The organism is Isoptericola sp. NPDC056134 (genome assembly GCF_042264825.1).
Classification (GTDB): domain Bacteria; phylum Actinomycetota; class Actinomycetes; order Actinomycetales; family Cellulomonadaceae; genus Isoptericola; species Isoptericola nanjingensis.
Map to the genome: position 1 here is coordinate 111,197 of NZ_JBHJVM010000006.1, position 55,848 is coordinate 167,044.

Genomic DNA, 55,848 nt, shown 5'->3' on the forward strand with positions numbered 1-55,848 from the left:
ACTCCGACTTCGGCGGCGACGAGGACGCCCAGACCGCGCTCGGTTGGTTGGTGCGCGACTACCACCGGCAGTTCGACACGAACTACGCCCACTGGCTCGACGTGCAGGAGAGCTGGCCGAAGGAGTGGACCGACGTCGCCGGCATGACCGACACCTGGGTGGACGTCACGCCCGAGCAGGCGGCCGCGATGGCGGACGAGCTCGAGGCCGTCGTCAACAAGTACCTGCGCGTCGGCACCGGCGACCCGCGCGCGCGGCGCCTGCACCTGTGGCGGTTCCTCTTCCCGCTCGACGCCGACGACGTGCCCGACGCCGGGACCGCCGCCGTCGACGACGGGCCCGAGAGCGAGGACGACGAGTCATGAGCCCGCAGCGCGTCTTCCTCCTGCTCACGGCCACCCGGTGGTTCCCGGTCGGCCTGGTCGTCACGGTCACCACGCTGCTGCCGATCGAGCGCGGCCTCACCGTGGCCCAGACCCTCAGCCTCGCCTCGGTGATGGGCCTCGTCGTGTTCGCGCTCGAGCTCCCGACCGGCGGCACCGCCGACGCCGTCGGGCGGCGTCCCATGCTCGTCGCCTCCGCCGTGGTGCAGGTGCTGGCGGCCACCACGTTCCTGCTGGCGCAGTCCTTCTGGGCCTTCCTCGTCGCGTCGGCGCTCATGGGCGTGTTCCGGGCGCTGGACTCCGGCCCGCTCGAGGCGTGGTTCGTCGACGCCGTGCACGCGAAGCACCCGGGCGCCGACGTCGACCGCACGCTCGCGCACCAGGGCACCGTGCTCGGGGTGTCGATCGCCCTCGGCGCGCTCGTGTCGGGCGGGCTGATCTGGTGGCACCCGTTCGCCGCGTGGTCGGCGCTCGCGCTCCCGTACGCCACGTACTGCGTCCTCGCCGTGGTGCACCTGGTGATGGTCACCGTGCTCGTCCGGGAGGCTCCGCGTCGCCCGGCCGACGCCGCCACGGTCGTGCCCGTCGGACGACGGCGGTGGCGCGCGGCGGTCCGGTCCACCGTCGCATCCGCGCGACAGATGCCCGCGGTCGTCGCCTCCGGTCTGCGGCTCGCCCGGGACAGCCGCGTGCTGCGCGGCCTGCTGCTGGTGGAGCTCTTCACGGCGACCGCCATGGTGGTGTTCGAGTCCCTGCAACCCGTCCGGATGGCGGAGCTGCTCGGGGGCGAGGCGCAGGCGGCGGCCGTCATGGGCCCCGTCGCCTCGGTCGGCTGGGGGACCTTCGCCCTCGGCGCCGCGCTGTGCGGACTCACCAGCCGCCGGTTCGGGGTGGCCCGCACGGCGATGGCGTCGCGGGTCCTCAACGGGCTCGGCGCGGTGTGGATGGGGCTGGCCGGCGGGCCCGGGATGCTCGTGGTCGCCTACCTCGTCACGTACGGGCTGCACGGCAGCTCGGGGCCGAGCTACAACGCGCTGCTGCACCGCGAGGCACGGCGGGACAACCGGTCCACCGTGCTGTCCCTGGCATCGATGGTGGGCTTCGCGTCCTACGCCGTCGCGTCGCCCGCACTCGGCTGGGTGGCGCAGACGGCGTCGACGTCGCTCGCGATGGTGCTCGGCGGGGCGTTCAGCGTCCTCGGCGTCCTGTGCTTCCTGCCGGCGCTGCGCGCGGAGCGGGAGCGGGGGCGGCGACCTGTCGACGAGGTGGACGACGTTCCGCAGGACGCCGCCGCGGCCTGACGCCGCACGGAGGCCGCCCCCAGGCGAGCGTCGTCCACAGATCCTCGCCCACCGCCCCGACGGGTGAGCGCTGCGGACCAGCCTGGGCGCATGGACGACGCACCCATCCGCACGCTGCCCCGGCCGACGGACACCAGGCCGACGACCGCCTGGCCCCCAGCCGGGCCTGCGGCCTGGCCACCGGGGCCAGCACGCCGCACGGTCGCCGTCGTCGGCGCGTGCGGCGGCGCCGGGGTGAGCGCCCTGGCGGCGGCCCTGGCCCAAGGGCTCCGGCGGGCGGGGGAGGGCGCGGTCCTCGTGGACCTCGACCTGCCGGGCCCCGGCGTCGACGTGCTGCTCGGCATCGAGGACGAGCCCGGGGCCCGCTGGCCCGAGCTCGCGGCCGCCCGAGGGGAGGTCGACGGCGTCGGCCTGGTCGCGGCGCTACCCCGCTGGCGCTCGGTGCCCGTGCTCTCCGGTGCCCGCCTGAGCCCCGCCCGCCCCGACGACGCGGTGGTCGTGGACGTCTGCACCGGCCTGCTGCGTAGCGGCGAGACCGTGGTGCTCGACCTGCCACGACCCGCGGCCTGGACCGCGGCCGCGCGGATGCTGGTGGCCTCCGCGGACGTGGTGGCGCTCGTGGCCCCCTGCACCGCTCCCGGTGTGGCCGGGGCGCTGGCGACCTGGGGCGAGCTCGTCGAGCTCGGCGTGCGGGACCCGTGGCTCGTCGCGCGGCGGCCTGCGCCCGGCCGCGTCGATGCGGCCGCCCTGGGTGACGCCGTCGGGCTCCCGGTGGCCGCGACCGTGCGCGCGGACGCCCGCCTCCCCGCCGCCGTCGACCGTGGCGACGGGCCGCCCGTCGGCCGGCGTACACCGCTCGGTCGTGCCGCGGCCTCGCTGGTGGCGGCGCTGGCGGGTGCGTCGTGACCGCCCGTGCGCTCGTCGACCGCGACCTGCTCGACGACGTGCGGGCCCGGGTCGGCACGTCCGGGACGGCGCTCGACGACGCCGCGGTCCGCGACGCCCTGCGGGCCACCGGGCGGGTGTTCGGGTCGGCGGCGCTGAGCGACCTCGCGCGCGCGGCGCGGGCCGAGCTCACCGGCGCCGGGCCGCTGCAGGAGCTGCTGGACGCGCCCGACGTCACCGACGTGCTCGTCAACGGCCCGCGCGACGTCTGGGTGGATCGCGGCGACGGGCTCCGGCGGGTGGACCTCGACCTCGGCACCCCCGACGCCGTGCGGGCGCTCGCCGTGCGGATGGCGGCCGTCGCCGGGCAGCGGCTCGACGACGCGGCCCCGACGGTGGACGCGCGCATGCCCGACGGGACCCGGCTTCATGCCGTCGTGGAACCCGTCGCACCGGCCGGCGCGGTGATCGCCCTGCGGGTGCTGCGGCAGGCGGCGCACTCCCTGGAGTCCCTGGTCGCCGGGGGCGGGCTGCCGCCGCAGTGGGAGGCCGTGCTGCGCGCGCTCGTCGCGGGCCGGGCCAACCTGCTCGTCACGGGCGGCACCGGCACCGGGAAGACCACGCTGCTCGCCGCGCTGCTGTCCCTGGTGCCGCCCGCCGAGCGGGTGCTCGTGGTCGAGGAGGCCCGCGAGCTCGCCCCCAGGCACCGGCACGTGGTGTCCCTCGCGGCCCGGCGCCCCAACGTCGAGGGCGTCGGGGAGGTCACGCTCACCGAGCTGGTGCGCGGCGCCCTGCGGATGCGGCCGGACCGGATCGTCGTCGGCGAGTGCCGGGGCGCCGAGGTCCGCGAGCTCCTCCTCGCCATGAACACCGGGCACGACGGCGGCATGGCCACCGTGCACGCCAACGCCGTCGAGCATGTGCCCGCTCGCCTGGAGGCGCTCGCGGCGCTCGCCGGGATGCCGCGAGACGCCGTCGCCGCGCAGGCGTCGGCCGCGCTCGACGTGGTGCTCCACCTGCGGCGGGGCGGCGGTCGTCGGCACCTGGCCGAGATCGGCCTCGTCGGGCGGGACGACGACGGCCGGCTGTCGGTCCGTCGTGCCGCCGTGTGGGCGCCGGGCACGGACCCGCGACCCGACGGCGCGTGGGAGGAGCTCGTGCGGCGGTGGGCGTCGTGACGGGGCTCGGGGCGGGGGCCGGCGCGGGGATCGCGGCGGGGCCGGCGGCCGTCGGGCTCTGGGTGGCGCTCGCCGCGTGGCTGGTGCTGGCCCGTGGCGGGCGCCGCGCGGAAATCCTCGCTCGCCCCACGGTCGCGCGCCGCACCTGGTCGAGGGCGCTGCGGCGCCGGGGACGGGACGCGTCGACGGGGGCGGACGCGGTGCGGGTCGCCGTCGCGCAGGTGGTGGCGCTGCTGCGGGCCGGGGCGCCGCCGGCAGCGGCCTGGTCGCGTGCGCTCGCGGTGCCCGTCGACGCCACCGGGGTGCCCGACCCGGCGGCTCTGGCACCGATGGTCGGCGGGGCCGGCCACGCTCGGTCGGTCGTGGCCGCCGCGGTGCTGTCCCGGGACACCGGGGCTCCGCTCGCGTCCGTGCTCGACGCCGTGTCCGGGGCGCTCGTGGCCGAGGCGGAGGCCCGCGGGGAGCGGGAAGCGTCGTTGGCCGGGCCGCGAGCCACCGCGCGCGTCCTGATGTGGCTGCCCCTCCTGGGCGCCGCGCTCGGCTGGGTGCTCGGCGCCGACCCGCTGGCGACGGCGCTCGACGGCGGCGTCGGCTCCGTCGCGGTGTGCCTGGGGCTCCTGCTGCTCGCCGCCGGGTGGGCGTGGACCCGCCGGCTGGTCGCGGCCGCGCGGGCGGCGGGGGAGGAGGCGGCATGAGCTCGCTCGCCGCCGGTGCCGGCGCGGTCACCGTCGCGGGGGCCGCGTGGACGGTCGTGGTGACCGTGCTGCTCGGCGCAGGGCCGTGGTGGCTGGCGCGCGGTGCCGCCGACCGGCGGGTGGCGCGCCTGGCCCTGGACGGTCGTGCACCCACCCGCGCCGCCGGGCCCGCGGCGGATCCCGTGGACGTGCCCGTCGTGCTGGAGCTCCTCGGAGCGGCGCTCCGCGCGGGAGCCGGCGTCCCGCGGGCCCTCGAGGCGACGGGCGCGGCGCTCGCCGGCGCGACGTCGCCGGGGGCCTCCGGGGTGTCCGGCTCGAGCTCGGCCGACGGCGTGGCCCTGCGAGCGGCGGCGGACGCGCTGCGGCTCGGCGCGGACTGGGACGGCGCGTGGCGCGACGCCCCCGGCCGGCTCGGCCCGGCACACCGGGCGCTGCGCGGGGCCTGGACCGACGGAGCGTCCCCGACAGGCGCGCTACGGGCAGCGGGGGAGGAGCTGCTGCGTGCCCGTCGGTCCGCCGCGCGCACGGCCGCGGCCAGCCTCGCCGTGCGGCTCGTGCTGCCGCTCGGCGCCTGCTACCTGCCCGCGTTCGTGCTGATCGGCCTCGTGCCCGTGCTGCTCGCGCTGGGCGTCGACCTGCTGTCCGGGTGACCGTGCCCGGCCCACGACGACCCGGGCGCCGCCCGGGTCCGCCGCGCCCGCCCGGCCGGGCGGACGCGGCACGACCGGCCCGGACCGTCCGGCGCAGGTCGCGAGAAGGACACCGCAAGGAACGACCGAAGGAACACGGAGGAGCCATGACGAACGAGGACGACGGCCGCGTGGCGGCCGAGCGCGAGCGGGAGCCAGGGACGGCACCGGACGGTGGCGTGATCGCTGGTCCGGACACGGGAGCGGGGTCGGAGCCCGCGCCCCTGGACCCGGAGGCCGGGCTGGCCACCGCGGAGTACGCCGTCGCCACCGTGGCGGCGGTCGGGTTCGCCGGCCTGCTCATCGCGGTGCTCAAGAGCGACACCGTCCGAGGCCTGCTGGAGAACATCATCAGCTCGGCGCTGTCCGTCTGATGCGCCCGCACCGCAGCAGGGGCACCCGCACGACGCGGGCCCCCGGGGAACGGTCACGGGGGGCCGACGGAGAGCGTGGCGCGGTGACGGCCGAGCTCGCCGTCGGGCTGCCGGTGGTGGTCCTCCTGCTGGTCGCGGTGCTCAGCCTCGCGGCCGCGTCCACGGCGCAGATGCGCGCCCTGGACGCGGCCCGGGCCGGGGCGCGCGCCTACGCCATCGGGGAGGACGACGCGGCGGCGCGCCGGGCTGTCGCGCAGGTCGGCGGCGACGACGCGGAGCTGACCGTCACCCGGGACGGCACGTGGGTGCGGGTCTCGGTGACCCGGCCGGTGGTGGGCGGGTGGTTCGCGGACGCGCCCGTGCGGGCGTCCGGGGACGCGACGGCGTGGGTGGAGCCGTGAGCGCCGCGTGCGGCGGGGTGCACGAGTCCCGGCCGGACCTGCGCGAGAGCTCCGTGAGCCGGGAGCGGGGCGCGGGGACCGTCGTCGTGCTCGCGCTCGCGGCGGTGGTCGTGCTGCTCGCGCTGGCCGTCGGCGCGCTGGGCGCCGCGCAGCGGGCACGAGGGGCGGCCCAGGCCGCGGCGGACCTGGGCGCGCTCGCCGCCGCGACCGCATGGCGGCAGGGCGCCGACCCGTGCGCGACGGCGACCGAGGCCGTGCGCCGCAACGGCGGGCGGGTGGTGGCGTGCGTCCCGGAGGACGGCGGCACCGTCGGCGTCCGGGCGACGCGCGCCGCGCTCGGCCCGGAGGTGGGGCCGTGGGTGGGCTCGCTCGGCGACGCCGCCGCGCACGCCCGCGCGGGGCCACGGCCCGGTCCTGCTCCTGGGCCCGCGCGGCAGCCCGAGGCCGAGCCGCCATCCCGACCCGGACCGTCGCCGTGAGGCGCGCCCGGGCCGGACGGCGGCGGGGATCAGGAGGGGTTGACGTTGAACAGCGCGGCGCGCTCGCTGATCTTGCGGGCGCGTGCCAGGCGGGGCTTGTCCGAGCCGTCGCGGATCACGGAGCCCGACGCCTCGAAGTCGGCCAAGAAGTCGATCGCCCACGCGACGTCCGCGCTGGACGGACTGAACGACTCGTTGATGACGGCCGGCGTCTCCAGGTCCAGGCAGAGCTTGCCGGTGAGGCCGAGGGCCACGCCGTCCGCCGACTGCTCGCGCAGCAGCGAGTGGCTGGTGCCGACGGTGGGGCCGTCGATCGGCCCGGGCAGCCCGCCGATCCGGCTGGCGGTGACGAGGCGCGAGCGCGGGTACGCCATCGCGAGCGACTCGTTGGCGGTGCCGGTGTCGCGACGGTAGTCGCCGGAGCCGAACGCCAGGCGGAAGGCCCCGGGCGCGCGAGCGATGCTCACGGCGTCCTCGATGCCGAGCGCGGACTCGACCAGCGGGATCACCGGCACGCTGCCGCCGAGCCGCTGGGCCGTGTCGATCACCTGGTCGGGCGACTCGGTCTTGGCGAGCATGACGCCGCGCAGGCCCTTCGAGTCCCACAGCGCGCGGACGTCGTCGGCCCAGGCCTGCGAGCCGCGCTCGTTGATGCGCACCCAGGCGCGACCGCCCGCAGAGAACCAGTCGAGCACCTTCTGGCGTGCCTCGTCCTTGCGGCTGTCGTCGACCGCGTCCTCGCAGTCGAGGATCACCTGGTCGGCGCGGGAGAGCTGGGCGGCGTCGAACATGTCGTCGCGCAGGGCCGACAGCAGCAGCCACGAGCGGGAGTTGGCTGGGTCGACGCGCGTGTCCTCGCGGGAACGGCGGCGTTCGGCGAGGTCGATCTCGGTAGTCACCTCACGATGGTAGGTTCCGCCGGCGCGTGGCTCAGCACGGCATCCAACAAGCGCAGGGCCGCGGACTTGTCGAGGGGCGCGTTGTCGCTGCCGCACTTGGGCGACTGGACGCACCCCGGGCAGCCCTCCGCGCAGGCGCACGCGGCGATGGCGTCCCGCGTGGCGCGCAGCCAGCGGGCGCCCAGCTCGTACCCGCGCTCGGCGAAGCCGGCGCCGCCCGGGTACGCGTCGTACACGAAGACGGTGGCCTCCCCGGTGTCGGGGTGCACCTCGGTGGAGACGCCACCCAGGTCCCACCGGTCGCACGTCGCCAGCAGCGGCAGCAGGCCGATCGACGCGTGCTCGGCCGCGTGCAGGGCGCCCGGCGTCTCGTCGGGGGAGACGCCCGCCGCCCGCAGCACGAAGTCCGGCACCGACCACCAGACGGCGGTCGTCGCGAGCGTGCGCGACGGCAGGTCGAGCGCCTCCGTGCCGAGCACCTGCATGTCCGGCAGGCGGCGGCGCTGGAAGCTCACCACCTGGCTCGTCACCTCCACCGGGCCGAGGCCCCACCGCACCGGGCCCCAGTCGCGGCCCTCCACCGGCCGGTGCCCCTCCTCGTCGATCGCGATCTCCATGACCTCGTGCGACCAGGTGCCGTGCTCCACGTCCTTGCGCACCACGAGGGCCACGTGCTCGGCGAGGTCCAGGTGGTCCACGACGAACGTCGCGCCCTGGTGCACGTACACCGCGCCGTCGTGCACCTGCCCGTCCGCCGAGCCGGCGTCCACCGTGCCGAGCATCCGGCCCGTCGTCGCCTCGACGACCCGTACGGGCCGTCCTCCGGAACCGCGCAGGTCGGCCATCGACGACGCAGGCTGCGCGTGCGTCCAGTACCAGCCCGACGGCCGGCGCCGCAGCGCGCCGCGCGCGACGAGCACGTCGAGCACCTCGCGCACCGCCCGCGGGTCGCCGAACGCGGCGAGGTCCTCGGCGCGCAGCGGCACCTCCTGCGCGGCGGCGCAGAGCTGGGGCGCGAGCACGTGCGGGTTGGCCGGGTCGAAGACGGTGGCCTCGAGCGCGGCGTCGAACACCGCCTCGGGGTGGGTCACGAGGTACGTGTCGAGCGGGTCCTCGCGCGCGACGAACGCGACCAGGCCCTCGGCGCCCGCGCGGCCGGCCCGCCCGGCTTGCTGCCAGAGGGACACGCGCGTCCCCGGCCACCCGGCGACGAGCACGGCGTCCAGACCGGAGATGTCGACGCCCAGCTCGAGCGCGTTGGTCGTGGCCAGCCCGCGCAGCTCGCCGGTGCGCAGGGCCTGTTCAAGCTCGCGCCGCTCCTCCGGCAGGTACCCGCCCCGGTAGCTCGCCACCCGGGACTCCAGCCCCGCGGCCACCGGCCGCAGGTGGTCGCGCGCCTGCTGCGCCACCGACTCCGCACCCCGCCGCGACCGGGTGAACGCGAGCGTGCGCGCGCCGTGCGCCGTGAGGTCGGCGAGCAGGTCGGCCGCCTCGGCGGTGGCCGACCGGCGCGGGTGCTCCGCGGCGCCGCGGGTCGTGAGCACGGCCTCGGCCTCGTGCTCGGTGTGCGTCGCGTCGAGCGGGTCGGGCAGCGCCCAGGGGTCGTCGTCGTGCGTCGGCGTCTCCCCGGTGGCCCGCGACCGGTCGAACCCCGCCACCTCCGGCGGCTGCCACAGCGCAAAGGTGCGTCGTCCGGCGGGCGACGCGTCCGCCGTGACCGCGACGACCTCCTCGGGCGCCACCCCCGCCAGCCGCGCCGTGCTCGCGGCGGGCTCCGCCGTCGTCGCGCTGGCCACCACGAACACCGGCGACGTGCCAGACCGTGAGCGCACCCCGGTGAGCTGGGCGTCTGACAGGTCCGGAGCGGCGGGCGGCGTGTCAGACGGACGGAGCACCCCGGCGAGCCGAGCGTCTGACAGGGGACGGTAGTGGGCGGCCAGCCGGGTGAGCCGCCGCAGCACCAGCGACACGTGCGCCCCGAAGACGCCGCGGTAGGCGTGCCCCTCGTCGACGACGACGTACCGCAGCCCGCGCAGCAGCCGCGCCCAGCGCCGGTGGCCGGGCAGCAGCGAGAAGTGCAGGAAGTCGGGGTTCGTGAGCACCACGTCGGCGTGCTCGGTCACCCAGCGGCGCTCCTCGGTGGGGGTGTCGCCGTCGCAGGTCGCGACGCGGGGGCGGGCCCCGGGCATCCCCGCGACCAGCCGCTCCAGGCCGGCGAGCTGGTCGGCCGCCAGCGCCTTGGTGGGGGAGAGGTAGAGCACGGTGGCGGGCTCGGCACCGCGCACCACAGTGAGCGCGGGCAGCCAGAACGCGAGGGACTTGCCCGAACCCGTCGACGTCGCGAGCGCGACGTGCCGCCCGGACCGGGCGGCGTCGGCGGCCTCGACCTGGTGCGCCCAGGGTCGGTCGACGCCGAGCGCGCGGTAGCCGTCGACCACGCCCGGGTCCGCCCAGGCCGGCCAGTCCGTGGTCACGCCGGCGCGCGCCGGGAAGGTGCGCACGTGCGTGAGCCGGTCCGCCCGCGCGCCGTGCGCGGTGAGCACGTCGAGCAGCGGGTGCTGCTCGGGCTCGAGGGCAGGGACGGCGGGCACGGCCGACAGTCTTGCACCGCGCGGAGGCCGTGCGTCTCGTGCGTACGAAGGCTCCGCCGTGGGGAATCTGTGTCCTGACATCAGGGTGAAATCACCCGAAAGCAGTATTTCTCCGCACCATCGATCGAGGATCTCCCGCGCTGCCGGCACCTCCGTCCCCCGGAGCCGGGCCGCGCTCCCGACGCCGACGAAGGACGCCTCGATGCGCCATGCCACCGTGGCGGCGACCGCCGCTGCTCTCCTCCTGATCTCGGCCGACCCGGCCGTCGCGGGCGGACGACGAGCCGCCCTACCAGGTCACCCAGGTCACCCCGGTGCACCCGGTGGCGACGCCGGCCACGCCCGACGCCGAGGAGCCCGCCCCCGAGACCTCGTCCCCGGCGACGCCCTCGGGGGAGGAGACGACCGACACCCCTGCCCGTGTCCCGGGCGACGAGACAGGGACGCCGGCCGCCGGCGCGGCTACCGCCGTCGAGCAGCTGCCGCGCACGGGCGCGGCGGTGGCGGGGGTCTGGTCGTCCCCGCGGCGGCGCTCCTCGGCGCGGGGGCGGCGCTGCTCGTGCGCCGTCGACGCCGCGCCTGAGGCTCAGATCGGGCATGTCGGGCCTGGCCTGAAGCGCGCGGAACCGGCGGGATATCGCGGTTCGGCACGGAATGGCGTCGGCATCCGGTGAAGAGGGTGTGACCATCCCCGCACCGGTTTTGTTATCCGATCGTGACATCGTTCCCTGGTACGCATGCCTCTTTCCATCGCCCGTCGTTCCGTCGTGGCCGCGGTCGCCGGCGCGCTCGTCACCTCCGCCCTGGTGGTGCCGGCCGCGGCCTCCGCGAGCCCTGCCTCCGCGGCCCCCGCGTCCGCCGTCACGCAGTCCGTGCGCACCGCCGCCGGCAGCAGCGGCGTCCGCTGGGTGAAGTGGAACAAGGCACCCCTGACGAAGACCTCGTCCAGCCGGTCCCGGACCGTCGCCCGGCCCGACGACGGCACGCGGCTGCGCGTCCTCGACCGCGGCACGCACCGCCTCAAGGTGCGCACGCCCGCGGGCAAGGTCGGCTGGGTGTCGAAGAAGGCGGTCACGGCGACCAAGCTCAAGGACGTGTCCGGCACCCGCTACACCAAGGGGAAGGTCACGCTGACCAAGGACATCGGCTCGGGCTCGAAGAAGGTCACGAAGGCGCGCCTCGGCACCAAGGTCACCGTCCTGGCCCGCACCACCGGCCGGGACAGCAACCGCGTCAAGGTGCGCGTGCCTGGCGGCAGGACGGGCTGGATCTCCACCAGCCGCATCTCGAAGCGGAACGTGTGGGGCCAGCTCGCGCGCTGCGAGTCCGGTGGCAACCCGCGCACCAACACGGGCAACGGGTTCTACGGCATGTACCAGTTCACCGGCCGCACCTGGCACGCCGTCGGCGGCAAGGGCCTGCCGCACCGCCACGGCAAGTCCGAGCAGACCAAGCGCGCGCAGATCCTGCAGGACCGTGCGGGCTGGGGCCAGTGGCCGCACTGCACCCGCAAGCTCGGCCTCCGCTGACCACGACAGGTGGTGGTCAGCCGGCCAGGACCGCCTGCATCGCCCGGGACAGGTACCAGGGGTCGACGACGGCGGTGAGCTCGCGCGCGGAGTGCATCGACAGGATGGCGGCGCCGACGTCGACGACGCGGATGCCGAGGCGCGTCGCGGTGATCGGCCCGGTCGTGGAGCCGCAGGGCACCGTGTTGTTCGAGACGAACTCCTGGCTGGGCACCCCGGCGGCGGCGCACGCGGCCTGCCAGCGGGCGGCCCCGTGCGCGTCCGTCGCGTAGCGCTGGTTGGCGTTGATCTTGAGGATCGGGCCGGCGCCCGCGTGCGGGTGGTTGGCCGGGTCGTGCCGCTCGGGGTAGTTCGGGTGCACCGCGTGCCCGACGTCGGACGACACGCACAGCGACGCGGCGAAGGCGCGGGCCCGCTCGTCCTCCGACGCGCCCAGACCGGCCGACACCCGCCGCAGCACGTCCTCCAGGAACGGGCCGGCGGCGCCCGAGCGCGACCCGGACCCGATCTCCTCGTGGTCGAACGCCGCGACGACGCCGATCCCCGCGAGGTCCTCGGGCGCGACGGCGAGCAGCGCCGCGATCGCGGCGTGCGTCGAGAGCTGGTTGTCCAGGCGCGGCGACGCCCACAGCGCCTCGCCGATGCCGAAGGCGCGCGGCGGCTGCGTCTCGGCCAGGACGACGTCGTAGCCGAGGACGTCCGCGGCGTCGACGCCGTCGCCGGCCGCCGCGGCGAGCTCCGCCAGCACGTCGGACTGCGACACGTCGCCGAGCCCGACCACGGGCTGCGTGTGCCGCTGCTTGTCGAGCGTCAGCCCCTCGTTCGCGGACCGGTCCAGGTGGATCGCGAGCTGCGGGATGCGCGCGATCGGGCCGGTGCGCACCAGGTGCTCGACCGTGCCCCCCGAGCCGTCCGACGTCACCAACCGTCCGGCGAGCTCCACCTCGCGGTCCAGCCACGAGTTGAGCAGCGGCCCGCCGTACACCTCGACCCCGGCCTGCACCCAGCCGTCGCGGCCGGTGGTCGGCCTCGGCTTGAGCTTGAACCCGGTGGAGTCGGTGTGCGTGCCGAGGATGGTGAACGGCGTCGTCGCGCCCGCCGTCGGCGGCACCGCGACCGCGATCGCGGAGCCGTCGCGGACGACGACGTAGCGTCCGCCCGGCACGACGTCCCACGAGGCCGTCTCGTCCAGGCGCACGAAGCCGGCGTCCTCCGCGCGGCGGGCCACCTCCCGGGCGGCGTGGTACGACGACGGCGAGGCGGAGACGAACGCCCCCAGGTCCTCGGTGTGGGCGCGGGCGGCTGCGGGGACGACGTCGGGCATGACCGTCATCCTCCCACGCGGCCGGTCGTCAGTCGCCGCGCGGCGGCCCCAGGTACCCGTCGACGAACTGCATCCAGCCGCCGTCGCCACGGACGACCAGCCGCCAGCCTTCGTAGTCCGGTCGCGGGCCGTCGTTCCACTCCTGCGCCTCGCGTTCGGTGAGCGCGCCGGCGTCCACGGCGTCCCGCCAGTCCTGGGCGGTGGCCTGGCACAAGCCCCCGTCCATGCGCGGCCAGGCGTACGCCCGGTCGACGTCCTCGCTGCTGTCCGCTCCCATCTCGCAGGGCGTCGTGCCGGACAGCAGCCGGCCGAGGATCGCGTAGACGTCCTCGTCGTCCTCGGCCCCGGGCAGCCCCAGGAGCTCGGCCGGCGGCTGCCCGCCCCAGTTCAGCTCGTGCCGGTCGGCGGCCTCGGCGAGTGCGGTGAGCCCCTGGTCGTCGCAGTTCACGGCCGCCTCGAAGAGCGTCAGCACCGTGTCCCGCACCGGTCCGGGGAGCTCCGCGACGTCCGGCTCCGGAAGGGTGAGACCCGCCGCCGAGCAGGTGCCGTCCCCGGACGAGGGCTCGGCCTCGGAGGCGGCCCCCGGAGCGACGAGCGTCGCGCCGTCGGCATTCACGCGGACGTCGAGCCAGGGGCCGGCGACGACCACGGACTCCCGGAAGTCGTCCGACCACACGACGTCGTAGGGCGTGACCTGGTACTCGCCTGCGGGCAACGACGTGGCGTACGCGGTCGTGCCCTCGGCCTCGCCGTCCGGCGCGCACGTCGTGAGGGTGGAGTCCTCGGCCGTCCGGTCGAGCCTCCCGGGCCGGACGTCGACCGGGTCCTCGGTCATGTCGATCCCGAGGTCGACCACCTGCCCGTCCTGCGCCCACAGCAGGGACGGGCCGACGAGGACGCCGTCCTCGGGCGGGGTCTCGTCGACCACGGTCCAGGTCGGCAGGCGGAGGGTCGCCGGCTCGTCGGTAGCGGGACCGCCCAGGTGCGGGTCGTCCCCGGCGACGAGGATCTTGTAGCCCTCCGCCCGGGTGGTCGGCACGTCGTCGGCCGCCATGCCGCACGTCAGCCCGGTGCCCTCGAGCCAGCCTGGCTGGTACCCCGGCCGGATCAGGTCGGCGGCGCGCGCGCCGTCCGCCCGTGTGTCGTCGCCGGACGGCGAGGGCGACGGCGTCGGGCTGGTCGCGGGTCCGGGCAGGGGCTGCGGCGCGTCGGGCAGCAGCGCGGCGCCGCCCAGCACCAGCCCGGTGGCGACGGTGAGCGCGGTGGCGCCGATGCCGGCCTGCTTGGCGGTGCGCCGGCGGCGTACGCGGTGCCGCACCGATCCCATCACGTCGTCGAGGGCCGACGCCGACGCCCCCAGGCCGGCGAGGGCGTCCAGCTCGCGGCGCAGCGTCTCGTCCGTGCGGGCGTCCGCCCAGCCGTCCCGCGCGTGGTGCGTGCTCATCGTCCGGCCCTCCGTCCTGCCGTGGTGGTCGTGGTGCTCGAGGTGGCGTGCCCGGTTCCGTCGTCGGCCACCCGCAGCACGTCGCGCAGCGTCGCCGTCGCGTCGGCGAGGTAGCGCTTGACCGTGCCCTGCGCGAGGCCGAGGGCGTCGGCCACCTGCGGCACGGTGAGGTCCTCGAAGTAGCGCAGGACGACGCACGCCCGCTCACGCGGGGCCAGGCGCCCCAGCGCGGCGGCGACGTCCGCCCGCGCCGTCGCGCCCGAGGCGGCGCCCCGCACCCGGTCGTCGCTGGCCACGAGCGGCCGCGCCGCCGCCCACCGCTTCGTGCGCCGGTGCTCGTCGAGGAAGAGGGTCAGGATCGCGCGCCGCACGTACGCCTCGCTCGTCCCGCCCCCGTCGAGCGGGTGCACGCCCGCCCCGCCCCGCGCCTCTCCGGAGCCCCGGCGCAGCCGCGCGAACACCTTGACCAGCGCGTCCTGCACCAGGTCCTCCGCGAGCCGTTGGTCCCCGCAGAGCACGTAGGCGTACCCGACCAGGGCACGGCCTCGCGCCCGTGCGAGCTCGGCGAGCTCGTCCTCCCAGCGACTCATCGTGCGACCACCAGTCCCTCCCGTGCCGTCCTCACCCGCTGGGACGGCCGGGGGACGGGAATCGTTGGGGTCAGGATTCCACGGTGGTTCGTGACGGCCGTCACATGTGGGTAGACTCCCCGGCATCCCGCCGTCAACGGCGACGGCGGGACCTTACCGACGGGCGGTCACCGCCGTCCCGCCGGGTCGAGGAAGCACGTCAAGGAGGACGGATGCTCACGTTCGGTTCCAGCAGCATCACGATCGTCGCGGTCATCGCCGTCATCGCGCTGGCCGCGCTCGTGTGTGCGGGCACCCTGCGGCGGCAGGTGCTCGCCGCCCCCGAGGGCACGCCAGGCATGCAGGAGATCGGGCGGGGCGTCCAGGAGGGGGCCTCCGCCTACCTCAACCGCCAGTTCCGCACGCTCGCGATCTTCGCCGTCGTGGTGTTCGCCCTGCTCTTCCTGCTGCCGGGCGACGGCGGGGTCCGGGTGGGCCGGTCGATCGCGTTCCTGTTCGGGGCCGCGTTCTCCGCGGCCATCGGGTACCTGGGCATGTGGCTCGCCGTGCGCGCCAACGTGCGGGTGGCGGCAGCCTCGACCCGTCCCGACGGGCGCGCGGAGGGTGCGCGGATCGCGTTCCGCACCGGTGGCGTCGTGGGCATGTCCGTGGTCGGGCTCGGGCTGCTGGGGGCGGCGCTCGTCGTGCTCGTGTACCGCACGGAGGCGCCGGCCGTGCTCGAGGGCTTCGGCTTCGGCGCCGCGCTGCTGGCCATGTTCATGCGGGTCGGCGGCGGCATCTTCACCAAGGCGGCCGACGTCGGCGCCGACCTGGTCGGCAAGGTCGAGCAGGGCATCCCCGAGGACGACCCGCGCAACGCCGCCACCATCGCGGACAACGTGGGCGACAACGTCGGCGACTGCGCCGGCATGGCCGCCGACCTCTTCGAGTCGTACGCCGTCACCCTGGTCGCCGCGCTCATCCTCGGCAAGGCCGTCATGGGGGAGCAGGGCCTCGTCTTCCCGCTGATCGTCACCGCCGTCGGCGCGTTCGTCGCGCTGCTGGGCGTGCTCGTCACCCGCGTGCGGGGCAGCGAGAACGGCCTCAAGGCCATCAACCGCGGCTTCTACCTGTCGGCCGTCGTCGGGGCCCTGCTGGCCGCGGTCGCCGCGTTCGTCTACCTGCCGTCGTCGTTCGCCGACCTGTCCGGCACCGCCGAGCTCGGCGAGGTCACCGCCGACCCGCGCGTGGTCGCGTCGCTGGCCGTCATCATCGGCGTCGTGCTCGCCGGGATCATCCTGTGGATCACCGGCTACTTCACCGGCACGACGTCGAAGCCGACGCTGCACGTCGCGGCGACGTCGCGCACCGGCGCGGCCACCGTGGTGCTGTCCGGCATCGGGGTGGGCTTCGAGTCCGCCGTCTACACCGCGGGCGTCATCGCCGCCGCGATCTGCGGCGTCTTCCTGCTCGCCGGCGGCTCGCTCTGGCTGTCCCTCTTCCTCGTGGCGCTCGCGGGCTGCGGCCTGCTGACGACCGTCGGCGTCATCGTCGCGATGGACACCTTCGGGCCGGTGAGCGACAACGCGCAGGGCATCGCCGAGATGTCCGGCGACGTCGACGACGAGGCCGCGCAGATCCTCACCGACCTCGACGCGGTGGGCAACACGACCAAGGCCATCACCAAGGGCATCGCGATCGCGACGGCGGTGCTCGCCGCGACCGCGCTCTTCGGCTCGTACGCCGACGCCGTGTCGACGGCGCTGGGCGAGGTCGCGGAGCGGGGTGCGGGCCTGGTCCCGGCGATGCTCAGCTTCGAGATCGTCTCGCCGGTGACGCTCGTGGGCGTGATCCTCGGAGCCGCCACCGTGTTCCTCTTCTCCGGCCTCGCCATCGACGCCGTGACCCGCGCGGCGGGCGCGATCGTCTTCGAGGTGCGCCGCCAGTTCCGCGAGCACCCCGGGATCATGACGTACGAGGAGCGGCCCGAGTACGGCCGTGTCGTGGACATCTGCACCCGCGACTCGCTGCGCGAGCTCGCCACCCCCGGCCTGCTGGCCGCGTTCGCCCCGATCGCCGTCGGCTTCGGCCTCGGTGTGGGGCCGCTCGCCGGGTTCCTCGGGGGCGCGATCGGCGCCGGGGTCCTCATGGCCGTCTTCCTCGCCAACTCGGGCGGCGCCTGGGACAACGCGAAGAAGATCGTCGAGGACGGCGCCTACGGCGGCAAGGGCTCCGAGGCGCACGCCGCCACCGTCATCGGCGACACCGTCGGCGACCCGTTCAAGGACACCGCCGGCCCCGCGATCAACCCGCTCATCAAGGTGATGAACCTGGTGTCGGTGCTCATCGCGCCCGCCGTGGTGATGCTGAGCGTGCCGGCCGACGCGAACCAGGCGGTGCGCATCGTCATCGCCGTGGTCGCGGCGGGCATCGCCTTCGGCGCGGTCATCATGTCCCGCCTCCGCGCGGCACGCGTGGACCGCGAGCAGGCGGACGAGGCGGCGAGCGTCCCCGCGCGGTAGACCGCGCCCGGACGACGAGACGGAGAAGCTCGGGCGAGGCCGCATCCACGTGCGGCCTCGCCCGAGCTTCGCCGTCTCGCGGAGGGCTACTGGCCGGTGCGGCCGTCGATGCACTCCCGCAGCAGGTCGGCATGCCCGGCGTGGCGGGCGTACTCCTCGACGAGGTGCTCGAGGATGTCGCGCACCGTCGAGGTGGTGCCGTCGAACGGGACGACCCGCCCCATGTCCGCGTCGGTCAGGGTCGCGAGCCACTCGTCGGCGGCCGCCGACTCGCGCCGCCAGGCAGCCCACGCCTCCGCGACGACATCCGGGTCCGCGACGGCGCCGTCGAAGTCCCAGTCCGGGCCGCCGTCGGCGACGTAGAGCTTCGGCAGGTCCATCGCGCCCTGCAGGACTCGGCGCGACCAGGAGTGCTCCACCTTCGCCAGGTGCCGCACCAGCCCCAGCAGGGACAGGGTCGACGGCGGCACGGAGCGGCGGGCGAGCTGCTCGGCGTCGAGCCCCTCGCACTTCATCTCGATCGTGGCGCGGTAGGACCGCAGGTAGGACCAGTGGGTCTGCAGCTCGCCGACGGGGTCGGCCCACTGCTGGCGAGGGTCGTCCTCGGGATCCACCCACAGGTCGGGGAACCGGCGTGCCTCGGGCGTGGGGGCGGGATCAGTCATGGCGACATCCGACCTCTTCGGGGGAGACGCACGCAAGCGGATAGTCCCCGTCGCCTGGCGTCCCCGGTGAACATCGTGTTTCCGGCCGTGCCGACGCCCCCGGGTCACGACATGCTGGTCCGGGACCGGCGCTCGGCGTCGGCTCCCGGGCGGGACGACGGAGTCCACGCCGACGACGACGAGAAGGAGACCCATGAAGCTCCCACGCACCGTCGCGGTGCTCGGCACCCTCACCCTCCTGGCGACGACGCTCGTCGGCACCGCCGCCGCCGACGACCGCCCCGACCGCCCGGGCCGTGGCCCCGAGCGGGACGCGACCGCGGTCGGGGCGGCGTCGTTCGCCGAGCTCGCGCGCACCGCACAGCGCTCGGGGCCCGGCCACGGCGGCGGGACGACGAGCGGCGCGATCGACATGCCCCGCGCCTACCCGTCCCAGCCCGACCTGACCGTGTACCCGCCGGAGGACGACGACGCGACCGACCTCAACGGCACGATCAGTCACGCCGAGATCGCCCCGCGGCTGACGGCCCTCATGGCCTCGAGCGACCGGGTCTCGACCCAGGTGGTGGGTCGCTCCACGGCGGGTCGCGACCTGTACCTGGTGACCGTGACGGCGCCGGAGTCCCGCCGCGAGACGGCGCAGCAGACCCGCTGGCGGGAGGAGATCCGCACGTCCCCGGAGCGGGCCGCGGCCGACCGCCGCCTCGCCGAGGGCTACAAGACGCCGCTGTGGATCAGCGCCAACATCCACGGCAACGAGTGGGAGGGCACCGACGCCGCGATGCAGGTCATCGACGACCTGGCGACGTCGGACGACGCGGCCACCGCAGCCCTGCTCGAGGACCACCGGCTGTACTTCTCGCTGACGCTCAACCCCGACGGGCGCACCCTCGGCACCAGGGCCACGAGCCTGAGCCTCGACGCCAACCGCGACATGATCACCGGGGCGACTCCGGAGTCGCGGTCCTTCGTCGCGACGGCGCAGGCGCTCCAGCCGCTCTACGCGGCCGACTTCCACGGGTACACCGGCGTGCTGCAGGTGGAGCCGTGCGGGCCGCCGCACGGCGAGAACTACGAGTACGACCTGTTCATCCCCCACGGGTACGCGATCGCGCGCCAGGTGGAGGACGACGTGGTCGCGGCCGAGATCCCCGGGAACACCTCCTACGACCCGGCCACGGACGAGGCGGTCGACGAGAACACCGGCTTCATCAAGATCCCGTACCGCGACACGCCGTCCGGGTGGGACGACTACCCGCCGATCTTCACCGCCCAGTACGCGGCCTTCCACGGCGCCACGACCAGCACCGTCGAGCTGCCGAAGGGCCGCACCGGCCCGGCCACCACGCCCGAGGACGCCGCCATCAACACGGCGGTGGCGAAGCGGACGATGACCTCGATGATCGACTACGTGGCCGGCCACGACGACGCCATGCTGGCCGACCAGATCGAGGCGTTCCGCCGCGGCGCGGCCGGGGAGCCGAAGGACACGCTGACGGTCGACGACGTGGCGGCCGTGCCCGGACCGGACGAGTGGAAGCAGCACTGGGACGTGGTCGACGACCAGGACCCGGTCGACCTGCCGCGCGCCTACGTGATCCCCGTCGGCGACGGGCAGCGCTCCGCCGCCGACGCCGAGACGCTGGTGGACCAGCTCCTGTTCCACGGCGTGGAGGTGGGCACGCTGACGCGCAGCACCCGCGTCGGCGGCACGACGTACCCCCGCGGGTCATTCGTCGTCGACCTGCACCAGCCGCTGCGCGGCCTGGCGAACGCCCTGCTCGACCTGGGCACCGACATCTCGGCGAAGGTGCCGTCGATGTACGACATCTCGGCGTGGAGCCTGTCGTCCCTGTGGGGCGCGACGGTCGACAGCGTCGGGTCGACCACGGACCGGCCGGTCGGGAAGGTGGTGCCGCTGCGCGGTGAGCCGTCGGACGCGCGGGTGCCGCACGGGGCGCGCCACGTCGCGTTCGACGTCGCGGGGGTCGAGGACTACCGCGCGCTCAACGCGCTGCTGGAGGAGGACGTCCCGGTCTGGCTCCTGGACGACGGGCGTGCCGTCGTCGGGCGCGCCGACGGCCGGACGGTCCGCGAGGTCGCGCGCGAGCACGACGTGCCCTTCGAGGCCGCGACCCGGCAGGAGCTGCGCCGGCTCGACGAGGCGGCGGAGCTCGACGACCTCACGGTCGCGTACGCCGGCACCCAGGACGACCTGCTGTCCCTGACCGAGCTCGGCTTCGACGACCTGGTCCGGGTGTCGGCCGGCGGCATCGAGGCCGGCGCGGCCACCGGGACGACGGGGCTCGAGGACGCCGACGTCCTGTGGGTCGGGTCGTCGCTGACGCTCCCGGCCGGGAGCGCGGGCCGGGCGGCCGTGCAGGGCTGGGTGGACGACGGCGGCTCGGTCGTGGGCCGCACGGCGGCCGCGTTCGCCGTCGCCGAGACGTACGGGCTCGTGGAGGGCTCGGCGGTCACGGGCAACCGGTCGGGCAACGGGATCGTCGACGTCGACACCGCGGATTCGTCGTTCCTGTCCGCGCACCCGCAGGACCAGGCGTTCGTCTACCCGGCGACCTGGTTCACCGACCTCGGCGAGGGCACCACGGCCGAGCAGTCCTACGACGCGGACCGGCCGCTCCTCGCCGGCCACTGGGCGCCGTCGGACACGGGGTCCGGCGGCCCCGACGCGGCGGCGGGCCAGGCAGCCGTGGTCTCGGGCGAGGCGCAGTGGGGCGCGCGGGCCGTCGTCTTCGGCACGTCGGTGTTCTTCCGCACCCACCCGAAGGGCGGTCTGGGCCAGGCCGCCCAGGCCCTCTTCTGGGCGACCTCCGGCGACTGACCCGCACCTGCCGCCCGGGCCGACGCCCGGGCGGCAGGTCCGGGCCGAGGATCAGGCCGCGCGGCCGCGGCGCAGCACGCCTGCTGTGACCCCCGCGCCGACCCCCACCGCCGCGGCGATCCCGAACGCCCACCACAGCTGGGTGCGCAGCGGCACCAGCAGGGCGTCGACGGTGTCGTCCAGCACCTGGCGTCCCGCCTCGCCGACGTCGAGCCCGGCGAAGCCCGCCTGCACGGCCTCCGGCAGCAGCACGAGGAGCACCAGCATCGCGACGGCGGTCAGCGCCCCCGTGGCGGCGACCGTGCGCAGGCGCCGGCCCGGCCGGGCGGCGAGTGCCGCCAGCACGGCGAGCAGCACCGTCGCCGGCAGCGCCCAGGGGGTCCACCGGTCCAGGACGGCGACGGCCGACTGGGCGGTGGCGAGGTCGTCGGACGCGTACAGGACGACGTCCGCGCCGGTCGACGCGAAGCCCTCGGGGACGGGCAGCCCCCGGTCGCGCAGCGCCTGACCGATCGACTCCAGGAACGGGTCGAGGGGCAGCGTCACCACGCCGTCCGCGGCGTCGACGACGTCGCTCTCGTCGCGCAGCACCGCCACGGTCGCGGCGTGCCCCTGCCGGGTGGCCTCCTCCCACGCGGGCGGGAAGGCGTCGGAGCGGACGAAGAGGTCCGCCACCTCGCCGATCACGGGCCGCAGCGCGCCGGCGAGCACCCCCGAGTCGATCTGGCCGACCACGGTGCCGGTCAGCGCCTCGGCGACGGCGTCCTGCGTGGTGATCTCGTCCGCGAGCGGCGCCGTCGCCGCGACGTACGCCTCCGTGTCCAGCAGCGTGCCCTCGACGTACCGGGCGGGCACCGTGACCACCGCCGCCAGCACCGCGAGCAGGACCAGGACGCCGCTGAGGAAGCTCCGCACACCCGCCATGGTCGGCACGCTACGCGGCCCCGGGCGGGGCCACAGCGCGGGCTACAGCCCGGTGCGCCCGTCGATGCACTCGCGCAGCAGGTCCACGTGGCCCATGTGCCGGGCGTACTCCTCGAGCACGTGCAGCAGCACGTCGCGCGCCTCGACGGTGCCGCCGTCGTAGGGCACCTCGCGGCCCAGGTCCTCGCCGGCGAAGCAGTCGTCGGCGACCTCGACGGCGCGGTGCCAGGCGTCCCACGCCTCCTCGACGCAGGTCGCGTCCGGGAGGGCGCCGTCGAAGTCGACGTCGGGGTAGCCGGGCAGCTCGAACGGGCCGCGCTCGTCGCGGCTCTGCAGCACCCTGCGGAACCAGTGGTGCTCGACGTTCGCGAGGTGCCGGACGAGCCCGAGCAGGGAGAGGGTCGACGGCGGCACGGCGCGGCGCGCGAGCTGGGAGGCGTCGAGGCCCTCGCACTTCATGACCAGGGTCATGCGGTAGCGGCAGAGGTACTCCCAGAGGGTCTCCTTCTCACCGACCGGGTCGACGCCCGTCGCTCGCGGGTCATTCTCGGGATGCACCCACAGGCCGGGCGTGGTAGAGGTCACGCGCGTAATCTGGCCGAACGCCCGCCACGGGTCAAGCGGCGCCCTCCCACCTGCGGCGACGTTCCGGCGCCGGGCGCTCTCCCGGTACCCTTCGGCAGCATGAGGGCCAGGACGAGACGCGCTCCCGGCGCCTCGCGCGGCCTGGTCGGTCGCCTGAGGCGACCGGTGCCGGGGCCCTGGCGCCGTCGGTCCTCCCTCGCCGCGGCGGGCGCGCTGTCCCTGCTCCTGGGGCTCGGCGTCGGGGTGGCGGCCGGCTTCGTGGCGGACGCGGGCGCCCCCGCGGAGGCCGTCCTCGCGGCCGGCCCGCCCGACGAGTGCCCGGTGGTGCAGGCCGCATGGTCGCGGTCGGCGTCCCTGCAGATCGGGATGACGGCCGACGACCCGGCCACGCTGCGGCGCGGCTTCGTGGGTGCCCGCGACGCGCTCGCCGAGGTCCGTCCGCCCACGGAGGTGCGGGACGACTGGCTCACCGTCGCGACCTACGTCGGCGCGGTCGCCGACGAGATCGAGGCGGCCGGCGAGGGCGAGGTCGCGTCCGCCGTCGCGGACGCGCTGGCGGACCTGGACACGGCGGCGATGACGGCCGCGTCGAACCGCGTCACGACCTACCTCAAGGCCGGCTGCGGCGCGGCCGACGCGCCGACCGACGCGGAGGGTGACGCGGGGGACGACACGGACGACGACCCCCAGGGTGACGCGCCCGCCGGCTGAGCGGTGATTTCCGCGCGCGCGGGCGGGTGACGCACCATAGGGGGATGCGCCGTGCCCGCCTCCTGCCCCGCCAGCTCCCGGTCGTCGTCGTGGGGATGCTCGTGACGGGGGCCGCGCTGGCGGGCTGCGGGCAGTCCGACGGCGGTGCGGAGCCGGTCGCGGAGCCCGCCCCGGCGGTCTCGATCCCGGGCGACCTCTCGATGGGCGTCGAGGGCGAGCCGAGCCGGTCGAAGGACTCCGGGTCGGCGTCGCCCGACCCGAGCGCGGACGCGACGGACGGCGGCAAGGACGAGTCCGGCCTCGACCACGAGACGTGCGCGGGGCTGCAGCAGGCCTGGTCCACGACGAACCGCGCGCTCGTGGACCTCAGCCCCGAGCATCCGCGCGCGCTGGTGCAGAGCTTCCGCACCGCGGACGAGGCGATGGCCGCGGTGGAGGCGCCCGAGGGGGTGGCGAAGCCCTGGGGCGTGATGGCCGACTACCTGGGCAGCGCGGAGACGGCGTTCGACGACGTCGACGAGGACGACGCGGACGCGGTCAGCACCGCGATGGCCGGCGCGATCACGGCCGACGACACCGCCGCCGCCACGGCCGCGGCCAAGGACATCACCGTGTTCCTGTCGACGGAGTGCGCGGGCCGATGACGACGCGCGGCACTGCCTCGACACCTGCCTCGGCGCCCGTGCCCGGCGCGGCGGGGCACGCCGCGCCCCTGGTCGACGCGCTGCGGTCGGGCCTGACGGCGGCGGGCTACACCGTCGACGGCGTGGGCGAGGTGCTGGGCGAGGTCGCGTCCGCGGCGCTGCACCGCGAGCAGACCGTGCCCGCCCGCCGCGCCCTCGCGGACGTCGCCGCCGCGCACGAGCCGCGCGCGGCGCTGGCCCGCCTCTTCCTGCTCGGCGACGACGTGCCGCGCGCGGCGCTCGACCGCGCGCTGCCCGGCCTCGGCACCGCCGGCGCCGCGCGCCTCGGCCTGGTGGCCGCCGCCGGCGAGGGTGACGACGACGCCGTGCGCGCCGTCGTCGACCTGCGTCCGTACGCCGCCGTCGACGCGGCCGGCGACGCGTCGTGGTGGCTGGCGAGCGACCTCGCCGAGCTGGCCACGGGCGGCCGACTCGCGACCGACCACGTGCTGGGCGCCGGCGGCGCCTCGACGACGCTGGCCCAGGTCACGGCCCGCACGCCCGTGGGTCGCGTGCTCGACCTCGGCACGGGTTGCGGCATCCAGGCGCTGCACGCGGCGCGGCACGCCCGCCACGTCGTGGCGACCGACCTGTCCCGGCGGGCGCTGGGCTTCGCCCGGTTCAACCTCGTGCTCAACACCCCGGCGGAGGGGGTCGATGTCGCGCTGCGGCACGGGTCGATGCTCGACCCGGTGGCGGGGGAGAGCTTCGACCTCGTGGTCTCCAACCCGCCGTTCGTCATCACCCCGCACGCCGGCGCGGCGGGCGCCGCGGTGGCGGAGGCGCTGGGCGACTACGAGTACCGCGACGGCGGCCGCTCGGGCGACGACCTGGTGCGCGACCTGGTGCGCGACGTCGGCGGCGTGCTCGCGCCGGGCGGCGTCGCGCAGCTGCTGGGCAACTGGGAGCACCGCCGCGGCGAGCCGTGGGACGAGCGGGTGGGTGCCTGGCTCGACGCGGCCGGCCTGGACGGCTGGGTGATCCAGCGCGAGGTGCTCGACCCGGCCGAGTACGCGGAGACGTGGATCCGCGACGGTGGCACGACCCCCGAGCGCGAGCCGGGCGCCTGGGCCGCCGCCTACGGCGCGTGGCTCGACGACTTCGCGTCCCGCGACGTCGAGGCCGTCGGCTTCGGCATCGTCACCCTCCGCCGGCCCACGGGCGGCGCGCGCCCCACGCTGCGCCGCCTCGAGGAGCACACCGGGTCCGTGCACCAGCCGCTCGGCGCGCACGTCGCGGCGTCGCTCGCGGCGCACGACTGGCTCGAGGCGCGCGACGACGCCGCGCTGGCCGAGGCCCACCTCGCGGCGGCGGACGACGTCACCGAGGAGCGGTTCCACACGCCCGGGCAGGCCGACCCGAACGTCGTCGTGATCCGGCAGGGCGACGGGCTGGGGCGCGGGGTGCACGCCTCCACCGGCCTCGCGGCCTTCGTCGGGGTGTGCGACGGCGAGCTCGCCGTCGGGCAGATCGTCGGGGCGCTGGGCGCGCTGCTCGACGTCCCCGCCGACGACCTGCGCTCCGAGCTGCTGCCCGCCGTCCGCGGCCTGGTGCGCGACGGCTTCCTCCGTCCTGCCGACTGACCTCCCGACGGGCCGACCTCCCCGCCTGGGAGCCTGCCGTCCGTGGGCTGTGCCACATGGGGAGCTCTCCCCGTCGTGCCGGGGCGCGTGAGCGACGCCGGTCGGTCACCATGGTCACCATGCGCAACCGACTGACCATGACCCGTGCCGCCGCCGTGGCCGCCGCCGCCCTGCTCTCCCTCGGCCTGGCCGCCTGCAGCGGCTCGGGAGACTCGGGTTCCGGCGAGGGCACGCCCGCCGCCGAGGAGCAGGCGGCTGAGGAGAGCCCGGCCGAGGAGAGCCCCGCCGAGGAGGCCCCGGCCGACGAGGCGGCCGGCGGCGACGTGTGCGGCGCCGTCCAGGCCCTCACCGAGGCGTCCTCGGCGATGGGCGACGTCGACCCCGCCGACCTGCAGCCCACCGTCGACAAGCTCGAGGAGCTCACCACCACGCTCGAGGGCGTGGGCGAGCCGCCCGCCGAGATCGCCGACGACTGGGAGACGCTGACCACGTCGTTCCGCACCGCGACGGACGGCCTGAGCGCCGCGGCCGAGGACCCCACCGACGCCGAGGCGATGACGAAGCTGCAGGACGCCATGTCCGCGATGACCGGCTCGGAGTTCCAGGAGTCCGCTCAGGCCGTCGGCACGTACGCCGGCACCCACTGCTGACGCCCTCCGAGGCCCGGGGCGGTCGTCAGCCGATGACGACGGCCGCCTCCGGGCGCCGGTAGAGGCGCTGGCGGTCGCGCATCGCGAGGCCGGTGCCGAGGGTGATGGGCCCGAGCCGGCCGAGGAACATCAGGGCCACGAGCACCAGCTGGTGCCAGGGCTGCATGTCCGCGGTGATCCCGGTGGACAGGCCGGTGGTGCTGAACGCCGAGATCACCTCGTACAGCACCTGGTCCAGCGTGAACAGGCTGGTGGAGAGCGTGATCGCGAGCGTCGGCACCACCACGGCCGCGACGCCGACCAGCGCGACGGTGAGCGCCTGCCGCTGGGTGCTGGGCGTGAGGCGCCGGTCCCAGAGCGTGGCGTCGGGGTCGCCGCGCAGCTCCGACCAGATCGCGACGGCGAGGACGGCGAACGTCGTCACCTTGATGCCGCCGGCGGTGCCGCCCGACCCCGCGCCGACGAACATGAGCATGTCGGTGAAGAACCAGGTGCCGTTGTTGGCCTGCGACAGGTCCACGGAGTTGAAGCCGGCGGTGCGGGGCATCACCGCCTGCGTGAACGCGGCCAGCACCTTCGCCGGCGGGTCGAGCGGGCCGAAGGTGCCGGGGTTGCGCCACTCGGCCGCGAGGAAGAACAGCGTGCCCACCACCAGCAGCACCGCCGTCATCAGCACGGTGAGCCGCGTGTGCACGCTCCAGCGCGACAGCCGGGCGAGGTCGGTCGGGCCCTCCTCGGTCCGGCGGGTGCGGTGCAGGCGCCACAGCTCGAGCAGCACGGGGAAGCCGAGGCCGCCGATGATGATCGCGGCGCAGATCGGCAGGCACACCCAGGGGTCGGCGACGAACGGCACGAGGTTCTGGCTGTAGATCGAGAAGCCCGCGTTGTTGAACGCGGACACGGCGTGGAAGACGCCCGACCAGACGGCGTGGCCGAGGGGCTCGTCGTAGGCGGCGGCGAACCGCGCCGTCAGCACCGCGGCCACCACCAGCTCCGTCACGACCGTGAACCGCAGCACCCCGAGCAGCACGCGTCGCACGTCGCCCATCCCGACGGACCGCGTCGACTCGGTCGCCACCAGCCGGGTGCTGAGCCCCAGGCGACGGGTCAGCAGCAGGCCGAGCAGCGACGCCAGCGTCATGACCCCGAACCCGCCCACCTGGATGAGCAGCAGGATCACGACCTGCCCGAACGGCGTCCAGAACGTCTCGGTGTCGACGACGGCCAGCCCGGTCACGCAGGTTGCGGACGTCGCGGTGAACAGGGCCTCGACGAAGCTCGCGTTCCTCCCCGTGGCGCTGACCGGCAGGCTCAGCAGGGCCGTGCCGGTGGCGATCGTCGCGAGGAAGGCGAGGGTGACCACCTGGGCCGGGCGGCGGCGCAGGCTCGCGGGCGACGTGGGGGAGTTCGCGGGCACCCGGTGCGGGCGCAGCCACGGGATCGGGTGCACAACGGATCAGTGTGCACCCGCGCGGCAGCCTGGGCGCGCCCTGGCCGGGGGCTGGTCGTCCCCGTAGCGTGTGGTGCGCCGGGCAACCGTCCGGTACCTGACGGAAGGAATTCTCCGATGAGACGCACGACCTTCAGGACGATGGCCGCCACGGCCGCCGGGCTCACGCTCGCGGCGACCGCGGCGACGGCCCAGGCCGCCGGTCCGGACCCCGACGACGTCGCGGGCGCGGACCGATATCCGGCGGGGCTCCTGCAGGCCATGACGGACGACCTCGGCGTGTCGAGGGAGCGCGCCGTCGAACGGCTCGACTTCCAGGACGACGCCGCGGCCGCGCAGGACCGGCTGCGGGAGCAGCTCGGTGACGACTTCGCCGGCACCTGGCTCGACCCGGAGCGGGACCGGTTGTACGTCGCCACGACGAGCGGTGCCGCGGACGCCGCGGTGCGGGCGGCGGGCGGCCGGGCCGTCGACGCCCGGTACTCGCTCGACCAGCTCGAGGGCTGGGCCGCGGACCTGGGCGACGACGCCGCCGCGGCCGCCGGCGTGACCGGCTGGCACGTGGACGTGCGGGACAACACGCTCGTGGTCGAGACGCTGGCGGGCTCGGACGCCCGGGCCGGCGTCGACGACGCGCTGGCCGCCGCGGGCGTGCCGAGCGGCGCCGTCACGGTGAGCACGACGACCGAACGGCCGCGCGTGCTGGACGACGTCGTCGGCGGCAACGCGTACTACATCGACGGGGCGTCGCGCTGCTCGGTGGGCTTCGCCGTCACCGACGGCTTCGTCACCGCGGGGCACTGCGGCTCCGCGGGCGACCCGACGTCGCAGCCGGAGGGGACGTTCGCCGGGTCGAGCTTCCCCGGCGACGACTACGGGTACGTCCAGGTGGGGCCCGGCAGCACGCCCGTCGGTGCCGTGAACGACTGGGCCGGCGGCCAGGTCGCCGTCGCGGGCGCCGAGCCGGCGCCGGTGGGGGCCCAGGTGTGCCGGTCGGGATCCACGTCGGGCTGGCACTGCGGCACGGTCGAGGCGCTCGACGTCTCGGTCTCCTACGCCGAGGGCACGGTCGACGGGCTCATCCGCACCGACGTGTGCGCGGAGCCGGGCGACTCCGGCGGCTCGCTGCTGGCGGGCGACCAGGCGCAGGGCGTGACGTCGGGCGGCTCCGGCGACTGCACGTCCGGCGGCACGACGTTCTTCCAGCCCGTGGGCGAGATCCTCGACGCCTACGACCTCACCCTGGTGACCGGCTGACCGCCGCGAGATTCTCTATCCCGCGGGGACGACGCGCGGGGCGGCCGGCCCGGCGAGGACGGCGGCGAGGATCGCCTCGATCGCGAACGCCGTCTCCTGCGCGAGGTCGACGGCGTCCGGGTCCAGGAGCCACTGCACCTGCAGGCCGTCCATGACGCCGATGACGGCGCTCGCAGCGCTGCGGGCCCGGGCCTCCTCGAGCGCCACGCCGCGCTCCTGCGCCACCTGCAGGAGGGCCGTGGCGATCTCGCCGCGCAGCACCGTGAAGCGCTCCGTGACCCACGCGGCCGCCGGGTGCCCGTCGGTGACGGACTCGCCGGTGAGCACCGAGTAGGCCTGCACGATGCCGCGCCGGTCGGCGTTGATCCGCGCGGTGGTCATCAGGTGCCGGAACAGGTCGAGCCCGCCGGGGATGTGCTGCCCCTCGAGGTGCTCGACGTCCACCCGGTCGCGGTACTCCAGCACCGCCCACAGGAGCTTGTCCTTGCTGCCGAAGTGGTGCAGCACGCCCGCGTGGGTGATGCCCACCTGCTCCGCGACGTCGACGAGCGACCCCGCGTGGTAGCCCTTCGAGCCGAACACGCGCGTCGCCGCCGCGAGGATCTCCTCGCGCCGCTCCGCCTTCGAGGGGCGGGTCCGTCGCGGGGTGCTGCCGTCTGCCATGGCGTCACCATACTGTGACCTTGCGATACTTACTTACCTGTCAGTAACTGTGCTTCACTGGGCGCAGTCGACGCCGACCAGGACGAGGGAGTACCGCCGCGTGTCATCGCAGACCGCTGTCACCAGTACCGACGCCAGTACCGACGCCAGCGCCGACGGGCAGATCGACGCGCTCGTCGACCTCCTCGGCGTCGACGAGAAGGCCGCCCTCGTCGTCGGCGCGTCCATGTGGGCGACCCGCGCCGTCGAGCGGATCGGGCTCGAGCCCGTCGTCATGTCCGACGGTCCCGTGGGGGTGCGCGACCCGTACGGCCGCGGCACCTCCGCGATGCTGCCCGCGCCGTCGGCGCTCGCGGCCACGTGGGACGTCCGCCTCGCGCGCCGGGCGGGGGAGCTGTTCGCGGCGGAGGCCCGCCGGCACGGGGTCGACATGGTCCTGGCGCCGCAGGTCAACCTGCAGCGCACGCCCGTCGGCGGTCGGCACTTCGAGTGCTACTCCGAGGACCCGCACCTCACGGCCGAGGTCGCCGTCGCGCTCGTCGGCGCGGCGCAGGACCGGGGCGTCGGGATGTGCGTGAAGCACTACGTGGCCAACGACTCCGAGACCGACCGCACCCGCTACCTCGCCCGCGTCGACGAGCGGACGCTGCGCGAGGTGTACCTGGCGCCGTTCGAGCGGCTCGTCGCCGCCGGTGCGTGGAGCGTCATGGGCGCGTACAGCGGGGTCGACGACGGCAGCACCGCCGCGCCCGCCCTCGAGCACCGCCCCCTGCTCACCGGCGTGCTCAAGGACGAGTGGGGTTTCGACGGTCTGGTCGTGAGCGACTGGGTGGCCACGCAGTCGGTGGCCGCGGCCGCGCGCGGCGGGCTCGACCTGCAGATGCCCGGCCCGGACGGGCCGTGGGGGGACGGCCTGCTCGACGCCGTCCGGTCCGGCGAGGTGACGGTCGCCGAGCTCGACGACAAGGTGCGCCGGCTGCTGCGTCTCGCGCACCGCGTCGGGCGGCTCCCGCTGCCGGGCGGCGGCGGCGCCGTCCCGGCGGCCGCGGCCGAGGACCCGGCGCCGCTGCTGCGCGAGCTCGTCGCCCGCTCCGTCGTCGTGCTCAAGGACGACGACGGCACGGTGCCGTTGGTCGACGCGGACGACGGCGCCGTCCCGCTGCGCGTCGCCCTGCTCGGCGCGCACGCGATGGAGCCGTTCTTCCAGGGCGGGGGCTCGTCGTTCGTGGTGCCCGACCGCCTCACCTACCCCGCGGACGCGCTGCGCGACGCGCTCCCGGCGCGAGCGGTCGTGGACGTCGTCGCAGGGTCGCGCGTGCTGCGCAACCCGCCGGCCGTCGACCTCGCCCGCTGCACCGACCCCGTGACCGGCGCGCCCGGCGTGCGGCTGGAGTGGCTCGGGGCCGACGGCACCGTGCGCCGCGCCGAGACCCGGACCGCCTGGGACGGCTGGTGCGCCGACGTCGGCCCCGACGACGCCACCCTGCGGCTCACCGCCCACGTGCGCACCGACGAGCCGGGCACCCACGAGCTGGGGGTCGGCACGGTGGGCGTGCACCGGGTCACGGTGGACGGCCGGACGGCGTCCGCGGGCGACGTCGTCGTCGACGAGGACGTCATCCTCGCCTCGGGCCACAACCACCCCCTCGCCGCGACGCTGGCCGTCGAGGGCGGCGCCGGCGGCGCCCTGCTGGAGGCGGAGCTTCAGGTGGTGCACCCCGTCGGCTACGACCGGTTCGTGCGCGGTGCGCTGGTGCACCGTCTGCCCGGCCCGTCGGCCGAGGACGAGCTGGCGGCCGCGGCCGCCGCGGCCCGGGAGGCGGACGTCGCCGTCGTCGTCGTGGGCACCACGCCCGAGGTCGAGTCCGAGGGCTACGACCGTGCCGACCTGGCGCTGCCCGGCAACCAGGACGAGCTGGTGCGGCGCGTGCTGGCCGCCAACCCGCGCACGGTGGTCGTCGTCAACGCGGGCGCGCCCGTGCTGCTGCCCTGGTACGACGAGGCCCCCGCGGTGCTGTGGGCCTGGCTGCCCGGCCAGGAGGCGGGCACCGGGCTCGCGGACGTGCTCACCGGCGTCACCGAGCCGTCCGGCCGCCTGCCGTGGACGCTGCCCGCGCGCGCCGAGGACGTCCCGGTGCCGCACGCGATCCCCGTCGCCGGCGTCGTCGAGTACGCCGAGCGGCTCGACGTCGGCTACCGGGCCTGGGAGCGGCGGCTCGGTGCCGGCACGGGCCCCGGTGGCCCGGCGCCCGCCGCCCCCTTCGGCCACGGCCTCGGCTGGACGACGTGGGACTACGAGGCCGCGGGCCTCGCCGCCCCCGGGCTCGCCCCGGGCGACGCGGACGTCGTCGTGCGTGTGACGGTGCGCAACACCGGCGCGCGGCCCGGGCGCGAGGTCGTGCAGGTCTACGTGACCCCGCCGCCCGGCACGGCGGACACCGATCCCGCACGGCCCGTGCGCTGGCTCGGCGGCTTCGCCGTCGTCGACGCCGTGCCGGGGGAGCGCGCCACCGCCGAGGTGCGCGTGCCGCGCCGCGCCCTCCAGACGTGGGACACCGCCGCCGGCGGCTGGACCACCCCGCCCGGCACCTACCGGCTCACCGCGGGCCGGTCGGTGCGCGACCCGCGGCTCGACGTCGACCTCGTCGTCGCGCCCGACACCCAGTCCTGACCATCCAGCACGGATCACCCGATCACCCACCCAGCGCCCCGCCATCGGCGGCGGGGCTCGTGCAAGGAGGCACACCGTGAGAATCCGCAAGCTCAGCACGGCGGTCGCGAGCGCCGCGGTCGTGGCCATGCTGGCCGCGGCGTGTGGCGGCGGCACCGGCGGGAACAGCCCGTCCGCCTCTTCCGGCGGCGTCGGCACCGAGACCCTGACCGTCGGCATGCCCAACGGTGTGCAGACGGAGAACCAGTCGCCGTTCGCGACCGGCTCGTCCGCGCTCTCGCTCGGCTACGCGTTCGTCATCTACGAGCCGCTCATGATGCGCAACCAGGCGAAGCCGTCCGAGGACCCGCAGCCCTGGCTGGCCGAGAAGATCGAGTGGAACGAGGACTACACGCAGGCAGTGATCACGCCGAGGTCGGGCGTGACCTGGTCGGACGGCGAGGACTTCACCGCCGACGACGTCGCGTTCTCGATCCAGCTGCGCATCGACCACGAGGGCCTCAACGCGGCCGCGCTGCCGTACGACAAGGTCGAGTCCGACGGGACGACGGCGACGGTGTCGTTCACGGCCCCGCAGTACGTCAACCAGTCCAAGCTCTACGACCTGCTCATGGTCCCGGAGCACCTGTGGAAGGACGTCGAGGACCCGACGACCTTCACGAACACCGAGCCGGTCGGGACCGGCCCGTACACGCTCGAGTCGTGGACGCCGCAGGCCGCGACCGTCACGGCGCGCGACGACTACTGGGGCGGCCAGCCCAAGGTCCCCGAGATCCGGTACTCGTCGTACAACGACAACAATGCGCTCACCACGGCCCTCACCACCGGCGAGGCGCAGTGGGGCTGGACGTTTATCGCCGACTACGAGAACGTCTACATCGCGCAGGACCCGGAGCACTACCACCAGTACGCGGCGGCGGGCCTCGGCATCGACGCGCTCTTCCTCAACAACGAGAAGAAGCCGTTCGACGACGTCGCCTTCCGCCGGGCGCTCAACATGGTGATCGACCGGCAGGAGCTGGTGGACGTCGCCACCTCCGGCGTCAACCCCCCGCTGACCAACGCCACCGGCCTGCCGCTGCCCGCCGGCGAGCCGTACCTCTCCGACGCCTACGCGGACGCCGACCTCGCCGTCGACGTGGAGGGGGCCAAGGCGCTGCTGACCGACGCCGGCTACACCTGGGAGGGCGAGAAGCTCGTCGACCCGGACGGCGAGAAGGTCATCTTCGAGCTCACCGACCCGGCCGGCTGGAACGACTACCTCACCGCGCTCGACCTCATCAAGAACGCGGCCGCGACGCTCGGCGTGGACGCCACGGTCAACCCGGTGAACCAGGACGGCTGGTTCGCCGACGTCGTCCCGCCGGGCGACTTCCAGGCCACGCTGCACTGGACCGACGGCGGCGCCACCCCCTGGGACATGTACTCCGACCAGTTCGACGGCGCGCAGTACAAGAAGCTCGGCGAGCCGGCCACGTGGAACTTCGGCCGCTTCCAGGACGACGCCGCGACGAAGGCGTTCGCCGACTACGCGGCCGCGACCGACGACGCCGCGCGCGAGGCCGCGATGGACACCATCCAGCAGGTCTACGTGGAGCAGGTGCCGGCCATCCCGATCTGGTCGCGACCCGCCACCGCGCAGTACTCCTCGCTGAACTACGTCGGCTGGCCGTCGGAGGACGACCCGTACAACCAGCCGCAGCCCACCGGGGTCCAGGCGGCCCAGATCGTCATGCACCTGGAGCCCGCGTCCTGATGTCCCTCCACACCACCACCCCCGGGGCGCCGGCCGGCGCCCCGGGGGGCACCCCCCGCACCGACCCCGGCGCGCCCGTGCTCGAGGCCGTCGGGCTCACCAAGCACTACCCGGTCAAGGGCGGCGGCCGAGGCTCCGGGCGCGGCGCCGTCGTGCACGCCGTCGACGGCGTGGACCTCGTTCTGCACGCCGGCCGCGTCGTGGCCCTCGTCGGCGAGTCCGGCTCCGGGAAGTCGACCGTGGCGCGGCTGCTCGCCCAGCTCCAGCCCGCCACCGCCGGACGGCTGCTGCTCGGCGGTACCGACGCGCGGGCGCGCGGACGGCGCGCCTTCCGCCGCTACGTCAACCGCGTCCAGATGATCTTCCAGGACCCTTTCGCGTCCCTGAACCCGGTGCACCCCGTGCGGTACACGCTCACCCGGGCGCTGCGCATCCACCGCGGCCGCCTGCGCGGGGACGAGCTGGAGCGGGCGCTCGCCGAGCTGCTCGAGCGCGTGCACCTCACGCCAGCCGAGCGGTACGTCGACAAGTACCCGCACGAGCTGTCCGGCGGGCAGCGCCAGCGCATCGCCATCGCGCGGGCGCTCGCCGCCGAGCCGGAGGTGCTGCTGGCCGACGAACCGATCTCGATGCTCGACGTGTCCATCCGGCTCGGGATCCTCAACCTGCTCGCGGACCTCCGCGACCGGCTGCACCTGGCCATCCTCTACATCACGCACGACATCGCCTCCGCGCGGTACTTCGCCGACACCACCCTCGTGATGTACGCGGGGCGCGTCGTGGAGTCGGGGGACAGCGAGTCGGTCACCCAGGACCCGAAGCACCCGTACACACGGCTGCTCCTGGCGTCCGCCCCCGACCCCGAGGACCTCGCCGAGCGGCCCGCGGGCGCCCCGCGCGGCGAGCCGCCCAGCCTGGTGCGGCCCCCGTCGGGCTGCCGCTTCCACCCGCGCTGCCCGTTCGCCACCGACCTGTGCGCCGCCGAGGCGCCGCCCCTGCTCGACGTCGGGCACGGGGCGGGCGGCGAGCCGCGGCAGGCCGCCTGCTGGGGCTACGCCGACCGCGCCGACGCCCCGGCCGTGCCGCGGACCGCGACGCCGACGGGAGGGGACGCATGAGGTTCGTCCTGCGCCGCGCGGCCTTCTACCTGTTCACCGCCTGGGCCGCGATCACCATCAACTTCTTCGTGCCGCGCCTGCTGCCGGGCGACCCGGTGACCGCCCTCATGGGGCGCATGCAGGGCCGGATCGACTCGAACGCCGAGGAGTCGCTGCGCGTCCTGTTCGGGCTCGACCAGGACATGTCCCTGTGGGACCAGTACGTGCACTACTGGCAGATGCTGCTGCACGGCGACCTCGGGCTGAGCTTCACCCACTTCCCGACACCGGTGGCCGACATCGTCACGCAGGCCCTGCCGTGGACGGTCGGGCTCGTGGGCATCGCCACGGTCATCGCGTTCCTGCTCGGGACGGCCGTGGGCACCGGCATCGGCTGGCGGCGCGGCACCTGGGCCGACTCGCTGCTGCCGATCACGACGTTCTTCTCCGCCGTGCCGTACTTCTGGCTCGGTCTCATCGCCATCGCGGTGTTCGCCGTGAACCTCGGCTGGTTCCCGTCGAACGGCAGCTACGACCGCGGCATGGTGCCGTCGCTGAGCTGGGAGTTCGTCGGCTCGGTGATCTACTACGGCACGCTGCCGGCGCTGACCATCGTCGTGTCGTCGATCTCCGGCTGGATCCTCGGGATGCGCAACATGATGGTCACCGTCTCCAGCGAGGACTACGTCACCGTGGCCCACGCCAAGGGGCTGCCCGCGCGGGCGGTCGTCGTGGGGTACGCGGCGCGCAACGCGATCCTGCCGCAGGTCTCCAGCTTCGCCCTGGCCCTCGGCTTCGTCGTCGGTGGCACGCTCGTCATGGAGATGGTCTTCAGCTACCAGGGCATCGGCTACACGCTCTACCAGGCGGTCTCCACCCACGACTACCCGCTGATGCAGGGCTGCTTCCTCGTCATCACGCTGTCCGTGCTGGTCGCCAACCTCGTGGCCGACCTGGCGTACGCGGCGCTCGACCCCCGCACCCGGCAGGAGGGCTGACATGGCCACATCGACCACCGCGATCGAGGTCGCGGCACCCACGGGGCCCGACGACGTCGGGCAGGGCGTCGCGCGCCCCGGCCGGCGCCCGCGGCTGCTGTTCCTGCGCAACTCCAAGGCGCTCGTCGGCATCGTGATCCTCGTCTTCTTCGGGATCCTTGCCGTCGTCGGGCCGTGGATCGCGCCCTACGACCCGGACCAGGTGAGCACAGCGCTGCTGCAGCCGCCGTCCGGCGCGCACTGGCTCGGCACCGACCACACCGGGCGCGACATCCTGTCCCAGATCATCGTCGGCACGCGCGGCGTGCTCGTCGTCGGGCTGGTCGCCGGGCTCGGGGCCACCGCGCTCGGCGTGATCGTCGGCGTGACGGCCGGGTTCGTCGGCGGCCTCGGCGACGAGGGGCTCTCGGCGCTGTCGAACGTGTTCCTCGTCATCCCGCAGCTGCCGCTGATCATCATCATCGCGGCGCAGCTGCCCAGCGCCGGCGGCATCACGGTGGCGCTCGTCATCGGCGTCACCGGGTGGGCCTGGGGCGCGCGCGTGCTGCGCGCTCAGACCCTGTCGCTGCGCAAGCGGGACTTCATCGAGGCCGCGCGGGCCACGGGCGAGCGCACGTGGCGCATCGTGCTGGCCGAGGTGCTGCCGAACCTCACGGCGATCATCGCGGCGGGCTTCGTCGGCACCGTGACGTTCGCCGTCCTGAGCCAGGTGACCCTCGCGTTCATCGGCATCACGCCGGTGAGCGAGTGGAACTGGGGCACCATCCTGTTCTGGGCCCAGAACAACCTGGCGCTGCAGCGCGGCGCCTGGTGGTGGTTCGTCCCCGCCGGCCTGTGCATCGCCCTGCTCGGCATGGCGCTCACGCTGATCAACTTCGGCATCGACGAGCTGGTCAACCCGCGCCTGCGCAGCACCGGCATGCACGCCCGCACCCTGCGCCGCCGCGGCATCCGCCCGCGCGTCGGCTTCACCCCGGTGGTGAGGCCGACGGGGCCCGGGGTGCGCGACGTCGGGCGCCCCGCCCTGCACCACGCACCGCACACCGAGGAGGAACGATGAGCGAGCCCGTGCTGGAGATCCGCGACCTGCACGTGGACTACGGCTTCGGCGACGACCCGACGCACGTGCTGCGCGGCGTCGACCTCACGCTGCACCGCGGCGAGGTGCTGGGGCTGGCGGGGGAGTCGGGCTGCGGCAAGTCGACCCTCGCGTACGCCGCGACCCGGCTGCTGCCGCCGCCCGGCCTCATCACCGGCGGGGAGGTGTGGCTCACCGACCGCGACGGCCGGCGCAGCGACGTCCTCGGCCTCACCGACGCGCAGCTGCGCGCCGCCCGCTGGCGCGACGTCGCCATCGTGTTCCAGGGCGCGATGAGCTCCCTCAACCCGGTCTTCCGGATCGGGCGGCAGCTCACCGACGGCATCCGGGCACACCGGCCCGGGCTGTCGCCCCGGGACCTCGAGGCGCGGGCCGCGGAGCTGCTCGAGATGGTCGGCATCTCCGCCGACCGCCTCCGCGCGTACCCGCACCAGCTGTCCGGCGGCATGCGGCAGCGCGTGATGATCGCGATGGCGCTCGCCCTGGAGCCGCAGGTGCTGCTCATGGACGAGCCGACGACGGCGCTCGACGTCGTCATGCAGCGGCAGATCCTCGAGCAGATCATGGAGCTGCGCGACCGGCTCGGGTTCTCCGTCGTGCTCATCACCCACGACGTCTCCCTGCTGGTCGAGGTCGCCGACCGCATCGCGATCATGTACGCGGGGGAGATCGTGGAGGAGGCCACCGCGCAGGAGGTCTACCGCAGGCCCCGGCACCCCTACTCGTCGGGGCTGCTCGGGTCGTTCCCGCCGTTGCACGGCCCCCGGCGCGAGCTGTCCGGCATCCCCGGCGCCCCGCCCGACCTGCAGCGGCTCGGCGCCGGCTGCCCCTTCGCGCCGCGCTGCCCGCACGCGATGGACGTGTGCCGGCAAGTGCGCCCCGTGCTGGGGCCGCCGAGCACGGGCGAGGACCGGCGCGTCGCGTGCCACCTGCACGACGCCGACCTGGTGGGCGCGTCGTCCGGCCTGCCGCCGGAGCTCGCGCGCTGAACCCTCCGTCGCCGCCCGCGGCGGCCTGCGCCCGCCGACGAGATACCCCAGGGGCGTATGAAGTTCGGCAAACTGGGCAAAAGGTGCCCTTGGAGGGCTAGATCGGCGCCTGACCTGCCGCTATGTTCCACGCAGTCTCGACGGAGGGTGGTGTGCGCGTGGGCGCAGGAGTGCGGCGGAGGATGGGGGCGATCGGCGCGATGCTGACGCTCGCCCTGATGTCGACCGGGCTGGCGGTGCCGACGGCCGTGGCCGACGTCGAGCAGGACAGCACGGTCGTCGCGCCCGTCCACGAGCGGTGGTGGCGGGGGCAGGACATCACCCTCGAGGTCAGCGTGACCCGGGACGGGGCACCCGGCGTCGGGCAGGTCTCCTGGCTGGCGGCCGGCTCGGGTGCACGCGCACCGCTGACGGACGGCCGGGCCACGATCGTGATCTCGAGTGCCGACCTCAGACCCGGCCCTCTCCGCGTCGTCGCGGGGCATGTCGACACGTCCGCGGGCGTCGACCCGGAGACCGGGCAGTACCCCGTCCGCTCGACCGGCTCGGTCGTGGTCGAGGTCGTCGAGCCCACGAGCCCCGTGCTGAGCGCGACGGAGTGGTACTACGGCGACGCGCACGCGCTCCGCTTCGACCTCACCGGCACGGACGAGCCGAGGGAGGGCGCGGTGACGGTCGACCTCGGCGGCGGCGTGGAGCGGTCGGCGCCGCTGGTCGACGGTGTCGCCGCGTTCGCCCTCGACGGAACGGAGGTGCCCGGCTGGCGGACCCTCCGGTTCCAGCACACGACCGCCGCGGGGGACCCCGTGTCGAGCTGGGGTGCCCGGGTGCACGCCACGAGCAAGCCGGTCACGGTGAAGGCCACGGTGCCGTCCTCGGTCCGCTACGGCTCCGACGTCGTCGTGCCGGTGCGGGTCACGTCCACGCTCGGGACGCCCGGTGGGCGCGTGTCCGTCACGCGCAGCAGCGACGGGAAATCGCTGGCCTCCGCCGCCGTGGTGGGCGGGAAGGCGACGCTGCGGTTCCCGGCGAGCCGGCTCGCGTTCGGCGACTCGTTCCTGGCGGTCGAGTTCGACGGCGCCCCGGAGTACGAGGAGCGCGTCGACCGGTGGCACGCGCTCGACGTCCGCCCGCGCGCCACGTCCGTCGCGGTGTCGACCGGGAAGACGTGGACCTACGGCAAGGGGCGTCGGATCGCCGTGACGGTCTCGTCGCCCGGCGCCACGCCGACGGGCCGGGTCGAGCTGTGGTCGTACGGCAAGAAGCTGCGCACCGGCACGCTCGCCAAGGGGAAGGCGTCCCTGTACGTCCCCGCCACCCGGGTGGAACCGCACGGCGGCGACAGGCAGTCCATGGTGGTCAAGTACGTCGGGCCGTCCACCTTCGAGCGGTCGCAGCGGTCCTGGAGCCAGAAGGTCGCCGAGGCGCGGCCGAAGGTCACCTTCCGCATGGACCGTCGATCCTTCCCCGCCGACTGGTCGGACCGGCGGTCGGTCCGCGCGACCGTCACGGTCACGACGGCGGGCCTCCCGGAGCGGGGCCGGCTGTGCCTCTGGACGCGCGACCCGCAGTCGCGCCACTCCAGGTGGGCCGGCTGCTGGACCAACTGGTCGTGGAAGGTCGACGACGGGCGGCGGACCATCCGGGTGCCCGGGGTGCTGCTGGCGGGCTCGCCCGGGAAGTCCTTCATCAAGGTCGAGTACATCCCCAAGGACCCCAACGTCCGCCAGGTCTTCTCCAACACGGTCACCCTGCGGCACACCGCCCCGTAGCGCTGAGAGGTCCCCACCCCGCGCATACGTTTCCGACACACCGGAGTCGGTAGCGTGGTCCCGTGCTCACGGAGACGCGCCCTCAGACGCCGCCGACCCCCTCGCAGGGGACGGCGGGCGTCGGTGCGCCGATCCTGCCGGTCGGCGCGTGGCGCGGACCGCGGGCCGTCCCGCAGGCGCGGACCGCGCCGCGGGTCGCGGCCGCGGTGGTCGCCGTCCTCGCCGCGCTCGGGGTGTGGCTCACCTGGCGGCTCTTCGTCGGCACCACGGCCGGCCAGCGGGTCGACGAGCTCGCGTTCCTCGGCGCCACGCACGGCCAGGGTCGCCTGTGGCGCGTCGCCGAGCCGGTGCTCGACGTCGTCTCCGTGGCCTTCGTCGTCGCGGGGGTCGGGGCGGCGATGCTCGTCGCCCTGGTGCGGCGCCGCTGGGCGCTGGCGCTGCAGGTCGCGGTGCTCGTGGGCGGTGCGAACGTCACGACGCAGGTGCTCAAGCACGGCGTCCTCGACCGGCCCGAGCTGCTCCCCGGGTGGACCGGGCCCAACACGCTGCCCAGCGGGCACACCACCGTCGCGGCGTCGGTGTCGGTCGCGCTGCTGCTCGTCACGCCGCGGGCCTGGCGACCGGTGGTCGCGATCCTCGGGGCCGCCTACACGGCGGCGACCGGCGTCTCGACGCTCGTGGGGCAGTGGCACCGCCCGTCGGACGTCGTCGCCGCGCTGCTCGTCGTCCTGGCGTGGGGGGCCGCCGTGTGCGCATTCACGCCCGCGTCGTCGACGGACGAGCCGCGCCGCCCGGGCGGTTCGTACGCGGCGCCCGCGTCGTACGTCGTCGCGGGCCTGCTGCTGGCCGCGTCGGCGGTCGGCGTCGTCGTCTCCGGGGGCACGCTGGTGGGGCTCGTCACGAACGGCGACCCGGTGCCCCTGTCGCCGGACCTCACCGCGTACGCGGCGGGCGCCCTGGGCGTGCTCGCGGTGACCGCGGCGGCGTTCGCGGCGCTGCTCGTGCTCCGCCAGCTCACCGCGCAGCCCCGCCGCACGTCTCGGTAGAGTGCCGCCCGGCGGCCGTGTCGGGGAAGTGACGAGCAGATGTCGTACCGTGACATGACCGGTCGGCCGGCCACCATCACCACCTCGGCAGCACGCCGCCCGCACCGCCGCAGCACCAGGGAAAGCAGGAACGGATGCCCCAGCCACGCAAGCTCGTGATCGTCGAGTCGCCCACCAAGGCCCGCAAGATCCAGGGCTACCTCGGTGACGACTTCGAGGTCGAGGCGAGCGTCGGGCACATCCGCGACCTGCCGCAGCCGCGCGACCTGCCGACGGACATGAAGAAGGGCCCGTACGGCAAGTTCGCCGTCGACGTCGACAACGGCTTCGACCCCTACTACGAGGTGCACGCGGACAAGAAGCAGAAGGTCCGCGAGCTGAAGAAGGCCCTCAAGGAGGCCGACGAGCTCTACCTCGCCACCGATGAGGACCGCGAGGGCGAGGCCATCGCCTGGCACCTCATCCAGGAGCTCAAGCCCAAGGTGCCGGTCAAGCGGATGGTGTTCCACGAGATCACCCGCGAGGCGATCCTGCGTGCGCTGGAGAACACCCGCGAGCTCGACGAGGACCTCGTCGACGCGCAGGAGACCCGCCGCATCCTCGACCGCCTGTACGGCTACGAGGTGTCGCCGGTGCTGTGGCGCAAGGTGCGCCAGGGCCTGTCCGCGGGCCGCGTGCAGTCCGTCGCGACGCGGCTCGTCGTGGAGCGGGAGCGCGAGCGCATGGCGTTCGTCCCCGCCGACTACTGGGACGTCACCGGGCAGTTCGCGCCGACCGAGGGCGACGACGCCGGGCAGGCGTTCCGCGCCCGCCTCACCGGCCTCGGGCCCGACCGCGTGGCGTCCGGCCGGGACTTCGACGACCGCGGCCGCCTCAAGGTGCGCACCGGTGTGGTCCAGCTCGACGAGGCGTCGGCGCGCGCCGTCGTCGCGGGCCTCGCGGACGCCGCCTTCGCCGTCCGGTCGCTCGAGACCAAGCCGTACTCCCGCAAGCCTGCCGCCCCCTTCACCACCTCGACGATGCAGCAGGAGGCCGGCCGCAAGCTCCGCATGAGCGCGCGCCAGGCGATGCGCACCGCGCAGGCGCTGTACGAGAACGGCTACATCACCTACATGCGGACCGACTCGCCGTCGCTGTCCGCGGAGGCGACCGACGCCGCGCGCCGGCAGGCGGCCGAGCTGTACGGCCCGGAGTACGTGCCGGGCGCCCCGCGCCTGTACGCCTCCAAGAACAAGGGCGCGCAGGAGGCGCACGAGGCGATCCGCCCCGCGGGCGACTCGTTCCGCACCCCCGCCCAGGTGGCCCGCGAGATCTCCGGCGACCAGTTCAAGCTGTACGAGCTGATCTGGAAGCGCACCGTGGCCTCGCAGATGGCCGACGCCAAGGGGTCGACGGCGTCCGTGCGCCTCGCGGCCTCGCTGGCCGACGCCGCGGGCGGGCTCGCGGGCCGCGACGCCGTGTTCTCGGCGTCCGGCACCGTCATCACCTTCCGCGGCTTCCTGGCCGCGTACGAGGAGGGCACGGACGTCGCCGAGGGCGACGGCGCCGGCGCGTCGGGCAAGGACGCGCGGCTGCCGCGCATGGCCGAGGGCGACCCGCTGCGCGGCGACGACCTCGCCGCCGAGGGGCACTCGACCACCCCGCCCGCCCGCTACACCGAGGCGTCGCTGGTCAAGGCGCTGGAGGAGCTCGGCATCGGCCGCCCCTCCACGTACGCGGCGACGATCTCGACGGTCCAGGACCGCGGCTACGTGCGCACCAAGGGCCAGGCGCTGGTGCCGACGTGGCTCGCGTTCGCCGTCGTGAGGCTGCTCGAGGAGCACTTCCGCTGGCTGGTCGACTACGACTTCACGGCCGAGATGGAGGCCGACCTCGACCAGATCGCGTCGGGCAGCCGCGACCGCGTGGCGTGGCTGACGCGGTTCTACTTCGGCGACGGCTCGGGCGACAGCACCGGCTGGGGCCTGCACGAGCTGGTGGAGAACCTCGGCGAGATCGACCCCGTGGCGATCAACTCGGTCGAGATCGGCGAGGGCATCCGCGTGCGCGTGGGCCGGTACGGCCCGTACGTCGAGGACCTGGGCGCCGAGGTGGCGGAGGGGGAGAACCCGCCGCGCGCGTCCATCCCCGACGACGTCGCCCCCGACGAGCTCACGGTGGCGAAGGCGCGCGAGCTCCTGGCCGCGGGCGCGGAGGACGGCAAGGTGCTCGGCACCGACCCGGTGTCCGGGACCGAGATCATCGCGAAGAACGGCCGCTACGGCCCGTACGTGACCGAGGTGCTCGACCTGCCGGAGATCGACCCGAGCCTGTCGGCGGCGGCGCAGAAGAAGGCGAAGGCCGCGCAGCCGAAGCCGCGCACCGGGTCGTTGCTGAAGTCGATGACGCTTGAGACGGTGACGATCGACGACGCCCTGAAGATCCTGTCGCTGCCGCGCGTGGTCGGCACCGACCCGGAGTCGGGCGACGAGATCACCGCGCAGAACGGCCGCTACGGCCCGTACCTCAAGAAGGGCACGGACTCGCGGACCATCGCGTCGGAGGAGCAGCTCTTCACGATCACGCTGGACGAGGCGCTGAAGATCTACGCCGAGCCCAAGCGCGGCCGGGGCGCCCGCGCGGCCACCCCGCCGCTGCGTGAGCTGGGCGACGACCCGACGAGCGGCAAGCCGATCGTGGTCAAGGACGGCCGCTTCGGCGCGTACGTCACCGACGGCGAGACCAACCGGACGCTGCCTCGCGACCTGACGCCCGAGAGCATCACGCCCGAGCGGGCGATCGAGCTCCTGGCGGAGAAGCGGGCCGCCGGCCCGGCCAAGAAGCGCACGACGACGCGCAAGCCGGCCGCGAAGAAGCCCGCGGCGAAGAAGTCCACCGCCAAGAAGTAGCGCCCCGCCACGAGGGCGGGGGTCAGTCCTTGCGCTCGACGAGGTACACGTGGCCGTCGGGGCGCGTGACGCGCTGCAGCGAGCTGCGGAGCGCGGCGTCCCGGGCCAGGTCCTCCGCGCTCGGCGGGATCGGCGGCGTGCGCCGGATGGACGCGGGCCCGAAGAACCGCAGCAGGCTCTCCGTGACCTTCATGCCCCAGGTCCGGTCGTCGTCCTCGCGGCGTGCCATGACACTCCCTCGCAAAACTTGGTGGGCCAACCATTGGTGCGCCAACTATATGTCGAACCGTAGGGTGGGCGCATGGACCTGCCCGCCGACCCGCTGCGCCTCGAGGCGCAGGTGTGCTTCTCGCTCTCCGCGGCCGCCCGGGCGATGGTGTCGATCTACCGCCCGATCCTCGAGCCGCTGGGTCTCACCCACCCGCAGTACCTCGTGATGCTCGGGCTGTGGCAGGACGACCGCGCCGGCGCGACGACGACGGTCACCGGGCTGAGCGCACGGCTCCTGCTCGACCCGGGCACCCTCTCGCCGCTGCTCAAGCGGCTGGAGCGCCAGGGGCTGCTGGAGCGGCGCCGCGGCTCCGGCGACGCGCGCGTCGTCGAGCTGCACCTCACCACCCCCGGCCGCGCGCTGCGGGACCGGGCGGAGGAGGTGCCGGCGAAGGTGGTCGCGGCGAGCGGGCTGAGCCTGGTCGAGCTGGAGCAGGTGCGCGACGTCGCGAACCGGGTGGTCGCGGCGTCGCTCGGCGCCCCCGCATGAGATCGAGACGTCCCGCCGAGGTCGAGGCGGGAGGCTCGAGGTCGAAGTCCGTGACATCGACTTCGAGCGCTCGCCTCGACCTCGCGCCCCGGCGGGTACCGTGTCGGCCATGACCGACGTCACACCTGCCTCGTTCGCGCCCGGCCTCACCACCGACGACCTCGCCGGGACGGTGCCCGACCCGCGGACCGCGCCGGCCGTGCGCTGGGGCGTGCTCGGCGCCGGCAACATCGCCGGGTCGTTCTCCGACGGCGTCCGGCAGCACACGGCGGCGGCCGTCGTCGCGGTGGGCTCGCGCGACGTCGCCAAGGCGGAGGCGTTCGCCGCCGCGCACGCCCCGGGCGCCCGGGCGCACGGCGACTACGACGCCCTGGTGACCGACCCCGACGTCGACGTCGTGTACGTCGCGACGCCGCACTCGCACCACCACGAGCACGCGCTGCTGGCGATCCGCGCGGGCAAGCACGTGCTCGTCGAGAAGGCCTTCACCCAGGACGCGGCGCAGGCGCGCGAGGTGCTCGACGCCGCCCGCGAGGCCGGCGTCTTCGTCATGGAGGCGATGTGGACGCGGTTCCTGCCGCACGTCGCGGCGCTGCGGGGCGTGATCGCGCGCGGCGAGATCGGCCGCGTCGTCGGCGTGATCGCCGACCACGGCCAGCAGTTCCCCTTCGACCCGGCCCACCGGCTCTACGCGCCCGGGCTGGCCGGCGGCGCGCTGCTGGACCTCGGCGTCTACCCCGTCTCCTTCGCGCAGGACCTGCTCGGCGCGCCCGAGACCGTGACCGCCGTCGGCGCGCTCACCGAGACGGGCGTCGACGGCCAGATCGGCATGGTGCTCGGCTACCCCGGCGGCACGCAGGCCACGCTGTCCACCACGCTGTGGGCGCGCACCGCCAACACGGCCGTGATCTCGGGCACCGAGGGGCGCATCGAGGTGGCGCGCACGTTCTACGCGCCCACCTCGTTCACCGTCGAGAGGCACGACGGCGCCACCTGGGCGTACGACGGCTTCCGCGGCGAGGGCAAGCAGTACCAGGCGGCCGAGGTGGCCCGCCGGATCGCGGCGGGGGACGTCGAGAGCCCGCGGATGTCGTGGGACGGCACGCTCGAGGTCATGCGCACCATGGACGACGTCCGTCGCCAGGTGGGCGTCGTCTACCCGGGGGAGTGACCGGGGGGCTCGCGCCCGTCAGCGCAGGTCGCCCGGCACCAGACGGCGGCCGGAGACCTCGCTCGGCGTGATGCGGACCCAGATGGTCTTGCCGTCCTCGAGGTAGCTGACGAGTCCGGTCGCGCGGGCCTCCTCCAGATCCTCCTCCCGCTCGAGGACCTGCGCGCGGCCCTTGACCACGACGCTCCACGCCCCGTCGTCGCCGATCTCGTCGGCCTCGAACGCGACGCGGGGGCTGATCGTCACCTCGGCGAGCTTGGTGCCGGGCTGGGTGCGCAGGAAGATGCGCTGGCCGGCGACCGCGAAGCTCACGGGGAAGATCTCGGGCTCGCCGGCCACCGACGTGGCCAGCCGGCCGGTCTTCTGCCCGGCGAGCAGCGCCCAGCACTCTTCCTCGCTGAGCACGGTCTGGGAGGGTTGCGGCTGGGTGGACATCGAACCTCCTGCGTGTCGAGGGATCACTGCCATCGTGCCCCCGCACCGAGCCGGGCGCTACGGCGGGCGGCGGTGTCGTCGGTCACGGCTAGGGTGTCGGGAGTGAGCAGCGCACCCGGGTACTTCGTCTCGTTCGAGGGCGGCGACGGCGCCGGCAAGACCACGCACGTGCGCCTGCTGGGCGACTGGCTGCACGAGGTCACCGGCCGTGAGGTGGTCGTGACGCGCGAGCCGGGCGGCACGGACCTGGGGGCCACGCTGCGCCGGGAGGTGCTGCACGGCGAGGACCTGGACCCGCGCACGGAGGCCCTGCTGTACGCGGCGGACCGTGCCCACCACGTCGCCACGGTGGTGCGGCCGGCGCTCGGGCGCGGGGCCGTCGTGGTGACCGACCGCTACCTCGACTCCTCGGTGGCGTACCAGGCCGGAGGCCGGGAACTGTCGGAGGAGGAGATCGAGGCGCTCTCCCTGTGGGCCACGGCCGACCTGCTCCCCGACGTCACCGTGCTGCTGGACCTCGACCCGCTGGTCGGGGCCGCCCGGTTGTCGGGCGAGCCGGACCGGCTGGAGAGCGCGGGGGACGAGTTCCACCGCCGCACCCGCGACACGTTCCTGCGGCGGGCCGCCGCCGACCCCGAGCGCTGGGTCGTGGTGGACGCCTCGGCGAGCCTGGACGACGTGCAGGCGCAGGTGCGCGTCGACGTCGCCGCCCGGCTCGACCTCACGCCCGTGGTCGAAGAGGCCGCGTCGTCGGGGGAGGGGCGCGAGTGAGCGTGTGGGACGACGTCGTCGGGCAGCCGGACGCCGTCGCCACCCTGCTCCGCGCGGCCACGGACCCGGCCGCGATGACGCACGCGTGGCTGCTCACCGGCCCGCCCGGCTCGGGCCGGTCGGTCGCGGCCCGTGCGTTCGCCGCGGCGTTGCAGTGCAGCGGCACGGACGGCGAGACCGGCGGCTGCGGGAGGTGTCACGCCTGCACGACGACGCTCGCCGGCACGCACCCGGACCTCACGGTCGTCGCCACGGACAAGGTCGTCATCACCATCGACGAGGTGCGCGACCTCATCATGACCGCGGCGCGGACGCCGTCGTCCGGCCGGTACCGCGTGATCGTCGTCGAGGACGCGGACCGGATGGCCGAGCGCACCACGAACGTGCTGCTCAAGGCGATCGAGGAGCCCCCGCCGCACACCGTCTGGGTGCTGTGCGCCCCGAGCGCGCAGGACGTGCTGCCCACCATCCGCTCCCGCTGCCGCGGCGTCGTGCTGCGGGTGCCGCCGGCCCGGGACGTGGCGGACCTGCTGGTGCGCCGCGACGGCGTCGACCCGGCGGTCGCGCTCACGGCCGCCCGCGCCGCGCAGTCGCACGTCGGGCTGGCGCGGCGCCTCGCCCGCGACGCCGACGCGCGCGAGCGCCGCGACGCCGTCCTCGAGATCGCGCGGCGCATCCGCGGCGTCGGGGACGCCGTCCTCGCGGCGGGGGAGCTCGTGGACGTCGCGAAGGCCGAGGCCGTGGCGGCCACCGCCGAGCGCGACGCCGTCGAGAAGGCGGAGCTGATGCGCGCCCTCGGCGTGCAGGACGGCGACACCCTGCCGCCGCGGCTGCGCTCGCAGCTCAAGCAGCTCGAGGACGACCAGAAGCGGCGCGCCACGCGTCGGCAGCGCGACGTGCTCGACCGGTCGATGGTGGACCTGCTGTCCCTGTACCGGGACGTGCTCGTGGTGCAGCTGGGCGCCACGGTCGAGCTCGTGAACGCCGAGCACGACGGCGCCGTGCGCGCGCTCGCGGCGGACTCGACGCCCGAGCAGACGATCCGCCGGATGGACGCGATCGGCGTCGCCCGCGAGCGGCTCGAGGGCAACGTGGCGCCGCTCCTGGCGCTCGAGGCGATGGCCGTCGCGCTCCGCCCCCAGGGCTGACCACCCCGCGCGTGTCCCTGCGGCGACAGTTGCCTCATCACCCCTACATGCGGTGAGGTGTTCCGCGGCGGGGGCCATGGTGGCCCCGCGACCAGACTGGGGGTTGGCATGAGGATCCTGCTGCTCGTCTCGGCGTTCAACGGGCTCACGCAGCGCGTGTGGGGGCACCTGGCGGACCGGGGCCACGACGTGGGCGTCGAGCTGGCGCCGGCGTTCGGCTCGCCGGAGGAGCTGACGGCGCGGGTCGAGGAGATCGGCCCGGACCTGGTCCTCGCGCCCTTCCTCAAGCACCGCGTGCCCGAGGACGTGTGGCGGCGGTGGACCACCGTCGTCGTGCACCCGGGCCCCGTGGGGGACCGCGGCCCCTCCTCCCTGGACCACGCGATCCTCGACGGCCGCGACCGCTGGGGCGTGACCGCCCTGTCCACGGTGGAGGAGATGGACGCCGGCCCCGTGTGGGCGACGTCGACGTTCGCGCTGCCCACGGGTCAGCAGGCGCCGATCGCCAAGAGCGCCCTGTACAACGGGCTCGTGGCGGACGCCGCTCTGGCGTGCGTCGAGGAGGTGCTGCGCAAGGTCGCGGCGGGGGAGGAGCCGACGCCCGCTGACCGCCTCGAGCGGGAGGTGCCGGGCACGGGCGAGCTGCCGCTGCTGCGCCGGGCCGCGTTCGAGCTCGACCTGTCCCGCCCCGCCTCCGAGCTGGCGCGCACGATCGCCGCGGCCGACGGCGCGCCCGGCGCCCCCGTGACGCTGCAGGGCGCGCGCTTCTGCCTGTTCGACGCCGTGGCCGTCCCCGAGCCGGTGGACCCGCTGGCCGCCCCCGGCACGGTGGTGGGGCGCGACGAGGACGCCGTGGCGATCGCCACCGGTGACGGCACGCTGTGGGTCGGGTACGCCGCGACCCTGGCCGAGAAGCGCGGCACCAAGCTGCCCGCGTCGTGGGTGCTCGACGTCGCCGGGGTGCCGTTCCGCCCGGCGCCGGCCGCCCTCGCGGAGTCCGTGTACGAGCGCGACGGCGACGTCGGCTACCTCACGATCCGGTCGTACAGCGGCGCCATGCACACCGCCCAGTGCCGCCGGCTGACCACGGCCGTGGAGAAGGCGCTCACGGAGGACACCCGGGTGCTGGTGGTGCGCGGCACCGAGCACGCGTTCTCCAACGGCATCCACCTGGGCGCGATCGAGGCGGCCGCAGACCCGGCCGCGGAGGCGTGGGCCAACATCCGCGCCATCGACGACCTGTGCGAGGCGATCGCCTCGGCCGACCAGCTCACCGTGGCCGCGTTCACAGCGAACGCCGGGGCCGGCGGCGTGATGGCGGGCCTGTGCGCGGACGTCGTCGTCGCGCGCGACGGCGTGGTGCTCAACCCCTACTACGACATGGGGATCTTCGGCTCCGAGCTGCACACGTGGACCGTCGCGTCCCGGCTCGGCGAGGTCGACGCCGACCGGCTGCTCAGCGACAAGCTGCCGGTGTCGGTCGCGGAGGCGGCGCGGACCGGCCTGGTGGACGCCGTGGGCCCACGCGACCCGGAGCGGTTCGCCGGGTGGCTGGCCGATCGCGCCGCCGCGCTGGCGACGCCGGAGGGCCGCGCGGAGGCCGCCGCGGCCGCCCAGGTGCGTGCACCCCGTCGCCCGCTGTCGTACTACCGGACCATCGAGCTCGCCGAGATGGCGCGGGACATCTTCGACGACCGGCGCGGCTTCGCGGCCAAGCGGCGGGACTTCCTCCGCAAGGCGGCCCCGCAGGAGACGCCGGAGCGGTTGCGTTTCACGGACGTCCGCGAGACGGTCGCCCCGTGACGGCTCGCCCCCTCCGCGCTCTCCGTGGCCCGCTGCTGGTGGGCGCCGCGGCCGCTCTCGCCGTGCTCGTGACGGCCTGCGCGTCCGGTGGTTCGCCGGGAAGCGGGCCGACGTCCGGGTCGCCCGCCCCGGCGTCGCCGTCGTCGAGCCCGTCGCCCAGCCCGTCGGTCAGCCCGGCACCGTCCGACGGCGCGGCCGCGCCGGCGCCCGGGGAGCACGCGCGCGGCCTGCCCGAGGGCGCGGAGGGGACGTTCGACAGCCCCGCCGGCGTCGCCTGGTCGCCCACGCCCGGCGTGCTGCTGGTCGTGACGTACGGGTCGAGCACGTGCCCGCGCCTGGCCGAGGCCGAGGCAGGCTGGGACGACGCGCACGAGGCGGTCGTCGTCGGCATGGTCGAGCCGGAGCCGGGCCCGTGCACGATGGACTACGCCCCGACGACGAGCGCCGTCGCCGTCCCGCCGGACGCCGACGCGGGGACGCCCGTGACCGTGCGCCTCGGCGACCTGGGCGAGGTCGAGGTGTCGCCGCGTGCGAAGGACGCCACCGCGGGCCCGGTGGCCTGGGTCCCGGCCGCGGGCTGAGCGCGTCGGGGCAGGGTCTGCGGCGACGGTAGGTTGGGCGAGTGATCTCCGACGAGCGCCGCCCGACCGCCCGCCGCACCACCCCCCGCCCGAGCCTCCGCCGCACGAGGCGTCTTCGTTCCGCCGTGCGCGGCCTGTCCGTCGTCGTCGCCGGGGCGGTGCTGCTCGCCGGGTGCACGGCGCCCGCCAAGGAGCAGTCGCCGGTGGGCTCGGCCTCCGGCCCGGCGGCGTCGCAGGCGCCGGACGGGTTCGAGCAGTACTACGGGCAGGCGCTCGAGTGGGAGGACTGCGAGGACGGCCTGCAGTGCGCGACGGCGTCGGCTCCGCTCTCCTGGCAGGACGCGGACGCGGGCAGCATCGAGCTGTCCCTGGTGCGCAACCCGGCGGACGGCAAGGACCCGGAGGGCTCGCTCCTGGTGAACCCCGGCGGGCCGGGCGCGTCGGGCGTCGACTTCGTGCAGAGCGACGCCCAGTCCGACGGGTCGATCTTCGGCAAGCGGCTGCAGGACGCGTTCGACATCGTCGGCTTCGACCCGCGCGGCGTGCAGCGCTCCACGCCCGTGGCGTGCTTCGACGACGCCCGCAAGGACGAGTCGTTGGCCAAGGACTTCGACCGCAGCACCGACGCCGGGCTGCAGGCGATGCAGGAGGAGTACGAGGCGTGGAACGGCGCGTGCGCCGAGAACTCGGGCGAGGTGCTCGGCCACGTGGACACGCAGAGCGCGGCGCGCGACATGGACATGCTGCGCGCGGTGCTCGGCGACGACGCCCTGAACTACCTCGGGTTCTCCTACGGCACCCAGCTCGGCGCGACGTACGCGGGGCTGTTCCCGGACCGCGCCGGCCGCCTCGTGCTCGACGGCGCGATCGACACCACGCTCAGCTCGGAGGAGATCTCCCACGGGCAGGCCGTCGGCTTCGAGAACGCCCTGCGGGCGTACGTGCAGGACTGCCAGGCGGGCGCGAGCTGTCCGCTCACCGGTGCGGTGGACGACGGCATGCGGCAGATCCGGCAGGTGCTGGACCATGCCTACGAGCGGCCGTACGAGACGTCGAGCTCCGGCCGCACGGTCACGCAGAGCCTCGCGTTCTACGGCATCGCCGTCACCCTCTACAACCAGGGCAGCTGGCCCGCGCTCACCCAGGCCCTGGACGAGGCGATCAACCAGGGCACGGGCAACGCGCTGCTCTACCTCTCCGACCAGTACTTCGACCGGAACGCGGACGGGAGCTACGCCACCAACTCGGAGGAGGCGATGCGCGCCGTGAGCTGCCTCGACGACCGGGCCACCACGGACGTCGAGCAGATGCGGGCGGACGCCGCCGCCATCGAGAAGGACGCGCCGACGATGGGCTCGTTCTTCGGCTACGGCGGGCTGACCTGCGCCGGCGCGGAGTACCCGCAGGTGAAGCAGGAGTTCGACCTGCACGCGAAGGGTGCCGCGCCGATCCTCGTCGTCGGCACCACCAACGACCCTGCCACCCCGTACGTCTGGGCCGAGGGCCTGGCGAGCACCCTCGACTCCGGGGTGCTGCTCACCTACGAGGGCGAGGGGCACACGGCGTACCAGCCGTCCCGGACGTGCGTGGCCGACGCCGTCGAGTCCTACCTCGTGGACGGCGAGGTGCCGGCCGACGGCGCGACCTGCTGAGCGCCCGTGCGCGACCAGTGCCGCAGGGCCAGCACGCCCAGCGCGGAGATGACGACCAGCCCGACCACGTAGAACACGGTCGACCAGGTGGAGGCGTTGTCGGCCGCGGCGGGCAGCAGCTGGCCGTACGCGAGCTCGTAGTGCACCCCGCCGGTGACCTTGATCGCGAGGTACGCGGAGATGAAGCCCATCGAGTCCCACAGGGCGTGCAGCGCGACCACGGTGAGGTAGGCGAGCAGGACGCCGCCGGTGAACCGGTACCTGCCGGCGGCCGACGCCGCGCCGAAGATCGCCGCGCCCAGGATCGCCGTCCAGAGGACGTGGCCCACCGGCGTCAGCAGGCCGCGGACCGCCTCCGTCTGCAGCAGGGAGTTCAGGTCGATCTGGCCCAGGCGGGTGAGGCTCGCGTTGAAGGCGTAGCCCGCGGACTCGAAGGCCGCGAACCCGGCGCCGACCGTCGCGCCGAGCAGCGCTCCCGTGAGCCCGGTCTTGTGCGCCACCCGGGCGCCGACCACCAGGAACACCGCGATCTTCACGGCCTCCTCGATCGCACCCACGCCCACGTAGATCCACACCGAGGGCGACAGGTGCGACTCCAGGATCGACGCGCCCAGCACGCCGAAGATGCCGCCGAAGAAGAACGCGCCCAGCAGCAGCATGATGTCGATCGAGCCGTGGGCCTTCTCGACGACGAACAGCACCACGCTGAACGGGACGAGGAAGCTGCCGAGCAGGATCACCGTCGGGATGAGGTTCGAGTTCTGCGTGCTGAACGTCACGGCGGCGGTGACGGCCCACAGCAGGATGCCGAGGACGAGGGTCTTCCACCACCACCCTCGGCCCGTGGTGATGACGGTGCTCTGCGACGTCGTGGGCTGCATGGGCACGAGTATGCGGAGGTCAGCGCGTGCTGTCGCGCGGAACCGGCCGGCCGTTTTGGAGCCGGGCCCGGGCGTCAGGTACTGTAGGCGCGCTCGTTGATCCGGTTCCGCACCGGCGCACGGCACGCCGCCTTAGCTCAGTCGGTAGAGCGATTCACTCGTAATGAATAGGTCATCAGTTCGATTCTGATAGGCGGCTCAGGTCACGAAGGCCCGGAACCTCGCGGTTCCGGGCCTTCGTCGTCCCGTCACGCGCGGGATGGCGGCGCTCGTCGTGCCGCTGTTCCTCCCGTCGAGGACGCCGAGGTGGAGGCCCCGCTCGGTCGTGAAGGTGCGAGCACCGGGTCGGCCAGGTCGGCCCACCCCCTGTCCTGCGGCGTCGTCCGATCCCTCCTGATGCGGTCCCGATCCCCCGCCATGAATCGAGACTCGCTGAGTCAGGGTCGAACCTGACCAGGGTGCGGGCATCGCGGCCCGGAGCGACGGTAGGAGCATGGCCACGGTGAAATTCGTGGCGTCGACCAGGTGCCTGGTGTGCGGTCAGGGGATCGCGGCGGCGGTGGTGCATGCGGAGCCCGGCTCCAGCAGCGCCGCCAGCCACACGATCATCGCCAACACCGGGTGGCACCTCCCGTGCAGGGGGCACGAGGACGTGGTGGAGGAGCTCTCCGCCCAGTGTCCCGAGTGCGAGGACCGCTGACCGCGGGACCCGCGCGAGGGGATCGACGCGACCGGCGGCGCGACGCAGAGGTCGTGCCGCGGGGCGCGGCCGTGCCAGGGTCAGGGCGTCCCGTGCGACGACGTCGGACGGTAGGCCGTGCCGAGGCCGCCGGAGAGAGTGGCGAACAGGCCGGCGACGGCGCCGCCGACGGCGGTGACGGTCTGCGCGGCGTCCGGCGCCACGGCGGCGGTGATGGTGGACGCGGCGGTGGCGAGCGCGCCGACGACGAGCGCGACGACGTACGCGTAGGTGCGCAGCCGGGGCGACACCGTGGCGTGCCCGGTCCCGCCCGAGACCACGGGCGCGGGCGGCGCGGACGGGGTGGGGAGGGGCGCCGGGACGGGGGCCGACGACGCCGGGGCGGCCGTCGTCGCGGCGGTGGCGGATGCGTCGATCGCGGACATCGGAGGGCTCCTCGGTGGTGCGTCGGGCCGGGCGCACCGGCCCCTGCTTGGAACGACGCGCGCGACGGCCGTCTGATACCCCACCGGGACGAGCAGGGCGAGACCCTTACCGCACGAGGCAGGGCCGCTTCGGGTCGAACTCCCAGCCCGGCACGAGGTACTGCATCGCGACGGCGTCGTCCCGCGAGCCCAGCCGGTGCTCGCGGTACAGCTCGTGCGCCTCGGCCAGGCGGTCGGGGTCGAGCTCGACGCCGAGCCCGGGGGTGGTCGGCACCCGGATCTCGCCGTCGACGATGCGCAGCGGGTCGGTGGTGAGGCCCTGGCCGTCCTGCCAGATCCAGTGGGTGTCGAGCGCGGTGATCTCGCCGGGCGCCGCGGCGCCCACGTGCGTGAACATGGCCAGCGAGACGTCGAAGTGGTTGTTGGAGTGCGAGCCCCACGTGAGGCCGAGCTCGTGGCACAGCTGCGCGACGCGGACGGACCCGGCCATGGTCCAGAAGTGCGGGTCGGCGAGCGGGATGTCGACGGCGTCGGACCGGATCGCGTGCCCCAGCTCGCGCCAGTCGGTGGCGATCATGTTGGTCGCCGTCGACAGCCCGGTGGCGCGCCGGAACTCGGCCATCACCTCGCGGCCGGAGAACCGGCCCTCGGCGCCGCACGGGTCCTCGGCGTACGCGACGACGCCCCGCATCCGGCGCCCGAGCCGGACGGCGTCGTCCAGCAGCCAGCCGCCGTTCGGGTCGAGCGTGATCCGGGCGTCGGGGAACCGCTCCTTGAGCGCGACGACGGCGTCGACCTCCGCGTCGCCGGCCTGCACGCCGCCCTTGAGCTTGAAGTCGCGGAAGCCGTAGCGCTCCCGCGCGGCCTCGGCGAGCCGCACGACGGCGTCGGGCGTCGTGGCGGCCTCGCGGCGCAGCCGGGACCAGGCGTCGGGCCCGTCGGGCTCGCGCAGGTAGGGCAGGTCGGTGGCGTCCGGGTCGCCCACGTAGAACAGGTAGCCGAGCATCGGGACGGCGTCGCGCTGCTGCCCCTCGCCGAGCAGCTCGGCCACCGGGACGCCGAGGGCCTGCCCGTGCAGGTCGAGCAGGGCGGACTCCAGCCCGGTGACGGCGTGCACGGTGGTGCGCAGGTCGAAGGTCTGGTTCCCGCGCCCGCCCGCGTCCCGGCCGGCGAACCTGGCCGAGACGCCACGCAGCACGGACCGGAACCGTGCGACCGGCCGGCCGACGACGAGGGCCGCGGCCTCCTCGACCGTCGCGCGGATCTTCTCGCCGCCCGGCACCTCGCCCAGCCCGGTCCGGCCCTCGGAGTCCTCGACGACCACGACGTTGCGGGTGAAGAACGGCGCGTGCGCGCCGGACAGGTTGAGCAGCATGGAGTCGTGCCCCGCGACGGGCACGACCTGCACGCGGGCGACGGTCGGGGCGCTCATCGGACCTCCTCCGCACCGGCGGCGGGCCGGAGCACGCCGTCGACGCGGCGCGTCAGGCGCCACGGGTTGTCAGGCCGTACGGGCTCCGGCAGCAGGAACTCCGGCAGGTCCTGGTAGGCGACGGGCCGCAGGAACCGCTCGATCGCCAGCGTCCCGACGGATGTCGTGCGCCCGTCCGAGGTCGCGGGGAAGGGGCCGCCGTGCACCATCGCATGGCCCACCTCGACGCCCGTGGGCCAGCCGTTCGCGAGGATCCGCCCGGCCGTGCGCTCCAGCGCGGGCAGCAGTCGGACGGCGGTGGCGCGGTCGGCCTCGGTGAGGTGCAGGGTCGCGGTGAGCTGCCCCTCCAGGCGGCCGACGGCGGCGAGCAGCTCGTCGTCGTCGCCGTACCGGACGACCAGGGACGCGGCGCCGAAGATCTCGTCCTCCAGCACCGGGTTGGCGAGGAAGGTGGCGACCTCGGCGACGAAGACGGACGGCGCGGGCGCGTTGCGCGT

Annotated in this window: 51 protein-coding genes and 1 tRNA gene (2 of these 52 only partly in view); 35 read left to right on the forward strand and 17 right to left on the reverse strand. The window is 75.1% G+C overall.

The window, feature by feature from the left end; translation table 11 throughout:
* The 9 genes from ACFCZN_RS08205 to ACFCZN_RS08245 form a co-directional block, all read left to right on the forward strand.
* A protein-coding gene (locus ACFCZN_RS08205) for a winged helix-turn-helix domain-containing protein (protein ID WP_430556439.1) crosses the window boundary here: on the forward strand, positions 1-365 show its 3' portion. The gene continues 277 nt to the left of window position 1, outside the view; the window shows 365 of its 642 coding nt (coding positions 278-642); its start codon lies beyond the left edge, outside the window; the stop codon is at positions 363-365.
* Positions 362-1,684: an MFS transporter gene (locus tag ACFCZN_RS08210; RefSeq protein WP_430556440.1), complete on the forward strand. Its 1,323-nt coding sequence runs from the start codon at positions 362-364 to the stop codon at positions 1,682-1,684. Before ACFCZN_RS08205 ends, ACFCZN_RS08210 begins: the two co-directional genes overlap by 4 nt.
* 90 nt (positions 1,685-1,774) lie before the next feature.
* A complete protein-coding gene (locus ACFCZN_RS08215) occupies positions 1,775-2,590 on the forward strand; it encodes a P-loop NTPase (RefSeq protein WP_429765955.1) in 816 nt (271 codons plus the stop codon).
* Positions 2,587-3,747, forward strand: a complete 1,161-nt coding sequence (locus tag ACFCZN_RS08220; protein WP_429765954.1) for a TadA family conjugal transfer-associated ATPase — start codon at positions 2,587-2,589, stop codon at positions 3,745-3,747. The genes ACFCZN_RS08215 and ACFCZN_RS08220 overlap by 4 nt, the downstream gene beginning before the upstream one ends.
* A complete protein-coding gene (locus ACFCZN_RS08225) occupies positions 3,735-4,442 on the forward strand; it encodes a type II secretion system F family protein (protein ID WP_430556441.1) in 708 nt (235 codons plus the stop codon). The genes ACFCZN_RS08220 and ACFCZN_RS08225 overlap by 13 nt, the downstream gene beginning before the upstream one ends.
* Positions 4,439-5,092, forward strand: a complete 654-nt coding sequence (locus ACFCZN_RS08230; RefSeq protein ID WP_430556442.1) for a type II secretion system F family protein — start codon at positions 4,439-4,441, stop codon at positions 5,090-5,092. Before ACFCZN_RS08225 ends, ACFCZN_RS08230 begins: the two co-directional genes overlap by 4 nt.
* Positions 5,093-5,238: 146 nt before the next feature.
* Positions 5,239-5,505: a DUF4244 domain-containing protein gene (locus ACFCZN_RS08235; protein ID WP_429765948.1), complete on the forward strand. Its 267-nt coding sequence runs from the start codon at positions 5,239-5,241 to the stop codon at positions 5,503-5,505.
* Between the two features lie 83 nt (positions 5,506-5,588).
* Complete coding sequence (locus tag ACFCZN_RS08240) at positions 5,589-5,906, forward strand: TadE family type IV pilus minor pilin (protein WP_429765946.1); 318 nt, start codon at positions 5,589-5,591, stop codon at positions 5,904-5,906.
* Positions 5,903-6,385, forward strand: coding sequence for an Rv3654c family TadE-like protein (locus ACFCZN_RS08245; protein ID WP_430556443.1), 483 nt, complete (start codon positions 5,903-5,905; stop codon positions 6,383-6,385). The genes ACFCZN_RS08240 and ACFCZN_RS08245 overlap by 4 nt, the downstream gene beginning before the upstream one ends.
* Positions 6,386-6,414: 29 nt before the next feature.
* Here ACFCZN_RS08245 and ACFCZN_RS08250 read toward each other — a convergent pair whose 3' ends face one another.
* The 3 genes from ACFCZN_RS08250 to ACFCZN_RS08260 form a co-directional block, all read right to left on the reverse strand.
* On the reverse strand, positions 6,415-7,284 hold the full coding sequence (locus tag ACFCZN_RS08250; protein WP_429765942.1) for an HpcH/HpaI aldolase/citrate lyase family protein: 870 nt from the start codon (positions 7,282-7,284) through the stop codon (positions 6,415-6,417).
* Positions 7,281-9,875 (reverse strand): DEAD/DEAH box helicase, encoded by a 2,595-nt coding sequence (locus ACFCZN_RS08255; RefSeq protein WP_430556444.1) that lies wholly within the window; start codon positions 9,873-9,875, stop codon positions 7,281-7,283. Before ACFCZN_RS08255 ends, ACFCZN_RS08250 begins: the two co-directional genes overlap by 4 nt.
* 289 nt (positions 9,876-10,164) lie before the next feature.
* A complete protein-coding gene (locus tag ACFCZN_RS08260; protein WP_430556445.1) occupies positions 10,165-10,287 on the reverse strand; it encodes a hypothetical protein in 123 nt (40 codons plus the stop codon).
* Between the two features lie 325 nt (positions 10,288-10,612).
* Here ACFCZN_RS08260 and ACFCZN_RS08265 point away from each other — a divergent pair, with 325 nt between their 5' ends.
* The gene (locus ACFCZN_RS08265) at positions 10,613-11,404 is read left to right on the forward strand and encodes a transglycosylase family protein (protein ID WP_429765936.1); all 792 of its coding nucleotides are present in this window, start codon (positions 10,613-10,615) and stop codon (positions 11,402-11,404) included.
* Between the two features lie 16 nt (positions 11,405-11,420).
* Here the strand turns inward: ACFCZN_RS08265 and ACFCZN_RS08270 are convergent, their stop codons facing one another.
* From ACFCZN_RS08270 to ACFCZN_RS08280, 3 genes are read right to left on the reverse strand one after another with little or no spacing between them, the layout of a single operon-like run.
* Positions 11,421-12,728 (reverse strand): M18 family aminopeptidase, encoded by a 1,308-nt coding sequence (locus ACFCZN_RS08270; RefSeq protein WP_430556446.1) that lies wholly within the window; start codon positions 12,726-12,728, stop codon positions 11,421-11,423.
* 28 nt (positions 12,729-12,756) lie between these two features.
* On the reverse strand, positions 12,757-14,172 hold the full coding sequence (locus tag ACFCZN_RS08275) for a hypothetical protein (protein ID WP_430556447.1): 1,416 nt from the start codon (positions 14,170-14,172) through the stop codon (positions 12,757-12,759).
* A complete protein-coding gene (locus ACFCZN_RS08280; RefSeq protein WP_430556448.1) occupies positions 14,169-14,762 on the reverse strand; it encodes a sigma-70 family RNA polymerase sigma factor in 594 nt (197 codons plus the stop codon). The genes ACFCZN_RS08275 and ACFCZN_RS08280 overlap by 4 nt, the downstream gene beginning before the upstream one ends.
* A 212-nt stretch (positions 14,763-14,974) precedes the next feature.
* Here ACFCZN_RS08280 and ACFCZN_RS08285 point away from each other — a divergent pair, with 212 nt between their 5' ends.
* A complete protein-coding gene (locus ACFCZN_RS08285) occupies positions 14,975-17,263 on the forward strand; it encodes a sodium-translocating pyrophosphatase (protein ID WP_430547048.1) in 2,289 nt (762 codons plus the stop codon).
* A gap of 86 nt (positions 17,264-17,349) precedes the next feature.
* On the opposite strand, the gene ACFCZN_RS08290 is transcribed toward ACFCZN_RS08285, so the two are convergent.
* Positions 17,350-17,928 (reverse strand): DinB family protein, encoded by a 579-nt coding sequence (locus tag ACFCZN_RS08290; protein WP_429765928.1) that lies wholly within the window; start codon positions 17,926-17,928, stop codon positions 17,350-17,352.
* A 193-nt stretch (positions 17,929-18,121) separates the two neighbouring features.
* Here ACFCZN_RS08290 and ACFCZN_RS08295 point away from each other — a divergent pair, with 193 nt between their 5' ends.
* Positions 18,122-20,770, forward strand: a complete 2,649-nt coding sequence (locus ACFCZN_RS08295) for a M14 family zinc carboxypeptidase (RefSeq protein WP_430556449.1) — start codon at positions 18,122-18,124, stop codon at positions 20,768-20,770.
* A 51-nt stretch (positions 20,771-20,821) separates the two neighbouring features.
* Here ACFCZN_RS08295 and ACFCZN_RS08300 read toward each other — a convergent pair whose 3' ends face one another.
* Both ACFCZN_RS08300 and ACFCZN_RS08305 read right to left on the reverse strand, forming a co-directional pair.
* Entirely contained in the window at positions 20,822-21,694 is an 873-nt protein-coding gene (locus tag ACFCZN_RS08300; protein WP_430556450.1) for a hypothetical protein, read from the reverse strand.
* Positions 21,695-21,736: 42 nt separating this feature from the next.
* Complete coding sequence (locus ACFCZN_RS08305) at positions 21,737-22,279, reverse strand: DinB family protein (RefSeq protein WP_429765923.1); 543 nt, start codon at positions 22,277-22,279, stop codon at positions 21,737-21,739.
* A gap of 99 nt (positions 22,280-22,378) precedes the next feature.
* Here ACFCZN_RS08305 and ACFCZN_RS08310 point away from each other — a divergent pair, with 99 nt between their 5' ends.
* From ACFCZN_RS08310 to ACFCZN_RS08325, 4 genes are all read left to right on the forward strand, one after another.
* Entirely contained in the window at positions 22,379-22,990 is a 612-nt protein-coding gene (locus ACFCZN_RS08310) for a hypothetical protein (RefSeq protein WP_430556451.1), read from the forward strand.
* Between the two features lie 44 nt (positions 22,991-23,034).
* Complete coding sequence (locus tag ACFCZN_RS08315) at positions 23,035-23,634, forward strand: hypothetical protein (RefSeq protein WP_430556452.1); 600 nt, start codon at positions 23,035-23,037, stop codon at positions 23,632-23,634.
* Complete coding sequence (locus ACFCZN_RS08320) at positions 23,631-25,256, forward strand: methyltransferase (RefSeq protein ID WP_430556453.1); 1,626 nt, start codon at positions 23,631-23,633, stop codon at positions 25,254-25,256. Before ACFCZN_RS08315 ends, ACFCZN_RS08320 begins: the two co-directional genes overlap by 4 nt.
* Positions 25,257-25,375: 119 nt before the next feature.
* On the forward strand, positions 25,376-25,906 hold the full coding sequence (locus tag ACFCZN_RS08325) for a hypothetical protein (protein WP_429765917.1): 531 nt from the start codon (positions 25,376-25,378) through the stop codon (positions 25,904-25,906).
* 25 nt (positions 25,907-25,931) lie between these two features.
* Here ACFCZN_RS08325 and ACFCZN_RS08330 read toward each other — a convergent pair whose 3' ends face one another.
* On the reverse strand, positions 25,932-27,356 hold the full coding sequence (locus ACFCZN_RS08330) for a TrkH family potassium uptake protein (protein WP_429765916.1): 1,425 nt from the start codon (positions 27,354-27,356) through the stop codon (positions 25,932-25,934).
* A 117-nt stretch (positions 27,357-27,473) separates the two neighbouring features.
* Between ACFCZN_RS08330 and ACFCZN_RS08335 the strand changes: the two genes are divergently transcribed.
* Complete coding sequence (locus ACFCZN_RS08335) at positions 27,474-28,613, forward strand: S1 family peptidase (protein WP_430556454.1); 1,140 nt, start codon at positions 27,474-27,476, stop codon at positions 28,611-28,613.
* Between the two features lie 15 nt (positions 28,614-28,628).
* Here ACFCZN_RS08335 and ACFCZN_RS08340 read toward each other — a convergent pair whose 3' ends face one another.
* Entirely contained in the window at positions 28,629-29,276 is a 648-nt protein-coding gene (locus ACFCZN_RS08340) for a TetR/AcrR family transcriptional regulator (protein WP_429765913.1), read from the reverse strand.
* Between the two features lie 100 nt (positions 29,277-29,376).
* Here ACFCZN_RS08340 and ACFCZN_RS08345 point away from each other — a divergent pair, with 100 nt between their 5' ends.
* The 9 genes from ACFCZN_RS08345 to topA all read left to right on the forward strand — a co-directional run bounded on the left by ACFCZN_RS08345 (position 29,377) and on the right by topA (position 43,592).
* Positions 29,377-31,947: a beta-glucosidase gene (locus ACFCZN_RS08345; RefSeq protein ID WP_430556455.1), complete on the forward strand. Its 2,571-nt coding sequence runs from the start codon at positions 29,377-29,379 to the stop codon at positions 31,945-31,947.
* A gap of 76 nt (positions 31,948-32,023) precedes the next feature.
* Positions 32,024-33,703, forward strand: a complete 1,680-nt coding sequence (locus ACFCZN_RS08350) for an ABC transporter substrate-binding protein (RefSeq protein WP_430556456.1) — start codon at positions 32,024-32,026, stop codon at positions 33,701-33,703.
* On the forward strand, positions 33,703-34,821 hold the full coding sequence (locus ACFCZN_RS08355) for an ABC transporter ATP-binding protein (protein ID WP_430556457.1): 1,119 nt from the start codon (positions 33,703-33,705) through the stop codon (positions 34,819-34,821). The genes ACFCZN_RS08350 and ACFCZN_RS08355 overlap by 1 nt, the downstream gene beginning before the upstream one ends.
* Positions 34,818-35,798, forward strand: coding sequence for an ABC transporter permease (locus ACFCZN_RS08360; protein ID WP_429765906.1), 981 nt, complete (start codon positions 34,818-34,820; stop codon positions 35,796-35,798). The genes ACFCZN_RS08355 and ACFCZN_RS08360 overlap by 4 nt, the downstream gene beginning before the upstream one ends.
* A 1-nt stretch (position 35,799) precedes the next feature.
* On the forward strand, positions 35,800-36,858 hold the full coding sequence (locus ACFCZN_RS08365; RefSeq protein ID WP_430556458.1) for an ABC transporter permease: 1,059 nt from the start codon (positions 35,800-35,802) through the stop codon (positions 36,856-36,858).
* Positions 36,855-37,886, forward strand: coding sequence for an ABC transporter ATP-binding protein (locus tag ACFCZN_RS08370; protein WP_430556459.1), 1,032 nt, complete (start codon positions 36,855-36,857; stop codon positions 37,884-37,886). Before ACFCZN_RS08365 ends, ACFCZN_RS08370 begins: the two co-directional genes overlap by 4 nt.
* Before the next feature lie 182 nt (positions 37,887-38,068).
* Positions 38,069-39,658 (forward strand): hypothetical protein, encoded by a 1,590-nt coding sequence (locus ACFCZN_RS08375; protein WP_430556460.1) that lies wholly within the window; start codon positions 38,069-38,071, stop codon positions 39,656-39,658.
* 62 nt (positions 39,659-39,720) lie between these two features.
* The gene (locus tag ACFCZN_RS08380) at positions 39,721-40,704 is read left to right on the forward strand and encodes a phosphatase PAP2 family protein (protein WP_429765900.1); all 984 of its coding nucleotides are present in this window, start codon (positions 39,721-39,723) and stop codon (positions 40,702-40,704) included.
* A gap of 134 nt (positions 40,705-40,838) precedes the next feature.
* A complete protein-coding gene (gene topA / locus ACFCZN_RS08385; RefSeq protein ID WP_430556461.1) occupies positions 40,839-43,592 on the forward strand; it encodes a type I DNA topoisomerase in 2,754 nt (917 codons plus the stop codon).
* A 22-nt stretch (positions 43,593-43,614) separates the two neighbouring features.
* On the opposite strand, the gene ACFCZN_RS08390 is transcribed toward topA, so the two are convergent.
* Positions 43,615-43,821 (reverse strand): hypothetical protein, encoded by a 207-nt coding sequence (locus ACFCZN_RS08390; protein ID WP_429736341.1) that lies wholly within the window; start codon positions 43,819-43,821, stop codon positions 43,615-43,617.
* A gap of 72 nt (positions 43,822-43,893) precedes the next feature.
* On the opposite strand from ACFCZN_RS08390, the gene ACFCZN_RS08395 reads away from it, so the two are divergent.
* Together ACFCZN_RS08395 and ACFCZN_RS08400 are read left to right on the forward strand one after the other, a co-directional pair.
* Positions 43,894-44,352, forward strand: coding sequence for a MarR family winged helix-turn-helix transcriptional regulator (locus ACFCZN_RS08395; RefSeq protein ID WP_429765896.1), 459 nt, complete (start codon positions 43,894-43,896; stop codon positions 44,350-44,352).
* A 109-nt stretch (positions 44,353-44,461) separates the two neighbouring features.
* On the forward strand, positions 44,462-45,523 hold the full coding sequence (locus ACFCZN_RS08400) for a Gfo/Idh/MocA family protein (RefSeq protein WP_429765895.1): 1,062 nt from the start codon (positions 44,462-44,464) through the stop codon (positions 45,521-45,523).
* Between the two features lie 18 nt (positions 45,524-45,541).
* Here the strand turns inward: ACFCZN_RS08400 and ACFCZN_RS08405 are convergent, their stop codons facing one another.
* Positions 45,542-45,958 carry a pyridoxamine 5'-phosphate oxidase family protein gene (locus ACFCZN_RS08405; protein WP_429765893.1) on the reverse strand — a complete coding sequence of 139 codons (417 nt, stop codon included), beginning with the start codon at positions 45,956-45,958 and terminating at the stop codon, positions 45,542-45,544.
* Between the two features lie 102 nt (positions 45,959-46,060).
* Here ACFCZN_RS08405 and tmk point away from each other — a divergent pair, with 102 nt between their 5' ends.
* The 5 genes from tmk (at position 46,061) to ACFCZN_RS08430 (ending at position 51,913) form a co-directional block, all read left to right on the forward strand.
* Entirely contained in the window at positions 46,061-46,729 is a 669-nt protein-coding gene (tmk, locus tag ACFCZN_RS08410) for a dTMP kinase (protein ID WP_430556462.1), read from the forward strand.
* Positions 46,726-47,877: a DNA polymerase III subunit delta' gene (locus tag ACFCZN_RS08415; RefSeq protein ID WP_430556463.1), complete on the forward strand. Its 1,152-nt coding sequence runs from the start codon at positions 46,726-46,728 to the stop codon at positions 47,875-47,877. Before tmk ends, ACFCZN_RS08415 begins: the two co-directional genes overlap by 4 nt.
* Positions 47,878-47,985: 108 nt before the next feature.
* On the forward strand, positions 47,986-49,680 hold the full coding sequence (locus ACFCZN_RS08420; RefSeq protein WP_430556464.1) for an enoyl-CoA hydratase-related protein: 1,695 nt from the start codon (positions 47,986-47,988) through the stop codon (positions 49,678-49,680).
* A complete protein-coding gene (locus tag ACFCZN_RS08425) occupies positions 49,677-50,261 on the forward strand; it encodes a hypothetical protein (protein WP_430556465.1) in 585 nt (194 codons plus the stop codon). Before ACFCZN_RS08420 ends, ACFCZN_RS08425 begins: the two co-directional genes overlap by 4 nt.
* Positions 50,262-50,302: 41 nt before the next feature.
* Entirely contained in the window at positions 50,303-51,913 is a 1,611-nt protein-coding gene (locus ACFCZN_RS08430) for an alpha/beta hydrolase (RefSeq protein WP_430556466.1), read from the forward strand.
* Here ACFCZN_RS08430 and ACFCZN_RS08435 read toward each other — a convergent pair.
* Positions 51,868-52,794, reverse strand: coding sequence for a PrsW family glutamic-type intramembrane protease (locus tag ACFCZN_RS08435; RefSeq protein ID WP_429765882.1), 927 nt, complete (start codon positions 52,792-52,794; stop codon positions 51,868-51,870). The genes ACFCZN_RS08430 and ACFCZN_RS08435 overlap by 46 nt on opposite strands.
* Before the next feature lie 126 nt (positions 52,795-52,920).
* On the opposite strand from ACFCZN_RS08435, the gene ACFCZN_RS08440 reads away from it, so the two are divergent.
* Together ACFCZN_RS08440 and ACFCZN_RS08445 are read left to right on the forward strand one after the other, a co-directional pair.
* A tRNA-Thr gene (locus ACFCZN_RS08440) sits at positions 52,921-52,993 on the forward strand.
* Between the two features lie 294 nt (positions 52,994-53,287).
* Complete coding sequence (locus ACFCZN_RS08445) at positions 53,288-53,494, forward strand: hypothetical protein (protein ID WP_430556467.1); 207 nt, start codon at positions 53,288-53,290, stop codon at positions 53,492-53,494.
* 80 nt (positions 53,495-53,574) lie between these two features.
* Here ACFCZN_RS08445 and ACFCZN_RS08450 read toward each other — a convergent pair whose 3' ends face one another.
* From ACFCZN_RS08450 to ACFCZN_RS08460, 3 genes are all read right to left on the reverse strand, one after another.
* Complete coding sequence (locus tag ACFCZN_RS08450) at positions 53,575-53,919, reverse strand: hypothetical protein (protein WP_430556468.1); 345 nt, start codon at positions 53,917-53,919, stop codon at positions 53,575-53,577.
* Between the two features lie 106 nt (positions 53,920-54,025).
* A complete protein-coding gene (locus ACFCZN_RS08455) occupies positions 54,026-55,351 on the reverse strand; it encodes an enolase C-terminal domain-like protein (RefSeq protein ID WP_430556469.1) in 1,326 nt (441 codons plus the stop codon).
* Positions 55,348-55,848, reverse strand: the final stretch of a protein-coding gene (locus ACFCZN_RS08460; protein ID WP_430556470.1) for an aldehyde dehydrogenase (NADP(+)). The gene runs 1,125 nt beyond the window's last position; only the last 501 of its 1,626 coding nucleotides appear in the window; the start codon falls outside the window, past its right edge — the gene reads right to left on this strand; it ends in the stop codon at positions 55,348-55,350. The genes ACFCZN_RS08455 and ACFCZN_RS08460 overlap by 4 nt, the downstream gene beginning before the upstream one ends.

Excerpts from the sequence above, each read along its gene's own strand:
- ACFCZN_RS08210 (WP_430556440.1), top strand. The coding sequence starts at position 362 with ATGAGCCCGCAGCGCGTCTTCCTCCTGCTCACGGCCACCCGGTGGTTC.
- ACFCZN_RS08280 (WP_430556448.1), bottom strand. The coding sequence starts at position 14,762 with ATGAGTCGCTGGGAGGACGAGCTCGCCGAGCTCGCACGGGCGCGAGGC.
- ACFCZN_RS08355 (WP_430556457.1), top strand. The coding sequence starts at position 33,703 with ATGTCCCTCCACACCACCACCCCCGGGGCGCCGGCCGGCGCCCCGGGG.
- ACFCZN_RS08435 (WP_429765882.1), bottom strand. The coding sequence starts at position 52,794 with ATGCAGCCCACGACGTCGCAGAGCACCGTCATCACCACGGGCCGAGGG.
- ACFCZN_RS08405 (WP_429765893.1), bottom strand. The coding sequence starts at position 45,958 with ATGTCCACCCAGCCGCAACCCTCCCAGACCGTGCTCAGCGAGGAAGAG.
- ACFCZN_RS08265 (WP_429765936.1), top strand. The coding sequence starts at position 10,613 with ATGCCTCTTTCCATCGCCCGTCGTTCCGTCGTGGCCGCGGTCGCCGGC.
- ACFCZN_RS08390 (WP_429736341.1), bottom strand. The coding sequence starts at position 43,821 with ATGGCACGCCGCGAGGACGACGACCGGACCTGGGGCATGAAGGTCACG.
- ACFCZN_RS08340 (WP_429765913.1), bottom strand. The coding sequence starts at position 29,276 with ATGGCAGACGGCAGCACCCCGCGACGGACCCGCCCCTCGAAGGCGGAG.
- ACFCZN_RS08270 (WP_430556446.1), bottom strand. The coding sequence starts at position 12,728 with ATGCCCGACGTCGTCCCCGCAGCCGCCCGCGCCCACACCGAGGACCTG.
- ACFCZN_RS08285 (WP_430547048.1), top strand. The coding sequence starts at position 14,975 with ATGCTCACGTTCGGTTCCAGCAGCATCACGATCGTCGCGGTCATCGCC.
- ACFCZN_RS08315 (WP_430556452.1), top strand. The coding sequence starts at position 23,035 with ATGCGCCGTGCCCGCCTCCTGCCCCGCCAGCTCCCGGTCGTCGTCGTG.
- ACFCZN_RS08360 (WP_429765906.1), top strand. The coding sequence starts at position 34,818 with ATGAGGTTCGTCCTGCGCCGCGCGGCCTTCTACCTGTTCACCGCCTGG.
- ACFCZN_RS08365 (WP_430556458.1), top strand. The coding sequence starts at position 35,800 with ATGGCCACATCGACCACCGCGATCGAGGTCGCGGCACCCACGGGGCCC.
- ACFCZN_RS08290 (WP_429765928.1), bottom strand. The coding sequence starts at position 17,928 with ATGACTGATCCCGCCCCCACGCCCGAGGCACGCCGGTTCCCCGACCTG.
- ACFCZN_RS08455 (WP_430556469.1), bottom strand. The coding sequence starts at position 55,351 with ATGAGCGCCCCGACCGTCGCCCGCGTGCAGGTCGTGCCCGTCGCGGGG.
- ACFCZN_RS08375 (WP_430556460.1), top strand. The coding sequence starts at position 38,069 with ATGGGGGCGATCGGCGCGATGCTGACGCTCGCCCTGATGTCGACCGGG.
- ACFCZN_RS08230 (WP_430556442.1), top strand. The coding sequence starts at position 4,439 with ATGAGCTCGCTCGCCGCCGGTGCCGGCGCGGTCACCGTCGCGGGGGCC.
- ACFCZN_RS08445 (WP_430556467.1), top strand. The coding sequence starts at position 53,288 with ATGGCCACGGTGAAATTCGTGGCGTCGACCAGGTGCCTGGTGTGCGGT.
- ACFCZN_RS08325 (WP_429765917.1), top strand. The coding sequence starts at position 25,376 with ATGCGCAACCGACTGACCATGACCCGTGCCGCCGCCGTGGCCGCCGCC.
- ACFCZN_RS08420 (WP_430556464.1), top strand. The coding sequence starts at position 47,986 with ATGAGGATCCTGCTGCTCGTCTCGGCGTTCAACGGGCTCACGCAGCGC.
- ACFCZN_RS08310 (WP_430556451.1), top strand. The coding sequence starts at position 22,379 with ATGAGGGCCAGGACGAGACGCGCTCCCGGCGCCTCGCGCGGCCTGGTC.
- ACFCZN_RS08400 (WP_429765895.1), top strand. The coding sequence starts at position 44,462 with ATGACCGACGTCACACCTGCCTCGTTCGCGCCCGGCCTCACCACCGAC.
- topA (WP_430556461.1), top strand. The coding sequence starts at position 40,839 with ATGCCCCAGCCACGCAAGCTCGTGATCGTCGAGTCGCCCACCAAGGCC.
- ACFCZN_RS08235 (WP_429765948.1), top strand. The coding sequence starts at position 5,239 with ATGACGAACGAGGACGACGGCCGCGTGGCGGCCGAGCGCGAGCGGGAG.
- ACFCZN_RS08335 (WP_430556454.1), top strand. The coding sequence starts at position 27,474 with ATGAGACGCACGACCTTCAGGACGATGGCCGCCACGGCCGCCGGGCTC.
- ACFCZN_RS08395 (WP_429765896.1), top strand. The coding sequence starts at position 43,894 with ATGGACCTGCCCGCCGACCCGCTGCGCCTCGAGGCGCAGGTGTGCTTC.
- ACFCZN_RS08215 (WP_429765955.1), top strand. The coding sequence starts at position 1,775 with ATGGACGACGCACCCATCCGCACGCTGCCCCGGCCGACGGACACCAGG.
- ACFCZN_RS08275 (WP_430556447.1), bottom strand. The coding sequence starts at position 14,172 with ATGAGCACGCACCACGCGCGGGACGGCTGGGCGGACGCCCGCACGGAC.
- ACFCZN_RS08295 (WP_430556449.1), top strand. The coding sequence starts at position 18,122 with ATGAAGCTCCCACGCACCGTCGCGGTGCTCGGCACCCTCACCCTCCTG.
- ACFCZN_RS08370 (WP_430556459.1), top strand. The coding sequence starts at position 36,855 with ATGAGCGAGCCCGTGCTGGAGATCCGCGACCTGCACGTGGACTACGGC.
- ACFCZN_RS08300 (WP_430556450.1), bottom strand. The coding sequence starts at position 21,694 with ATGGCGGGTGTGCGGAGCTTCCTCAGCGGCGTCCTGGTCCTGCTCGCG.
- ACFCZN_RS08320 (WP_430556453.1), top strand. The coding sequence starts at position 23,631 with ATGACGACGCGCGGCACTGCCTCGACACCTGCCTCGGCGCCCGTGCCC.
- ACFCZN_RS08450 (WP_430556468.1), bottom strand. The coding sequence starts at position 53,919 with ATGTCCGCGATCGACGCATCCGCCACCGCCGCGACGACGGCCGCCCCG.